67 protein-coding genes and 1 riboswitch (1 of these 68 only partly in view) are annotated in these 57404 nt (G+C 37.4%); of the genes, 60 read left to right on the top strand and 7 right to left on the bottom strand.

Annotation, left to right across the window (positions count from 1 at the left end):
• Window positions 1–12: 12 nt before the first annotated feature.
• The 7 genes from sigF to ACWM35_RS05300 all read left to right on the top strand — a co-directional run bounded on the left by sigF (window position 13) and on the right by ACWM35_RS05300 (window position 6177).
• The gene (sigF, locus tag ACWM35_RS05330) at window positions 13–771 is read left to right on the top strand and encodes an RNA polymerase sporulation sigma factor SigF (protein ID WP_454816189.1); all 759 of its coding nucleotides are present in this window, start codon (window positions 13–15) and stop codon (window positions 769–771) included.
• An 85-nt stretch (window positions 772–856) separates the two neighbouring features.
• Complete coding sequence (locus ACWM35_RS05325; protein ID WP_454816187.1) at window positions 857–1477, top strand: stage V sporulation protein AA; 621 nt, start codon at window positions 857–859, stop codon at window positions 1475–1477.
• Window positions 1467–1889, top strand: a complete 423-nt coding sequence (locus ACWM35_RS05320) for a stage V sporulation protein AB (RefSeq protein ID WP_454816185.1) — start codon at window positions 1467–1469, stop codon at window positions 1887–1889. The genes ACWM35_RS05325 and ACWM35_RS05320 overlap by 11 nt, the downstream gene beginning before the upstream one ends.
• A gap of 52 nt (window positions 1890–1941) precedes the next feature.
• Window positions 1942–2514 (top strand): stage V sporulation protein AE, encoded by a 573-nt coding sequence (locus ACWM35_RS05315; protein WP_454816183.1) that lies wholly within the window; start codon window positions 1942–1944, stop codon window positions 2512–2514.
• The gene (locus ACWM35_RS05310) at window positions 2504–3994 is read left to right on the top strand and encodes a spore germination protein (RefSeq protein WP_454816181.1); all 1491 of its coding nucleotides are present in this window, start codon (window positions 2504–2506) and stop codon (window positions 3992–3994) included. Before ACWM35_RS05315 ends, ACWM35_RS05310 begins: the two co-directional genes overlap by 11 nt.
• Window positions 3995–4143: 149 nt before the next feature.
• Window positions 4144–5448, top strand: a complete 1305-nt coding sequence (lysA, locus tag ACWM35_RS05305; protein WP_454816179.1) for a diaminopimelate decarboxylase — start codon at window positions 4144–4146, stop codon at window positions 5446–5448.
• A gap of 378 nt (window positions 5449–5826) precedes the next feature.
• Window positions 5827–6177, top strand: coding sequence for a GNAT family N-acetyltransferase (locus ACWM35_RS05300; RefSeq protein ID WP_454816177.1), 351 nt, complete (start codon window positions 5827–5829; stop codon window positions 6175–6177).
• A gap of 24 nt (window positions 6178–6201) precedes the next feature.
• Here the strand turns inward: ACWM35_RS05300 and ACWM35_RS05295 are convergent, their stop codons facing one another.
• Window positions 6202–6723, bottom strand: a complete 522-nt coding sequence (locus tag ACWM35_RS05295) for a DUF309 domain-containing protein (protein ID WP_454816175.1) — start codon at window positions 6721–6723, stop codon at window positions 6202–6204.
• A 117-nt stretch (window positions 6724–6840) separates the two neighbouring features.
• Window positions 6841–6933: a YjcZ family sporulation protein gene (locus ACWM35_RS05290; protein WP_454816173.1), complete on the bottom strand. Its 93-nt coding sequence runs from the start codon at window positions 6931–6933 to the stop codon at window positions 6841–6843.
• Window positions 6934–7143: 210 nt separating this feature from the next.
• Between ACWM35_RS05290 and ACWM35_RS05285 the strand changes: the two genes are divergently transcribed.
• The 18 genes from ACWM35_RS05285 to ACWM35_RS05200 all read left to right on the top strand — a co-directional run bounded on the left by ACWM35_RS05285 (window position 7144) and on the right by ACWM35_RS05200 (window position 24274).
• Complete coding sequence (locus ACWM35_RS05285) at window positions 7144–7887, top strand: segregation/condensation protein A (RefSeq protein WP_454817088.1); 744 nt, start codon at window positions 7144–7146, stop codon at window positions 7885–7887.
• A gap of 162 nt (window positions 7888–8049) precedes the next feature.
• Window positions 8050–8637 (top strand): SMC-Scp complex subunit ScpB, encoded by a 588-nt coding sequence (scpB, locus tag ACWM35_RS05280; protein ID WP_454816172.1) that lies wholly within the window; start codon window positions 8050–8052, stop codon window positions 8635–8637.
• A gap of 101 nt (window positions 8638–8738) precedes the next feature.
• Entirely contained in the window at window positions 8739–9155 is a 417-nt protein-coding gene (locus ACWM35_RS05275) for a hypothetical protein (RefSeq protein WP_454816171.1), read from the top strand.
• 39 nt (window positions 9156–9194) lie between these two features.
• Window positions 9195–9683, top strand: a complete 489-nt coding sequence (locus ACWM35_RS05270; RefSeq protein ID WP_454816169.1) for a YpuI family protein — start codon at window positions 9195–9197, stop codon at window positions 9681–9683.
• Between the two features lie 118 nt (window positions 9684–9801).
• Complete coding sequence (locus ACWM35_RS05265) at window positions 9802–10692, top strand: superoxide dismutase (RefSeq protein ID WP_454816167.1); 891 nt, start codon at window positions 9802–9804, stop codon at window positions 10690–10692.
• Between the two features lie 227 nt (window positions 10693–10919).
• Window positions 10920–12062 carry a D-alanyl-D-alanine carboxypeptidase family protein gene (locus tag ACWM35_RS05260; protein ID WP_454816165.1) on the top strand — a complete coding sequence of 381 codons (1143 nt, stop codon included), beginning with the start codon at window positions 10920–10922 and terminating at the stop codon, window positions 12060–12062.
• Window positions 12055–12642, top strand: a complete 588-nt coding sequence (locus ACWM35_RS05255; protein WP_454816163.1) for a nucleoside recognition domain-containing protein — start codon at window positions 12055–12057, stop codon at window positions 12640–12642. Before ACWM35_RS05260 ends, ACWM35_RS05255 begins: the two co-directional genes overlap by 8 nt.
• A 5-nt stretch (window positions 12643–12647) precedes the next feature.
• Window positions 12648–13184 carry a spore maturation protein gene (locus ACWM35_RS05250; protein ID WP_454816161.1) on the top strand — a complete coding sequence of 179 codons (537 nt, stop codon included), beginning with the start codon at window positions 12648–12650 and terminating at the stop codon, window positions 13182–13184.
• Between the two features lie 211 nt (window positions 13185–13395).
• Window positions 13396–14133, top strand: coding sequence for a 23S rRNA pseudouridine(2605) synthase RluB (gene rluB, locus ACWM35_RS05245; RefSeq protein WP_454816159.1), 738 nt, complete (start codon window positions 13396–13398; stop codon window positions 14131–14133).
• Between the two features lie 105 nt (window positions 14134–14238).
• Complete coding sequence (gene resA, locus ACWM35_RS05240) at window positions 14239–14763, top strand: thiol-disulfide oxidoreductase ResA (protein ID WP_454816157.1); 525 nt, start codon at window positions 14239–14241, stop codon at window positions 14761–14763.
• A gap of 22 nt (window positions 14764–14785) precedes the next feature.
• Window positions 14786–16417 (top strand): cytochrome c biogenesis protein ResB, encoded by a 1632-nt coding sequence (resB, locus tag ACWM35_RS05235; protein ID WP_454816155.1) that lies wholly within the window; start codon window positions 14786–14788, stop codon window positions 16415–16417.
• A complete protein-coding gene (gene ccsB, locus ACWM35_RS05230; RefSeq protein ID WP_454816153.1) occupies window positions 16418–17602 on the top strand; it encodes a c-type cytochrome biogenesis protein CcsB in 1185 nt (394 codons plus the stop codon).
• A gap of 320 nt (window positions 17603–17922) precedes the next feature.
• Window positions 17923–18639 (top strand): response regulator transcription factor, encoded by a 717-nt coding sequence (locus ACWM35_RS05225; RefSeq protein WP_454816151.1) that lies wholly within the window; start codon window positions 17923–17925, stop codon window positions 18637–18639.
• Window positions 18636–20417, top strand: a complete 1782-nt coding sequence (locus ACWM35_RS05220; RefSeq protein ID WP_454816149.1) for an ATP-binding protein — start codon at window positions 18636–18638, stop codon at window positions 20415–20417. Before ACWM35_RS05225 ends, ACWM35_RS05220 begins: the two co-directional genes overlap by 4 nt.
• A 197-nt stretch (window positions 20418–20614) precedes the next feature.
• Entirely contained in the window at window positions 20615–21166 is a 552-nt protein-coding gene (gene sigX / locus ACWM35_RS05215) for an RNA polymerase sigma factor SigX (protein WP_454816147.1), read from the top strand.
• Entirely contained in the window at window positions 21141–22331 is a 1191-nt protein-coding gene (locus ACWM35_RS05210) for a hypothetical protein (RefSeq protein ID WP_454816145.1), read from the top strand. The genes sigX and ACWM35_RS05210 overlap by 26 nt, the downstream gene beginning before the upstream one ends.
• 207 nt (window positions 22332–22538) lie before the next feature.
• Window positions 22539–23264 carry a peptidoglycan DD-metalloendopeptidase family protein gene (locus ACWM35_RS05205; protein ID WP_454816143.1) on the top strand — a complete coding sequence of 242 codons (726 nt, stop codon included), beginning with the start codon at window positions 22539–22541 and terminating at the stop codon, window positions 23262–23264.
• Window positions 23265–23405: 141 nt separating this feature from the next.
• Window positions 23406–23538: riboswitch (FMN riboswitch) on the top strand.
• A gap of 160 nt (window positions 23539–23698) precedes the next feature.
• Entirely contained in the window at window positions 23699–24274 is a 576-nt protein-coding gene (locus ACWM35_RS05200; RefSeq protein WP_454816141.1) for an ECF transporter S component, read from the top strand.
• 114 nt (window positions 24275–24388) lie between these two features.
• Here ACWM35_RS05200 and ACWM35_RS05195 read toward each other — a convergent pair whose 3' ends face one another.
• A complete protein-coding gene (locus tag ACWM35_RS05195; RefSeq protein ID WP_215043208.1) occupies window positions 24389–24637 on the bottom strand; it encodes a ferredoxin in 249 nt (82 codons plus the stop codon).
• A 244-nt stretch (window positions 24638–24881) separates the two neighbouring features.
• On the opposite strand from ACWM35_RS05195, the gene ACWM35_RS05190 reads away from it, so the two are divergent.
• From ACWM35_RS05190 to ACWM35_RS05170, 5 genes are all read left to right on the top strand, one after another.
• On the top strand, window positions 24882–25919 hold the full coding sequence (locus tag ACWM35_RS05190) for a helix-turn-helix domain-containing protein (protein ID WP_454816138.1): 1038 nt from the start codon (window positions 24882–24884) through the stop codon (window positions 25917–25919).
• Complete coding sequence (locus ACWM35_RS05185; RefSeq protein ID WP_454816137.1) at window positions 25919–27427, top strand: RecQ family ATP-dependent DNA helicase; 1509 nt, start codon at window positions 25919–25921, stop codon at window positions 27425–27427. The genes ACWM35_RS05190 and ACWM35_RS05185 overlap by 1 nt, the downstream gene beginning before the upstream one ends.
• Complete coding sequence (locus tag ACWM35_RS05180; RefSeq protein ID WP_454816135.1) at window positions 27424–28029, top strand: CPBP family intramembrane glutamic endopeptidase; 606 nt, start codon at window positions 27424–27426, stop codon at window positions 28027–28029. Before ACWM35_RS05185 ends, ACWM35_RS05180 begins: the two co-directional genes overlap by 4 nt.
• Complete coding sequence (locus ACWM35_RS05175; protein WP_454816133.1) at window positions 28026–28724, top strand: LysM peptidoglycan-binding domain-containing protein; 699 nt, start codon at window positions 28026–28028, stop codon at window positions 28722–28724. The genes ACWM35_RS05180 and ACWM35_RS05175 overlap by 4 nt, the downstream gene beginning before the upstream one ends.
• Window positions 28725–28809: 85 nt before the next feature.
• On the top strand, window positions 28810–29265 hold the full coding sequence (locus ACWM35_RS05170) for a DUF2663 family protein (RefSeq protein WP_454816131.1): 456 nt from the start codon (window positions 28810–28812) through the stop codon (window positions 29263–29265).
• Window positions 29266–29294: 29 nt separating this feature from the next.
• Here the strand turns inward: ACWM35_RS05170 and ACWM35_RS05165 are convergent, their stop codons facing one another.
• From ACWM35_RS05165 to ACWM35_RS05155, 3 genes are read right to left on the bottom strand one after another with little or no spacing between them, the layout of a single operon-like run.
• Window positions 29295–29864: a manganese catalase family protein gene (locus tag ACWM35_RS05165; protein WP_454816129.1), complete on the bottom strand. Its 570-nt coding sequence runs from the start codon at window positions 29862–29864 to the stop codon at window positions 29295–29297.
• 27 nt (window positions 29865–29891) lie between these two features.
• Window positions 29892–30152, bottom strand: coding sequence for a spore coat protein CotJB (locus tag ACWM35_RS05160; protein WP_454816127.1), 261 nt, complete (start codon window positions 30150–30152; stop codon window positions 29892–29894).
• A complete protein-coding gene (locus ACWM35_RS05155; protein WP_454816125.1) occupies window positions 30149–30379 on the bottom strand; it encodes a spore coat associated protein CotJA in 231 nt (76 codons plus the stop codon). The genes ACWM35_RS05160 and ACWM35_RS05155 overlap by 4 nt, the downstream gene beginning before the upstream one ends.
• A 140-nt stretch (window positions 30380–30519) precedes the next feature.
• Here ACWM35_RS05155 and ACWM35_RS05150 point away from each other — a divergent pair, with 140 nt between their 5' ends.
• From ACWM35_RS05150 to fni, 15 genes are all read left to right on the top strand, one after another.
• Complete coding sequence (locus tag ACWM35_RS05150; RefSeq protein ID WP_454816123.1) at window positions 30520–31152, top strand: CBS domain-containing protein; 633 nt, start codon at window positions 30520–30522, stop codon at window positions 31150–31152.
• Between the two features lie 51 nt (window positions 31153–31203).
• Complete coding sequence (locus tag ACWM35_RS05145) at window positions 31204–31509, top strand: hypothetical protein (protein WP_454816121.1); 306 nt, start codon at window positions 31204–31206, stop codon at window positions 31507–31509.
• An 82-nt stretch (window positions 31510–31591) separates the two neighbouring features.
• Window positions 31592–32359: a metallophosphoesterase gene (locus ACWM35_RS05140; RefSeq protein ID WP_454816119.1), complete on the top strand. Its 768-nt coding sequence runs from the start codon at window positions 31592–31594 to the stop codon at window positions 32357–32359.
• Window positions 32360–32445: 86 nt separating this feature from the next.
• Window positions 32446–33027: a genetic competence negative regulator gene (locus ACWM35_RS05135; protein WP_454816117.1), complete on the top strand. Its 582-nt coding sequence runs from the start codon at window positions 32446–32448 to the stop codon at window positions 33025–33027.
• Between the two features lie 254 nt (window positions 33028–33281).
• Window positions 33282–34559, top strand: coding sequence for a Glu/Leu/Phe/Val family dehydrogenase (locus ACWM35_RS05130; RefSeq protein ID WP_454816115.1), 1278 nt, complete (start codon window positions 33282–33284; stop codon window positions 34557–34559).
• Window positions 34560–34645: 86 nt separating this feature from the next.
• The gene (locus ACWM35_RS05125; RefSeq protein WP_454816113.1) at window positions 34646–35620 is read left to right on the top strand and encodes a YpdA family putative bacillithiol disulfide reductase; all 975 of its coding nucleotides are present in this window, start codon (window positions 34646–34648) and stop codon (window positions 35618–35620) included.
• 4 nt (window positions 35621–35624) lie between these two features.
• Window positions 35625–36581 carry an asparaginase gene (locus ACWM35_RS05120; protein WP_454816111.1) on the top strand — a complete coding sequence of 319 codons (957 nt, stop codon included), beginning with the start codon at window positions 35625–35627 and terminating at the stop codon, window positions 36579–36581.
• Between the two features lie 87 nt (window positions 36582–36668).
• Entirely contained in the window at window positions 36669–37361 is a 693-nt protein-coding gene (gene prsW, locus ACWM35_RS05115) for a glutamic-type intramembrane protease PrsW (RefSeq protein WP_454816109.1), read from the top strand.
• Window positions 37362–37449: 88 nt separating this feature from the next.
• Entirely contained in the window at window positions 37450–38451 is a 1002-nt protein-coding gene (locus tag ACWM35_RS05110; protein WP_454816107.1) for a cell wall hydrolase, read from the top strand.
• A gap of 12 nt (window positions 38452–38463) precedes the next feature.
• The gene (gene ypeB, locus ACWM35_RS05105) at window positions 38464–39816 is read left to right on the top strand and encodes a germination protein YpeB (protein ID WP_454816105.1); all 1353 of its coding nucleotides are present in this window, start codon (window positions 38464–38466) and stop codon (window positions 39814–39816) included.
• A gap of 54 nt (window positions 39817–39870) precedes the next feature.
• A complete protein-coding gene (locus ACWM35_RS05100) occupies window positions 39871–40050 on the top strand; it encodes a DUF5359 family protein (protein WP_454816103.1) in 180 nt (59 codons plus the stop codon).
• Between the two features lie 114 nt (window positions 40051–40164).
• Window positions 40165–40839 (top strand): (d)CMP kinase, encoded by a 675-nt coding sequence (gene cmk / locus ACWM35_RS05095; RefSeq protein ID WP_454816101.1) that lies wholly within the window; start codon window positions 40165–40167, stop codon window positions 40837–40839.
• A gap of 1 nt (window position 40840) precedes the next feature.
• On the top strand, window positions 40841–41422 hold the full coding sequence (locus ACWM35_RS05090) for a lysophospholipid acyltransferase family protein (RefSeq protein WP_454816099.1): 582 nt from the start codon (window positions 40841–40843) through the stop codon (window positions 41420–41422).
• A gap of 150 nt (window positions 41423–41572) precedes the next feature.
• Complete coding sequence (rpsA, locus tag ACWM35_RS05085; RefSeq protein WP_454816097.1) at window positions 41573–42712, top strand: 30S ribosomal protein S1; 1140 nt, start codon at window positions 41573–41575, stop codon at window positions 42710–42712.
• Window positions 42713–42724: 12 nt separating this feature from the next.
• Complete coding sequence (fni, locus tag ACWM35_RS05080) at window positions 42725–43783, top strand: type 2 isopentenyl-diphosphate Delta-isomerase (RefSeq protein ID WP_454816095.1); 1059 nt, start codon at window positions 42725–42727, stop codon at window positions 43781–43783.
• A gap of 42 nt (window positions 43784–43825) precedes the next feature.
• Here fni and ACWM35_RS05075 read toward each other — a convergent pair whose 3' ends face one another.
• Window positions 43826–43969, bottom strand: coding sequence for a YpzI family protein (locus ACWM35_RS05075; RefSeq protein ID WP_454816093.1), 144 nt, complete (start codon window positions 43967–43969; stop codon window positions 43826–43828).
• Between the two features lie 110 nt (window positions 43970–44079).
• Here ACWM35_RS05075 and ACWM35_RS05070 point away from each other — a divergent pair, with 110 nt between their 5' ends.
• The 15 genes from ACWM35_RS05070 to aroB all read left to right on the top strand — a co-directional run.
• Complete coding sequence (locus ACWM35_RS05070) at window positions 44080–44688, top strand: YphA family membrane protein (RefSeq protein ID WP_454816091.1); 609 nt, start codon at window positions 44080–44082, stop codon at window positions 44686–44688.
• Window positions 44689–44829: 141 nt separating this feature from the next.
• Window positions 44830–46140, top strand: coding sequence for a ribosome biogenesis GTPase Der (gene der, locus ACWM35_RS05065; protein ID WP_454816090.1), 1311 nt, complete (start codon window positions 44830–44832; stop codon window positions 46138–46140).
• Window positions 46121–47218 (top strand): NAD(P)H-dependent glycerol-3-phosphate dehydrogenase, encoded by a 1098-nt coding sequence (locus ACWM35_RS05060; protein WP_454816088.1) that lies wholly within the window; start codon window positions 46121–46123, stop codon window positions 47216–47218. Before der ends, ACWM35_RS05060 begins: the two co-directional genes overlap by 20 nt.
• 238 nt (window positions 47219–47456) lie before the next feature.
• Window positions 47457–47642: a DUF2768 domain-containing protein gene (locus tag ACWM35_RS05055; RefSeq protein WP_454816087.1), complete on the top strand. Its 186-nt coding sequence runs from the start codon at window positions 47457–47459 to the stop codon at window positions 47640–47642.
• Between the two features lie 73 nt (window positions 47643–47715).
• Window positions 47716–48426, top strand: a complete 711-nt coding sequence (locus ACWM35_RS05050; RefSeq protein WP_454816085.1) for a hypothetical protein — start codon at window positions 47716–47718, stop codon at window positions 48424–48426.
• Window positions 48427–48749: 323 nt separating this feature from the next.
• Entirely contained in the window at window positions 48750–50228 is a 1479-nt protein-coding gene (gene spoIVA, locus ACWM35_RS05045; protein ID WP_454816083.1) for a stage IV sporulation protein A, read from the top strand.
• 359 nt (window positions 50229–50587) lie between these two features.
• Complete coding sequence (hbs, locus tag ACWM35_RS05040; RefSeq protein WP_034676225.1) at window positions 50588–50860, top strand: non-specific DNA-binding protein Hbs; 273 nt, start codon at window positions 50588–50590, stop codon at window positions 50858–50860.
• Window positions 50861–51044: 184 nt separating this feature from the next.
• Entirely contained in the window at window positions 51045–51611 is a 567-nt protein-coding gene (gene folE, locus ACWM35_RS05035) for a GTP cyclohydrolase I FolE (RefSeq protein WP_454816081.1), read from the top strand.
• 20 nt (window positions 51612–51631) lie between these two features.
• Window positions 51632–51868, top strand: coding sequence for a trp RNA-binding attenuation protein MtrB (mtrB, locus tag ACWM35_RS05030; protein WP_454816079.1), 237 nt, complete (start codon window positions 51632–51634; stop codon window positions 51866–51868).
• 174 nt (window positions 51869–52042) lie between these two features.
• Window positions 52043–52864, top strand: a complete 822-nt coding sequence (locus tag ACWM35_RS05025; RefSeq protein WP_454816077.1) for a heptaprenyl diphosphate synthase component 1 — start codon at window positions 52043–52045, stop codon at window positions 52862–52864.
• A 4-nt stretch (window positions 52865–52868) separates the two neighbouring features.
• A complete protein-coding gene (locus ACWM35_RS05020; RefSeq protein ID WP_454816075.1) occupies window positions 52869–53573 on the top strand; it encodes a demethylmenaquinone methyltransferase in 705 nt (234 codons plus the stop codon).
• A gap of 42 nt (window positions 53574–53615) precedes the next feature.
• A complete protein-coding gene (gene hepT, locus ACWM35_RS05015) occupies window positions 53616–54578 on the top strand; it encodes a heptaprenyl diphosphate synthase component II (protein ID WP_454816074.1) in 963 nt (320 codons plus the stop codon).
• Window positions 54579–54738: 160 nt separating this feature from the next.
• A complete protein-coding gene (gene ndk, locus ACWM35_RS05010; protein WP_454816072.1) occupies window positions 54739–55185 on the top strand; it encodes a nucleoside-diphosphate kinase in 447 nt (148 codons plus the stop codon).
• A 233-nt stretch (window positions 55186–55418) separates the two neighbouring features.
• On the top strand, window positions 55419–56591 hold the full coding sequence (aroC, locus tag ACWM35_RS05005; protein WP_454817086.1) for a chorismate synthase: 1173 nt from the start codon (window positions 55419–55421) through the stop codon (window positions 56589–56591).
• Window positions 56591–57404, top strand: the 5' portion of a protein-coding gene (aroB, locus tag ACWM35_RS05000; RefSeq protein ID WP_454816070.1) for a 3-dehydroquinate synthase. The gene runs 257 nt beyond the window's last position; the window shows 814 of its 1071 coding nt (coding positions 1–814); the start codon lies at window positions 56591–56593; its stop codon lies off the right edge, out of view. The genes aroC and aroB overlap by 1 nt, the downstream gene beginning before the upstream one ends.

Here is a 57404-nt window from a genome sequence, read left to right as displayed (position 1 = left end):
GGAGACTTGCCGATGGATGTGGAGGTCAAAAACGATAAAAGTCACACGTATCTAAAGGACCATGAGGTTAAGGAACTCATAAAAAAGAGCCAAGACGGAGATCAACAAGCAAGAGATTTAATTGTTGAGAAAAATATGCGTCTTGTCTGGTCCGTTGTCCAGCGATTTTTAAATAGAGGCTATGATCCAGATGACCTTTTTCAGATTGGATGTATTGGACTGCTTAAATCAGTAGATAAATTTGATTTATCCTATGATGTAAAGTTTTCTACTTACGCAGTTCCGATGATAATTGGCGAAATCCAAAGGTTTATTCGTGATGATGGTACGGTAAAGGTCAGCCGTTCACTCAAAGAAATGGGTAATCGAATTAGAAAAGCCAAGGATGAATTATCGAAAACCTATGGCAGAATTCCAACCATTAATGAGATATCAGAGTATCTTGAGCTTTCCCCTGAGGATGTAATCCTCGCACAAGAAGCAAGCAGGACACCTTCTTCGATTCATGAGACAGTTTATGAAAATGACGGTGATCCAATTACTTTGTTAGATCAAATTGATGATGGAAATGAAGGAAAATGGTTTGATAAGATCGCCTTAAAAGAAGCGATCCGTGAATTAGATGAACGTGAGCGTCTCATTGTTTATTTACGCTATTACAAAGACCAAACACAATCGGAAGTAGCTCTAAGACTGGGAATTTCTCAGGTACAAGTTTCAAGACTAGAAAAAAAGATACTGCAGCAAATGAAAGACCGTATGGATCTCTGATTCATACGGTCTTTTTTTTTAGTAAAGAAAAAATTTTTGTCCATACTATTCATACAAGGAAATCAATGTGTGGGGAGTGAGTGTTTTGGAAAAAACAATTTACATCCGCATGCGGAATCGTGTTCTAGCAAAACAAGACGAAAAAATCTATTTAATGGACCTGGCCCAAGTTATTGCCCCTGACGAAGTAGTCCCACTTTTAAAAAAACTTCAGATTTACCAGGTTACCGTGGAAGACAAAAACATTGTCATCATAGATGTCATGAAAATCATTCGAATGATAACTAATTTAATTGAAGAGGTAGAGGTCCAATCCATTGGACCGGCACAAACGATTATCGAAGTGATCATGAAGAAAAAACAAATGTCGTATCCTTTATTTCTGTTAATATGGTTTTTATTATTTTTTGGCTCCGCAATGGCCATTATGAATTTTCATGATGATGTCAGTATGCAAAGTGTACAGGAAAAATTATTTACAATCATAACTGGTATGAAACATTCAAAGCCTTGGGTTTTTCAGATTCCTTATTCCATTGGCTTAGGAATTGGAATGATTTTGTTTTTTAATCATGTGTTTCAAAAAAGGATTAATGAAGAACCAAGCCCGTTAGAGGTTGAAATGTTTAACTATCAAATGGACATCGATAACTACGTGATTATTCATGAAAATAAAGAAAGTATGAAACAGGTCAATGACAATTAAGATTATCGTGGTAATGTTCGTTGGACTTGCCAGTGGTTTGGCGGTTGGATCAGGATTTGTTGCTTTTCTTACAGTGCTTGGAATTATTCCGAGATTGACCCAATTATCTAAAACGATGAAAATGATTCATCATTATGAATGGGCTGTAGTGTTGGGTGCTCTTACAGGTGTAGTGGCAAGCCTCAGAGATCCAGTATTAGGAGTAACCCCCTACATTATGATCCCGCTCGGTCTAGCAGATGGTATCTTTGTTGGAATGTTAGCTGCAGGGCTTACTGAAGCTTTAAATGTTTTTCCGGTGCTAGCGAAGAGAATGGGGATTGACGGAAAAATCATTATCTTAATTATGGCAATTGTATTAGGTAAAATTGCTGGTTCCATCTTTCAATGGGTCTATTTTGTTCACCACTAAAGTCAGCGAAGAGAGGCTAGCTTCAGCTTTTTAAAAGAGAGGATATCCCAGAATGAGTATTCGACGGCGGGTTATATTAATTACAGATGGTGATGAGTATGCAAAGAGAGCTGTAGAGCTTGTGGCCAAGGAAATTGGGGGGCGCTGTATTACTAAGTCACAAGGAAATCCCTCTGTCCTTTCAGGAGAAGAACTCGTAAATCTCATAAAACAAGCAGATCATGACCCTGTATTAGTGATGTTTGATGATAGTGGACTTGAAGGTGAAGGTGCAGGAGAAAGAGCTTTAAAGTATGTTGCCACTCATGAGGATATTGAAGTACTTGGCATTATCGCAGTGGCTGCAAAAACCCATCAAGCTGAGTGGACAAGGGTAGATGTCAGTATTGACCGAGACGGCGAATTAACCCCATATGGTGTTGATAAGTTCGGAATCCCAGAGCTTGAGATTGGAAGATTAAATGGTGATACAGTTTACTCGCTCGATGAATTGGATGTTCCTATTATTGTTGGAATCGGTGATATTGGAAAAATGGCTAAGCATGATTCCTATGAACGTGGGTCACCGATTACAAAAAAGGCGGTAGAACTAATCCTCGAAAGGAGTGGTTTTCATGACAAGTAAGGATGAAATAAAATGGCCGATACCTGAATCATTACAGGAAGTTGAAAACTATATGAAACAGCGTGTTGGTTTGGGGATAAGCTTTGACTTCGGGGTCCGAAAGTTAAAAATCCTCAGAAAAGATGTCCATTTTTATTGGGTAACAGGTTTATGCGATACCCAATTTATTATAGAAACAGTTGAAGAATTAGTAAGAATTAATGATCATGAAAAATTATCAACGGATCTCGTCAAAATAGTTGAAAACCGCTTGGTAAACCAATCCGTACAGCGGGTAAAAACGCTTGATGAAATGGTTACTTCAGTTTTATCAGGTTTAATTGTTGTCGTTGTCGAGGGCGGTGGAATTGCTTTTGCCGTTGATGTTAGAAGCTATCCAGGTCGAAATCCGCAAGAGCCAGATACAGAAAAAGTTGTCAGAGGCTCAAGAGATGGCTTTGTTGAAAATATTGTGATTAATACAGCATTAACCAGAAGAAGAATTCGTGATGAACGACTTCGCTTTGAGATTATGAAAATAGGGGAACGTTCTAAAACGGACGTAGCAATAAGTTATTTAGAAGATGTAGCGGACCCAGACTTAGTCAATATCCTAAAAAAGGAACTTAAAAATATTAAAATTGACGGAATACCAATGGCCGATAAAACGGTGGAGGAGTTTATCCTTAAACAGGGGTTTAATCCATTTCCTTTAGTGAGATATACGGAGAGAGCGGATGTGGCGGCAGCACATTTACTTGAAGGGCATGTCCTTATCTATGTTGATACTTCACCGAGTGTGATTATTGCACCAACTACTTATTTCCATCACATCCAACATGCCGAGGAATTTCGCGAAGCTCCTACAATGGGTACCTTTCTGCGCTGGTCCCGTTTTTTAGGGATTTTAGCATCTATCTTTTTACTGCCTTTATGGCTGCTGTTTGTGTTAGAGCCATCATTATTACCGGAAACGTTAAAATTTATTGGGCCAAATGATAAGACGAATATTCCGATCATTGTGCAAATCATTCTTGCTGATTTTGGTCTGGAATTTCTAAAAATTGCAGCCATTCATACACCGACTCCATTATCAACGGCGATGGGCTTGATTGCAGCCGTATTGATTGGACAAATTGCTATTGATGTAGGATTATTTGTACCAGAGGTAATCCTATATGTTGCCGTATCTGGAATCGGAACTTTTACAACACCAAGCTATGAATTAAGTGTAGCCAATAAGATGTCTAGAATGGCAATACTAATTTTAGTAGCTGTATTTCATACACCTGGTTTTGTCATCGGTGGTACTTTACTATTTATCTATCTGGCAAAATCTCGAGCTCTTAATACTCCGTATTTATGGCCTTTTCTACCGTTTGAACCAAAAGGGTTCTTACAAATTATCTTCCGCAGGGCTGTGCCTGGATCGATTCTACGACCAAGTATCGTCCATCCAAGAAATCGTTACCGTCAGCCTCCGCCTCAAGCTAATAAGTAATTGCGGAATGCAATTTATTGTGCTAAAGTAATTTTAATTAAAAAAATAAAAATAGGCAGTATCCAAAAGGGATTCTGTCTATTTATTTATTACTTTTGTTTATTTCAACATAAACTAATAGAAGAGTCTTTATGGAGAGAGGGAAGGGAATGTACTTTTACGGGACAACAGGAGTAAATGCCAATGGTAACTTGGAAATAGGTGGAGTAGATGCAGTAGAGTTGGCCCAGCAATTTGGAACTCCTCTCTATGTTTACGATGTTGCGTTAATGAGAGAAAGGGCCAGAGGGTTTAAGCAGACGTTTGATGAGCAAAATGTGAAAGCACAGGTTGCTTATGCCAGCAAGGCGTTTTCAACGATTGCAATGCTGCAGCTTGCAGATGAAGAAGGCTTATCCCTTGATGTCGTTTCAGGAGGAGAGTTATTCACAGCCATTAAAGCGGGATTCCCCGTTGAAAGAATTCATTTTCACGGCAACAATAAAAGTCGAGAAGAATTAGAAATGGCTCTGGAACACAAAATTGGCTGTATTGTCGTAGATAATTTTTATGAATTGAAACTCTTAAAGACCATCTGTCTTGAAAAAAATGAAACGATAAAAATCCTTCTTCGGGTTACACCTGGAATTGAAGCGCATACGCATGATTACATTTTAACCGGTCAGGAAGATTCTAAATTTGGATTTGACTTGCAAAATGGACAGGCGGAGCAAGCGTTAAAAACAGCACTCCTAACAAAAAACTTTGAAGTTCTTGGTTTACATTGTCATATAGGATCACAAATTTTTGAGACAACAGGTTTTCTATTGGCAGCTAGAAAAATTGTGGAGAAGATGAATAAATGGCAGACTGAGCTAGATTTTGAGGCAAAAGTCCTTAATCTGGGTGGCGGATTTGGTATCCGTTATACGAGTGAAGATGAGCCGATTTTACCTTCTCAGTATGTTAGTGAAATTATGAGAGAAGTGAAAAATCTAGTTGAGGAATTTTCAATGAAAATGCCAGAAATTTGGATTGAACCAGGCCGTTCACTTGTTGGCGATGCGGGAATCACCCTGTACCAAATTGGTTCTTCAAAAGAAGTACCAGGTGTAAGAAAATATTTAGCAGTAGATGGTGGTATGAGTGATAATATAAGACCTGCTCTCTATCAGGCAAAGTATGAAGCGGTACTGGCAAATAGGCCATTAGCTAAAACAGCAGAAAAGGTTTCTATTGCTGGTAAATGCTGTGAATCCGGCGATATGTTGATTTGGGATCTGCCACTGCCTGAAACTGGTGAAGATGATCTTCTAGCTGTTTTTTGTACTGGTGCATACGGATATTCGATGTCCAATAATTATAATCGCTTGCCGCGTCCAGCAGTTGTTTTTGTTGAAAATGGAGAGGCAGCACTCGTAGTAAGACGAGAAACCTATGAGGATTTAGTACGCTTTGACTTGCCATTAAAGTAAAAAAGACTGCCGCAATTGCGGCAGTCTACCGATTTTCTTAGAAAATGGATTATTTTTATTACATAGTGTAGAATGAAGGCTAGTACAACATCTTCAAATATCATTTGGAGGTTTTTTTATGAAAAAAAGCAATTGGACAATCTTTGGAATCCTTATTGGGTTATCGTTCGTTTGGGGAATTATCTATTGGCTCTTTATTGTACCGAGATAAAAAACACAAGGGATTGATAGAAAGACAATTATTAAGTATGATGTACATAAAAGAAACACTTTAATTTAAATTATACATATTATAGATAAAACTGTTTATTTATGATTGATATGGATAAAATAGACTATTGTTAAAATGGGTTTATTTAATATAATGAGGGATCAATTATGTTAATTCGTTATAAGAAAACTTTTGAAAAAATAGCCATGGGCTTATTGTCCTTTATGCCGAATGAGAAGGACCTGAAGAAACTCCAACAAACGATTAAGGAGTATGAAACAGAAGAGGACCTGCAGCTCTTTCTTTGGAAGGAAGATGACATCATCGGTCTTATTGGCGTACGAATAAATAATGATGAAAATTCAGTTCAAATTCAGCATATTTCAGTCAATCCTTCCCATCGCTACCAAGGTGTTGGAAAAAGAATGGTTAAATTTTTGAAGGACATGTATTCTGAGCGAAAAATTACCTCAAATGAAGATACCGCACCATTTATTCAAAAATGTGATAACTGCTAAGGTCAAAGGAAAGGCAGCGATGTGTTAATCGTTGCCTTTTTTGCTTTTTAATGCTTCAAGCCGTTCACGAATGACAGATGAACGGTCCCGTAATTTATGGCGATGTACAATCCCTTCATTTGTTAAATCACTAGCATTCCCCCATTGAAACCCCTGTTCTGCACATTTATTTAAGCAAATATCTAGCAATGATGGGTCAGAAATAGGCAATTGCAAGCTAGTATAGCTCTCCTCGTTTTTTAACCCTTCAAGTCTCTTATCTAACAAAGGGAAAAGAAGCTGATGATCAATACCGAGTTTCGCTAAAAGACTTCTTTGGAATGTAAAAATCTTTATCGCTTTTTCTAACGTTCGTATCGCCCCTTTCTGGTTTGCCCGGCGATGATGATAGGCAGATACCGCAAGAAGGATAAAACCAACCCAAATAGAGTCTTTATCCTGATTACTAGACTCCTTCCAATATTCTTCTAGTATTTCATGACATTCAAAATAATCACGATCCCCATGAAAATGCACTAAAAATTGAATGTATTCATTCGGGTACAAGGTAACCCCCCTAGTCCTATTTTTATGTATAGTTTAACATATAATCGCCATCAGCCTTAAGAACTACTTTAAAAAAGCCCGCCACAAAAGCTGTGTGCCGGGCTTACATTCTATTCATTAAAACCAAGAAGCACCAACGATAATTAACAGTATGAATAGAACTACGATTAGCGCAAAGCCGCCGCCAAAACCATATCCACCTTCAGACATAATGTAAAACCTCCTGTAACTGTTTTGTTGTTCTTTTCACTTCATCATATGTAGGGTGTTTGTCCATTGTTATGGGCAATCATCACATTTTATTTTTAAGACAATCCCGCAAAATGAATTTTTTATTGGATAACGTATTTGAATCCTCTATACTAGTAATAGTCTAAATTTATTAGAGACGAATTAGATCAAGGATTTTGGTGAAAGATGATTCCATATAATGTTAAAATTGATGCGTTTGAAGGGCCGTTAGATTTACTGCTTCATTTAATTAATCGGCTTGAAATTGATATCTATGATATTCCAGTTGCTCAAATTACCGAACAATACTTAATGTATATAAAAACAATGACTGAGCTTAAACTTGATGTTGCAAGTGAGTTTTTAGTTATGGCTGCAACGCTGCTGGCAATTAAAAGTAAAATGCTTTTACCAAAGCATGAAGAGGAATTGGAAGTTTTAGATTCAGATATCACTTATGAGGAAGATCCCAGGGACGAACTTGTTGAAAGACTAATTGAATATCGTAAGTTTAAAGAGGCGGCACAGGACTTGAAATCACTCGAGGAAGAACGTGGCTTGATGTTTACGAAACCTCCAAGCGATCTTTCCGATTTCGCAAAGGAGAAACTGCCAGAAAAAACCGAGATGAATGTCACCCTTTATGATATGCTGGCAGCTTTTCAAAAACTTCTACGGCGAAAGAAGCTGCAGAGGCCAATGTCGACGAGAATCACTCGGCAGGAGATATCCATTGAGACGAGAATGTCTGAAATTATGGTTGAATTAAAAAAGTTTACAGGCCGAAAAAATTTTAATGAATTGTTTCCCTACCCAGCAAAGGAACATATCGTAGTTACGTTTCTGGCCATCTTAGAGCTAATCAAAAGAAAAGAAATTGACGTAGAACAAAGTGAAAACTTTGGCGATATCTTTGTTCTAGCAGTACAGTGAAACTTCAATCAGTGGGGTTTTTTTCATCCCAACTGATTGTTAGTTGAACCAATCGGGCTTTTACGGGCAGTTATCCCCCACACATACTTCATTGATATTCCTAAAGTTTTAAGGAGGGGGTTACTGCCCGTTAATGCGGGATACAGGAAGGAGCAGAAGGGTTTGGAAATCATTAAATGGCAAAGCATTTTAGAGAGCCTGCTTTTTGCGGCGGGGGACGAGGGCCTTACATTAAAACAGGTGGCTGAAGTTTTAGAAGTAGAGGAGCAGAAGGCTGACGAAATTATGAAGGATTTAAGACAAGCCTATGAAAATGATGTGAATCGCGGGATAGTAATTGTACAGCTTGCAGGCACTTTCCAGCTTGCAACAAAGAAGGAAAATGCTTCTTATTTGAAAAGACTGGTTGATTCACCAAATACGACTACTTTGTCACAGGCGGCATTAGAATCATTAGCCATCATTGCGTATAAACAGCCAATTACTCGTGCTGAGATTGAGGAAATTCGTGGTGTGAAAACAGAAAGACCGCTGCACACACTAGTGTCTAAAGCACTCATTAAAGAAGTGGGCCGTGCTGAAGGTACAGGTAGGGCGATTCTTTATGGAACGACAAAAGAATTCCTTGATTATTTTGGATTGAAAAATATTAAGGAATTGCCAAAGCTTCCTGAAAAGGTTGATGAAGAATATGTTCAGGAAGAGGCTGATTTGTTTTTTGAGAAATTTAATGAAACGATTAACTCCTAATTTCACTAACATTTTTAAATTGTTGTGATAAAATAAAAATAAGATTCAAAATATTTCCTGTGATATGACGGATTAGTTCTAGCTAAAGGGGATTGATACAATTGGTAATAAAGGAATGCATCGGATACGAGTTGGAAAAAGAAAAATCAAATACTTCGGAAGACTTCTTTAATAGAAGTGAAGTGACCTTTCTCGAAAATGGAGAAGAAAGAACTCTCCATGTACTGTACGTTAGATTTTTTGATGAACTTATCAGTGAATTTACTCCCTATCAACAAAACCCGATATTCACTAATGGGGAAACAGAGGTAACCTTTAAGGACATTGTTGCTCTCGTTTGCTTAATAAAGAATTCGGGACTGCGAAATCGAAAGCGATTATATATTAATTCCAAACAAGAATTTGTTTCTTATTTTCAAGATGTTGATTTTAATAAATTACCAGAAATTGTTTTTGCTGTTAAAGCAAAGAAACACTTTGAGCTGCGCTCACCACTTGAGTACATGCTGCAGCATTAAATCACGAGAATTTTATAATAAAACTATAGGGGTGCAGGTATGGGGAATTCATTAGTTAGCTCGCAACTTAATGATGTAGAAATATTTCTCTCTTCTACAATCAATACATTAGAAAATTATTTGAATGAAACCACCATTTCGACTATGGATCAATTGTCTAAAGGCGATGTCAATTATTACAAGTCCGTTCTTTCCAATTTACGAAAGCTACTTGTCTATTGTGAGGAAAGCTTAGATGCATGTTCTGTAATTTCTCAATGTGAACCATTTCAAAAGGCTGCAGCAGAGAAAACATTATATCGAATTTATCATCAGTGTATTGAAGAATTTTTCTCTCCTAAAAACGATGCTTGGTTTGAGGACAGCCGTTCTGCTTATACAGGTAAAAATTCTATAAAATTTTATAAAAGTGTTCCGGAGAATCTTCAGCAATTAGTGAAAGGTATTGAGGGAGATTTTCAAAGAATTAGAGAAGAACTGGAGTACTACGAGACGGATTATAGAACTAAAATGATTCAATCTAAATAAACCACGTAATTAAAGCTGCCCTTTTCCTAAAGGGGAGCTTTTTCTGTCTAATTGAAGGTTCATATTCCCGAAATTCTTTCATACCTTTTAGTTAGATTAGTAATTTAGGGGGGATCGTATGGATCGGTTTCAGCAATATGTTCATGAATTATTTAACTGGAATGAAGAAATGAAACGATTTCTGGAATCTGAAAATGTGAGAGAAAACACAGAATTGTGGGAGCAGTTGGATCAGTTTACAGAGATAATCGATCAATCAAATCAGGAATTGTCGGATGCTGATATGCTTAATCTACAATCAAAGGCAGAGAACATTCATGAACAAATGGAAAATTATTTTCAGAGAAAACAAGGAGTTGGAACGATTTGGGCTGTTGATAAATCAGTCCCTGCTGGTGGACACACTTTGCCTCCGCTACCATATGCTTATAATGCACTGGAACCTTATATCTCGGAGGAAATTATGAAATTACACCATGATAAACATCATCAATCCTATGTGGATGGGTTAAATAAAGCAGAGATCAATCTTAAGAAGGCAAGGGAAAAGAATGATTTTTCGCTCATAAAACATTGGTCAAGAGAATTGGCTTTTCACGGTTCGGGTCATTACCTTCATACGATATTTTGGAAAAATATGATTCCAAAAGGTGGAGGCAGCCCTCAAGGACTTCTAAAGAGAGAAATAGAGAGCTATTTTGGCAGCTTCGAAAAGTTCAAAAAGCAATTTTCGGAAACAGCAAAACAAGTAGAAGGAGTAGGTTGGGCTCTCTTGGTTTGGTCCCCGCGTGCGAGACATCTTGAGATTTTACAATCAGAAAGGCATATGTTGCTGACACAATGGGATACGATACCACTTCTTGTGCTCGATGTGTGGGAGCATGCTTATTACCTCCAATATAAGAACAACCGGGCTGATTATGTAGAAAATTGGTGGAAGCTTGTAAACTGGAATGATGTAGAAATGCGCTTTGATAAGGCTGCAGAGATAAAATGGCCTGCTTATTAACGATAGCAATTGACTCCTCGTCAATTGCTTTTCTTTTTTTAATATCAAAATATATTTGACTTTGAAAAATGTCCAGCTCCAGCGCCAAGGGGGCTGGAGCTTTTCGAATAAATTGTGGACAAATTGTCATATCGACCCTTGTCCTGCATAAAATTGTACAAAACTAGTTACGCGGCTATGCTCGATAGCATTAGCTGACTGTCAAAGAAGGGGACGAGGTAAATCTTATGAGAATGATTTCGAAGCTGGTTCTATTTTTCCTCATTGTCTCATTATTCATTGCTAACATTCCTCAAAAGGTGGATGCTTCTGTTTCCGTCAGTGCTAGAGGTGCCATTTTAATGGAGCAGGAATCAGGGCGTATTCTATTTGAAAAGGATGCACATACAAAGCGGAGAATTGCTAGTATCACTAAAATTATGACCGCCCTGCTTGCTATTGAATCGGGGAAAATGGATGAGATGGTGAAGGTAAGTGACCAAGCAACTAGGGCAGAAGGTTCATCCGTCTATTTAAAGCCGGGTGAAGAGATTAAGCTTGCGCACTTAGTATATGGATTAATGCTAAGGTCGGGTAATGATACGGCGGTTGCCATTGCTGAACACGTAGGGGGAAGTTTAGACGGATTTGTTTTCATGATGAATCAAAAGGCAAAGGAAATTGGTATGCTTAATACTCATTTTTCTAATCCGCATGGGTTGGACGATCATGAAGATCATTATTCTACAGCTTATGACATGGCATTATTGACTCGTTATGCGATGAAATATGAAACCTATCAAAAAATCGTTGGTACGAAAGTCTATCATGCTCCGAATCCAACCGAAAAATGGGAAAGGCAGTGGAAAAACAAAAACCGTCTTTTAACAAAATATAAATATACAACGGGAGGAAAGACGGGTTATACGAAGCGTGCCAAAAGAACACTTGTCTCCACCGCGACAAAAGATGATATGAGTTTAATAGCAGTTACATTGAATGCTTCTAATGACTGGAATGACCATATTGCCATGTATGAAAATGGTTTTAAGAGCTATGATATGGCAGAAGTATTATCTAAAGGAAAAATTGATGTTGAAAATAAGTATTATCATAACCATCTTTACTTAAAGAAGGATGTTGTATACCCGGCGACGAAGGAAGAAATGGATTTATTTTCAGTTAAATTTAAGTTGAATAAGCCAGATGATGAATCTGACCGTTCACAGCAAAATGGTGAGGTAGTTGGTAAGGCTGCTGTATACCTGGATGACAAAGTTGTAAAGGAAGTACCGGTATATTATGAGTCAGGTCCTGAAAAAAAGAAGGGATTATTTGATTCCTTAAAAGAGTTATTCTTGTCATTCATTGGCGTGAGAACATATGGTTAATTATATTTGGGTATTTATGACCCTCGTTGGAATTATCTTTGCACTAGTCAATGGGACAATGGAAGAGGTAAACAAAGCTATTTTTGTTGGCGCAAAGGAAGCGGTAACACTTTGTATTGGTCTGATTAGCATCCTCGTTTTCTGGCTTGGAATGATGAGGATTGCCGAGGAATCAGGACTTCTTGACCGATTATCTAAATTATGTCGACCACTAATTAAACGCTTGTTTCCTGAAGTCCCTGGGGATCATCCAGCAATGGGATACATATTGTCCAATATGATTGCCAATATGTTTGGTTTGGGTAATGCGGCAACACCCCTCGGGATAAAAGCGATGGAGGAATTGAAGCAATTAAATGGGGGGGGAAATTCTGCGAGCAGGTCAATGGTAACATTCTTGGCGATTAATACTGCCAGTATTACGATTATTCCCACGACCGTCATTGCCATTCGAATGAATTATAATTCTGCTTCACCTACCGAGATTGTCGTTCCCACCCTCATTGCAACCATCATTTCGATGATAGCAGCTGTGCTGATTGATCGCTATTTTTATAATCGACGAAGACGTAAAGGATGAAAAGCATGGAAATTATTTCGCTTGTTTCCCTTGGGTTTATCCCTGTATTGATAGGATTTATTTTGATATATGGCACGATAAAACAGGTTCCAACCTACGAAAGTTTCGTTGAGGGTGGTAAAGAAGGAATCAAAATTGCTGTTTCGATAATTCCATTTCTAGTAGGGATGCTCGTTGCGATATCGGTTTTTCGTGCCTCTGGAGCATTAGAGTCTTTAATGAAGTGGATTCGTCCTGTTATGGAATCCATAGGAGTTCCTGCGGAAATCATTCCGCTTATTCTAATCAGGCCAATCTCCGGAACAGCAGCCCTTGGAATGACAAGCGATTTGATTGCTGTATACGGACCAGATTCTTTTATAGGCAGATTAGCTTCCGTGTTACAAGGAAGTACAGATACCACTTTTTATGTGCTAACGGTTTATTTTGGAGCAGTAGGGATTAAAAAAATGGGGGATGCCTTAAAGGTAGGACTTCTTGCAGATGTAGTTGGGATTATTGTCGCTATAATAGTTGTCGCTCTAATTTTTGGAACAACCTAGTTTACAATCTTAATATAGTATTCGCATAAATAAAGTGGGTTCCGGTAGCAATTCAGCTGCTACTGGAACCTGCTTTTTATTTTTTATAGATAATGAAGAGCCGCTACTTTGAAATAGGTAAGTTTTGTGTCATAATTCATTAGGATAGAATAACTATGGTGTTTGCCACTAGTTGTTCTTTATTATGGTAAACAACTGAGGTGGATCATAAATGGAGAGATTGCAGAAAGTCATTGCCCGAGCTGGCATTGCTTCGAGAAGAAAATCTGAAGAGTTGATTAAAGAAGGTAGAGTCAAGGTGAACGGAAAAATTATCAGGGAACTGGGAGTGAAGGTTACTTCTTCTGATAAGGTTGAAGTAGATGAAATACCAATTGAAAGGGAGGAGCCTGTTTATTTCCTTTTGTATAAGCCACGCGGGGTTATTTCAAGTGTTAACGACGATAAGGGGAGAAAGGTAGTCACTGATTTCTTTCCTGAGCAAAAACAAAGGATTTATCCAGTTGGACGACTCGACTATGATACTTCTGGTTTACTATTGCTAACCAACGATGGAGAATTTGCTAATTTATTGATGCATCCAAGTAATCAAATTGATAAGGTCTATGTTGCGAAAACGAAGGGAATTCCTTTAAAAGAGAATCTCCGGAAATTAGAGCGGGGGATACAACTAGAGGATGGAAAAACGGCTCCAGCAAAAGTAAAAATTCTCTCCGTTGATAAGAAGAAACAAACAGCAATTGTAGAAATTACCATTCATGAAGGCCGAAATCGTCAAGTTAGAAGAATGTTTGAAGCAATTGGGAATGAAGTTATAAAACTTAAACGAGAGCGTTATGGATTTTTAACCTTAAAAGGTTTGTCAACAGGTGATGCAAGAGAATTAACACATCATGAAGTAAAACAATTGCGTGCTCTTGCAATGGAGTCAACAAAGAAAAATTCATAAAGCTGTCACATTTTCATAATTTTGATTTCACTGTGTCAATATTGATAAATGATATAATTTAGACAAATTGTCTTTAGTAATTGATTTATCCAAGGGGGAGTAGCAATGAAAAAACGGCGATTAGTAATGAGGACAGTTATTTTACTCGTGCTAGGTGCTGCCGTTGCCTATACACTCTATGCCAATTTAACGAAAGAGGATATTAAGAAAGTGGCCATAGGGGAAATGGCTCCTGATTTTGTCCTAGTCGATATGAAAGGTGAAAAACATCAGCTTTCTGATTATAAAGGTCAAGGAGTATTTTTGAATTTTTGGGGAACATGGTGCAAGCCTTGTGAAGAGGAATTTCCTTATATTAATAACCAATACCATCAATTTAAAGATCAAGGGGTTCAGGTTCTCGCTGTAAATATTAGTGAATCGGAATTGGCAGTAAATAAATTTGCTGATCGTTTTAATCTTGATTTCCCTATCGTGATTGACAAAGATGAACAAGTACGCACAGCCTATAAAATTGACCCGCTTCCAGCGACGATCTTAATTGATAAAGAAGGAAAGGTAGTTAAATATCATACAGGCCAATTAACCGAAGAAATGGTTAGAGAGTTTATGGAGAAAATTAAACCTTAATGGTTACAGGGAGATTTTTGCAATGAAAGATGTGAAATGTGAATGCGGACATGTGAATCCACATGGTACAGTTTTATGTGAAGCATGTGGAAAAGTCCTGGATGACCAAGCAAATGAGAAGCAATTGCTGGATATGCGTTATGAAGGCAGTGCCCGCCGCTCACAAACCTATAATAAAACAATCATAGATAGAATTTGGAATTTCTTTTCTTCCGTCAAGGTAGGCGTTTGGCTAATTGTTATCACATTGATTGCCTCTGCGGTTGGAACGATTCTTCCTCAGGAAATGTACATACCTCCAACACTCCCAGCGGCTGAGTATTATGAACAGGAATACGGTTGGTTTGGAAAACTATATTTTGATTTAGGCTTTAATAATTTATATAGTTCTTGGTGGTACTTAATCTTAATAGCGATGATTGGGATATCGCTTGTTATTTGTAGCCTAGATAGAGTTGTCCCATTGTATAAAGCATTAAAAGCTCAAAAGGTAACAAGGCATGAAGGCTTTTTAAGACGACAACGATTGTTCGGTATAACTCCTGGTACAGATACGACAGAGATTAGCAAAATAAAAGAGAAGTTAAAGGGAAAACGGTATCACGTTCGGGAAGAAAATGGTGACTTACTTGCTGAAAAAGGCCGTTTCTCTCGCTGGGGTCCATATGTAAACCATGTCGGATTGATTATCTTTTTAATTGGAGGCATGCTGCGTTTCGTTCCGGGTATGTATATCGATAAAGTATTATGGCTTCGTGAAGGAGAAACGAAAGTTATTCCTGAAACGGATGGACAATACTATGTTTCTAATAACAAGTTTATTCTTGAACATTATGATAAGGAAAAGGATAAAACCTTTGAAGCTGCAATTGATCGTGCAGGAATGGTTGCTAAGAATTATCAAACCAATGCCGTTCTCTTTAAAAGAGTGGGACCAGCTATTCCTGGTGAGAAGCCGGAATTAGAAAAGATTAAAGAACACAAGATTAAGGTTAATCAGCCATTAAAATTTGAATCTTTTGCTTTATATCAAGTAGATTATAAGCTAGATGAATTAAATAAGATGTCCTTTGCGTTAACAGATAAAACATCTGAGAAGACATTCGGTGATTTAACAATTGATCTTTTTAATCCAAAGGAAAGCTATGATTTAGGTAATGGCTATTCAGTTGATGTTCTAAGCTATTTCCCGGACTTTGAATTTGCAGAAAACGGGGAACCAACAACGAAATCCCGTATTCCAAATAATCCAGCTTTTGTATTTCGAATGGTGTCACCTGAAAAACCAGATGGGGAAACAAGTTTTGTGGCTATTCAGCAAACAATTGAACCTTCAGGTAACAATCAATATAAGATGGCATTTAAGGGGATAGCAACAAAAAATGTGACGGCTCTTACTGTACGTAAAGATTTAACAATTTGGATTATCATTTTGGGCGGAATCATTTTCATGATTGGTGTTATTCAAGGCGCTTATTGGAATCATCGCAGGATTTGGGTCCAAAACAAGAACGGCGAAATTTGGATTGCTGCCCATACGAACAAGAACTGGTATGGTTTAAAACGGGAAATTGAGACAGTACTTTCAGAAACGAAAATAAAGATGCCGGATGATCAACTTCAATCGGAAAGAAAGGATAAGGAGGGAGTTTAGTTGGTTACAATAAGTAGTAATTTATTATATATTTCTTTTGTACTTTATTTAACAGCTACCCTCTTTTTTGGTGGTGCCATTAAATCAAAAAAAGATGGCAACGAAAAAAGAGGAACAAACCGCTGGGGGAAAATAGCTATTTTCTTAACAATGATTGGGTTCATAGCACAGTTGGGGTATTTTATCACGAGGTGGATTGCAGCAGGACATGCTCCTGTTAGTAATTTATTTGAATTTACAACCTTTTTTGGTATGGCACTTGTTGGGGCATTCATCGTTATTTATTTTATTTATCGCACACCTTTACTCGGATTATTTACAATGCCAGTGGCAGTTTTAATTATTGCCTATGCGAGTATGTTTCCAAGAGATATCTCACCGTTAATTCCTGCACTGCAAAGTGACTGGCTTCATATCCACGTTACAACAGCAGCTTTAGGAGAAGCAATCTTAGCAATAAGCTTTGCGGCTGGTCTTATTTACCTTGTAAAAGTTATTGATCAATCGAAAGCAAGTAAGAGAACATTCTGGCTTGAAGCCGTTATGTTTGGATTAGTAACAACACTTGGTTTTGTCTTGGTATCGACTTTATTTTCAAGCATGGATTATCAGGCAGAATTTAAATGGATCGATAAAAACGATACTGAAGCTACCATTGAATACACTATGCCAGCTATCACTGGTCCAAATGATTGGGAACTTACAACCAAGGGGAAATTTGAACCTCTGGTTGAGCTACCTGCCATTCTTAATGCCAAAAAGTTTAATACTGTTTTATGGTCATTTATCGGAGGATTTATCCTCTATGGATTATTGAGATTGATTTTAAGAAAACGGATTGCGGCAGCGCTACAGCCGTTTGTTAGAAAAATCAACCTGGATTTAGTGGATGAAATTAGTTATCGCTCTGTCCTAATTGGTTTCCCTGTATTTACTCTAGGAGCATTGATTTTTGCCATGATTTGGGCACAAATCGCTTGGACACGTTTTTGGGGTTGGGATCCAAAAGAAGTATGGGCTTTAATTACCTGGCTTTTTTATGCAGCCTTTCTACACCTGCGGCTTTCAAAAGGATGGCATGGTGAAAAGTCTGCTTGGCTAGCGGTTATTGGCTTTGTCATCATTATGTTTAACCTAGTAGCAGTCAACCTAGTCATTGCTGGTCTGCATTCATACGCAGGGTAATAAGGTGAAACTTCCATCAGTGGGTTTTTTTTCCATCCCCCACTGATGGTTAGTTGAACCAATCGGGCTTTTACTGGCAGTTGATCCCCCAATTTTCTTCTTCGACTTTGTAAACTTTGAATCTTAAGGTGGGTGTCTTACTGCCAGTTAATGCGGGATTAACGAATTTAATAGCCTTCACTTTTAAAGTGAAGGCTTTTTTTAGAATCACTGAATAGGTTATCTGTCAAAATTTAGACACTTTTTTATCAGACAATTACCGTAAAATATAGTCAAATACTTTACCTTTTTGTAAAATAACACCATGGGGGGATTAATTAATGGATAAAGATGTGAAAATTTTAGTAGTAGATGACGAGGAAAGAATTCGTCGCTTATTAAAAATGTATTTAGAGCGTGAAGAATATGTAATCGATGAAGCTGAGGATGGAAATGAAGCATTAGAAAAAGCGATTTCTAATGACTATGATGTCATTCTTTTAGACTTAATGATGCCGGGGAAAGACGGGATTGAAGTTTGTCGTGAATTAAGGGAAAAGAAAGCAACACCAGTCATCATGTTAACCGCTAAAGGTGAAGAGGTTAATCGTGTTCAGGGATTTGAAGTTGGAACGGATGATTATATCGTTAAACCATTCAGCCCGCGGGAAGTGGTATTGCGTGTAAAGGCACTCCTTAGAAGAGCTTCACAAACAAGTTATCTGCAAACAGAAACTACAACTAAGGATGTAATTGTTTTCCCTCATTTAACAATCGATAATGATGCACACCGTGTAACAGCTGATGGTAAAGAAGTTAGCTTAACTCCTAAAGAATATGAGTTATTATATTTCCTTGCCAAAGCTCCAGATAAAGTATTTGACCGCGAACAACTGTTGAAAGAAGTCTGGCACTATGAATTTTTTGGGGATTTACGCACAGTGGATACTCATGTCAAACGCCTTCGTGAAAAATTAAATAAAGTATCTGAGCAAGCTGCCAGAATGATCGTAACAGTTTGGGGAGTAGGCTATAAATTTGAGGTTGTAAATGAATGACCTTTCTACGCAGTGTAGTAGGTAAACTCTGGTTTACCATCATCTTTTTGGTTGCATTTATCCTTTTTATATTAACGGTTATGTTACTTGAGTTTTTTGAGAACTATAACATATCTGAAACAAGGGATGATTTAACCAATACGGCGGAAAAAATTGCAACAGTTTTGGAAGCACACCAGGACATGGAGTTTCCTTTAGGGTTAGAAATTTCTTGGGAGATCATTGATGACGTTACGAAGGTAGTTATCGTTAAGAATAGTGAGGAAATCTTTTATTCTCCTAACACAGGAGAAAAAGTTAAACTTTCGATTAGCGATATTCAAAAAGATGAAGAATTATCAAAGGTATTTAAAGAGAAGATTGAGGTGCAAAAGGTTTATTCCCTTTCTCCAAATATTAGTAGTGAACAGGCCTCGAAATATTCTATTATTGGTGTGCCTCTTCATCTTGACTCGGATGAAAATGGTGCTGTCTTTATTTATCAATCATTAGAGGTCGTTCGAAAGACAACACACGAAATGACGAAATATATATTACTTGTTGCTGGAGTTGCCATTATTCTTACTACTATATTTGCCTTTTTTCTCTCAACTAGAATCACAGCACCATTGATAAAAATGCGGGAAGCAGCTTTTGAAGTGGCAAGAGGTAAATTTGATACGAAGGTCCCGATTCTTACTCATGATGAAATTGGTGAACTGGCTACCGCCTTTAACCAAATGGGGCGGCAGTTAAAATTTAACATGAATGCCCTTAATCAGGAAAAGGAACAGCTTTCTAGTATTTTAAGCAGTATGGCAGATGGTGTTATCACTTTTAATCGTGATGGGACTATTTTGATTACCAATCCCCCAGCTGACCGCTTTTTACAATATTGGTATTATGAAAAAGGCGGAAATTCGACAAATACAGAAGAGATTCCTTCACAAGTGATGGAGCTTTTTCAGCAGGCAGTCGATACAGAGACAGAACAGATTGGAGAAATTTCTCTTCAGGGGCGACATTGGGTTATTCTTGTTAGTCCGTTATATAGTAACCAATTCATTCGGGGTGCTGTTGCCGTTTTAAGAGATATGACAGAGGAACGGAAATTAGAAAAAATGCGAAAAGATTTTATTGCCAATGTCTCACATGAGCTAAGGACTCCGATTTCAATGCTTCAGGGATATAGCGAAGCCATTGTAGATGATATTGCAGAATCCCAAGAAGAGAAAAAAGAAATGGCAAAAGTCATCTATGATGAATCACTTAGAATGGGTCGTCTTGTTAATGAACTTCTGGATTTAGCAAGGATGGAAGCTGGCCACATACAGTTAACGAAGGAAAAAGTTAATTTAAGCACATTTATGAATAGGATTATTCATAAATTTCAGGGGCTTGCTAAGGAACATAGTATCCAAATAAGTTCTGAAGTGGGTAGTGATATTCCTGATCTTTCATTTGATCCTGATCGAATTGAACAAGTGCTAACCAATCTGATTGACAATGCCATCCGTCATACCCCAGGGGAGGGTTCCGTTATGCTCCGAGTTAACGAGAATGATTTTGGGGTAAAGGTAGAAGTTACTGATTCGGGCTCAGGGATTCCTGAGGAGGATTTACCATTCGTGTTTGAACGCTTTTATAAGGCTGACAAAGCACGGACAAGAGGTAGGGCTGGTACAGGTTTAGGATTAGCGATTGCGAAGAACATTATCGATGCCCATCATGGACATATTTCAGTTCAAAGTAAAATGGGACATGGAACGACATTTACATTTTCGTTACCACGAAAATAAGAGAAAATTAAAAGATTTTGCCGATTGTTCTTGTTACATGAGAAACATTATGAAACTCACCTTTTTCGGGTGGGTTTTTTTGTTGTGCTTTCCTTTCCATTTCATGCCTTTCCTTTTTTTAATAAACAGTCTATAGTTAAATGGGTGAAACTTTTTTACATATCTATCGACTAATATTATAACGGGGAGGGGAATTGATGGACTCCGTTTTCGATGAACTATATGAGAAATATCATCATGACGTTTTTCAATTTCTATTTTATATGGTTAGAAATAAGGAACATGCTGAGGATCTTGTTCAGGAAGTATATATTAGGGTATTTAAGTCTTATCATCGTTTTGAAGGGAAAAGCAGTGAAAAAACCTGGCTATTTTCCATTGCGAAAAATGTGGCGATTGATTTTTTTCGCAAACAAAAGGGATGGAAGGACCGTTTACTTGAAAAATTTGATTGGTCAACGAGTCAGGTGAAGGATGATTATCCGATTCCAGAAGAAATTACCATACAAAATGAAGAGATTAAATTGATATACAAATGCTTAGAATTTTGCACAATGGATCAACGGACAGTCATCATTCTACGCTATTTAAATGACCTATCCATCATAGAAACAGCCCAAGCACTTGGGTGGAGCGAAAGTAAGGTCAAAACGACACAGCACAGGGCATTAAAGGTGTTGAAGAGGCATATGGAAATGCTAAATGGAAAGGAGGGAACAGATAGTGAAAAAGTCAGAGTGGAGCGATAAGCAACTCGAGGAACTTCTAAGGCAAATGCCAAAAATAAAAGACAATCGCCATCCTCGTGACATTTACCAAAATCTTTCTCTAAAAAGTAAACGTAAACGCCATTCATGGTTGATTCCGGTTGCAGCATCGGCAGCTGCCCTCCTTCTTATCATACTTCTTATTCCTAAACTGCTGGTCGGATCGAATTTATCTCTTGATAATCATGCAGAGGATAAGTCTATGGTAACCGAAAAATCCAATGATGCTGAGAATAACTCCTCTATTTTGATGAAGCAGGAAGAGGCGAGTCTGGATCATGGGGAATCGGCAGCTACGCCAAAAATTATGATACAGGGCGGTTACAAAACGGCTCTTTACGATTATGAGGTCGGGGATCAGAAAGTGATGACTTATTGGATTCCAGACCCGTTTGGACAAATATTAGTTCCTATCTCAACCACTGTGAATCAGGATGAAAATAATGATTGGCTTAGTTTGTATACTCAATCGATGGAACAATTAATGGAAGATGAATGGGGATTAACGGATTACTACCCGATTAATGCGACAATATCGTATGAAAGTGCCGATAAAAAAACAATAGTCGTGGATGTACCAGCAAATCATCCATATGGGCAAGGTTCAACGAATGAGACAAATTTTATCAACATTTTAAATAATGACTTTTCATCGAATAGTAATGTAAATAGGATATTGCTAAGAACAAATGGACAGCCTGGAATTGAATTCGGTAACTATGGCATTTTGTATGAATTAGCGATTACCCCAAATCAAAATCGTGCTTACTTCTTACATTATCCAGAAGGCAGTGATATTCCATTAATGGTACCGGTTAATAATGAATATATCGACATACAAGCAGCTTTAGAAGCGATGAAAACCGACCAGTCTGTGTTGGGTCTCAAAGCATCCTTGGAGAGTTCATTTTCTATCAAGGAAGCCACTGTTCAAAATAATAAATTAATCATTACGTTGAACGAGCATGCAAATATATCAGATGACATAAACACATTATACAGCTTTGAAGCAATCTTATTAACGGCAAAGGAATTTGGTATACAGTCGGTTGTTTTAATGAATTCTCCAATTTCTCAATTAGGACCATTTGATTTATCACAGGAAATAAAAGTTCCAATTGGAGCTAATTTTCGACCAATACAATAAGTAATGAAAAAATCAACCAATAAAAGGTTGATTTTTTTCATTGTTATATTTGATTTATACTTTTCTTGCTTTTTATGAATAAAAAGGGAAAGGTCTCCAAATTATAACAAGTATGTTTAACCCCACCTGCAAAATACAGTATGTTCTAAACGTGAAGCAGGTAACATATTGTTTGTGTAGATGTGGATAAAATTAAGGAGGAAAAAGATGTTAGACTACATAAAGCGGCTTTTGATAGCCGCAATTATGGCGGTTTGTGTAAGTTTATTATTTTTAGGTGGCAGGCATACAGAAGCAAGTATGCAGGCTGCAAATGAATTCCAAGAAGGATGGATATGGCCTACAGATGGCGTCATATCAGATACATATGGAACTAGGCATGGAACACATAAAGGGATTGATATTGCAGGGAAGTTGAACTCAGAGGTAGTCGCTGTTGCAGACGGGGTGGTAGGGAAGTCCTATTACTCAACCAGCTATGGTAATGTAATATTTGTGAAACATCCAAACAATTTTGTTACAGTTTATGCCCATTTAAACAAGCGGCTAGTTGCAGAAGGACAAGCCGTTAAGCAGGGGACAAAAATAGGGACGATGGGAAGGACGGGTGAATCAACTGGTGTTCATCTCCACTTTGAGAGCCACCAAATAGAGTGGACCCTTGATAAGAAAAATGCTATTAATCCTGAAATTCTGCTTGGTAAAGCGGATGTAGGCGCATCAATCAGGGCAGGACTCTCAAGTGTAGGCGAAAATGTTCTGGAGGTAAGTACTCATCTAAAAGGAAATCAATTAAAATATATTGTTCAAGAAGGGGATACCCTAACTGCAATTGCCTTGAAAACCAACCTAACGGTAGAAAAGTTAATAGAATCTAATCATCTAAAATCAGATCTAATCATACCGAAGCAAGTACTAATTATTCCAGAATAATCATAAACCTGCAGATAGCTGCGGGTTTTATTAATTTATGAAGAAAATAAGTCAGCGGAGATGATTTGATTTATAGCCAACAGTCATTTATCTTTCCAAAAATGATTATTTTCAGTATAATAGAATTGTAATTAAATAACGATCTATCTTCGGGGCAGGGTGAAATTCCCGATCGGCGGTATTGAGATTTAAATTCTCTGAGCCCGCGAGCCGAAAGGCAGGATTTGGTGCGATTCCAAAGCCGACAGTATAGTCTGGATGGGAGAAGATGGAGGTTCTGCAAACGTTCAAAAAATGCTAGTATATTGGACGTTTATTAAGAGTGCCTTCTAACTCCCTCAAGGATCTTTCTTGGGGGAGTTTTTGATTAATTGCTCTTATTTATTGCTGAACCTCTCTTCCTAACGTGATGGATCATAAAGGAGAGAGGAAAAATGAAAAAGAATCAGAAGTTAAATGTCAAAGCCTTTGTATCAATCGGAATGTTGAGCAGTATCGCCTATTTATTAATGTTACTAAACTTTCCACTGCCACCATTTCCTAATTTCTTATTTGTCGATTTCAGCGATATTCCAGCATTAATCGCCGCGTTAATTTTTGGGCCAATTGCAGGCATATTGGTTGAGTTTTTCAAAAATGTACTAAATTATATTGCAACAGGAAGTGCAACTGGAATACCAGTTGGCCATATTGCGAATTTTCTAGCAGGAGTTTTGTTTATACTGCCTGTATATTATGTATATAACAAGGTTGATACCAAGAAAGGTATGACGATCGCTCTAGCAGTTGGGACATTAACGATGGCAGTCATGATGAGTGTATTAAATTATCTTGTCATCTTACCTGCCTATACAGCTCTGTTAAATTTCCCTGATATGCGAAATTTAGTTGTCCCAGCAATCCTGCCGTTCAATATTATTAAAGGTGTAATAATGTCATTAATTTTTATGCTGCTATTCATTAGGATGCAGACATGGATTAATAAGCTTTCAACAATAAAAAGTGCATAAATAGTCAAAAGCAGTCAGGAGATTATGTCCTGGCTGCTTTTTATAAACAAAAAATAAAACCCTCACCTGTATAAGGTGGGGGCTAGTAGCTTAAGAATATCTTATTGACAATTATTATTCGAATTTAGTTGGGTTGCCATCAAATGGTTCGTCAGCAACTTTAATAGAATCAGTTGGGCAGCCTTCGAATGCATCCATCATGTCGTCGATTAACACATCAGGAATTTCAACGATACCCTCATTCTCGTCAAGTGTTACGAATGCAATGCCTTCGTCATCATAATCATAAATGTCAGGTGCAGCTGCTCCACAAGCACCACATGCGATGCAAGTTTCTTTGTCAACAATCGTATACTTTGCCATGAAAAAAAAACCTCCCAATAATAACTTACTTATATCCCATAAAACAATGGAAATGCATTACTCATTCCTATTGTAAAACTGTATGAGTAACTTTTCAATAGAAAAATCCTTATCAAGGGGTTAACGTAAATGTGTCTTGCTTAATCTTACATAATTTATAGCAACATTACAGCTGTTTTCATGGTAGAATAATAATGAAAAATAGCTGAAAATGTCGATAAAGAACAAAAAGTGGTGGAGTGGGATGAATTATATTGAAAACATTTTGTTGGATTGTATTAGACAATTAAAGGGTGAAAGGACTCTATATTCCATCTATCATCTTTTAAATGGAAAAAAATCATCACAAACAATTCAAGATGCTCATCTATTTTCACTGAAAAAATATTTTCGAATACTTGAAACTTTATCACGTGAATCTTTTGAAGAAATCTTTGTTCAATTAATTGATAAAAATTGGGTTGTAGCTTCTGGAGAACAAAAATATCTTCTCAGTGATAAAGGGGAAGCTTTTTTTTATAATCAATCGCTTCCACTTTATTTAAATGGGTGGAAATATCAACAGTTTACCCCAACCGTTTGGGAAAGGCTCTCGTTGCTTATTCAGGTTACTTCCAATTTGGCCTTCTATGAAAATCGCTATATCCCGATTCAAAAAAATAAAGAAGTTCATAACTGGTTAAAAGAATTCCTTAAAAAATCGTCACTCCCGAGACAGAGTTTAGGTCAAGCAGTTTTTAAAGAATTAGTTGTATGTCTCGAAGAAGGAAAAGACATTCATCCTGAGGTATTAGTATTCAGGTTAACAGGCTACCAACAAATAGGGCTGACATCTCTCCAGACAGCTAGCAAGTTGGACATGAATCCAGTTCATTATCATCTGGAATTTATGAATGTTCTTCATTATCTTATTCAGATGCTAGAGAATAGTGCTAATCGCTTCCCTGTGTTATTCTCATTACTTTCCAACATAGAATCAAATGATCCCTTAACAGTATCAGCAAGAAAAACCTGGGGATTACTTAATCAGGGTTTTTCAATCGAGCAAATCGCAAAATTTCGAAAGCTGAAATTAAGCACGATTGAAGATCATCTTGTAGAATTTGCTTTAAACTTAAATGAATTTTCAATTGATCCATATATAGATAAAGAAATACAAGGTAAAATAATCGAAATATCACGCCAAGAGGAAACGAAGCAATTAAAGGTCATTAGAAATCGCCTAAACACTGTTTCCTATTTCCAAATCAGGCTGGCTCTTGCGAAGTATGGTGATCAATAATGGAATTAGAAAAAATTTTATATAAGCATTTTGGTTATCAAGAATTTAAAAAAGGCCAAAAAGAAGTAATTTTATCCATTCTTGGAGGTAGTCATACATTAGCAATGCTTCCAACTGGAACCGGGAAATCTTTATGTTACCAGCTTCCAGGCTATTGTCTAGAAGGGCAAATACTAATCATTTCACCACTTTTATCGCTGATGCAGGATCAAGTCGAGCAATTTATGAAGTTTGGTGAAAAACGGGTGGTAGCGCTTAACTCTTTTCTCAGCCCTGTAGAAAGGGGTAATGTTTTACGGCATTTATCCAAATATAAATATATTTTTATTTCTCCTGAGATGCTTAGTTTGGCAACAATCATTAAGAAACTTCAGACACTTACAATTTCGTTATTTGTTGTTGATGAGGCCCATTGTATTTCCCAGTGGGGCTATGACTTCCGTCCGGATTATTCCAAGCTTGGGGAGGTCAGGGAGAAACTAGGAAATCCACTAACGCTAGCGTTAACTGCAACGGCGACTAAGAAAGTCAGACAGGATATTGTTGAGTCACTTCAGTTAGAGAATTTTAATCGAATCGAATCGACGATTGACCGCCCAAATATTGCTTTTTATGTGGATACAGTAGCTCATTATTATGATAAGCAAGAAAAATTGATACAGTATGCACTTCAACTTCAAAAACCTGGAATTATCTACTTTTCTAGTAAGAAGGCTGCGGAACAAATGGCCGTTCTCTTGGCTAGTAGAGGTTTAACGAAGACAATGCCTTATCATGGTGGGTTGGATCAAGAGCAAAGAATTCTGATTCAACAGCAATTTATTAACGGTCAATTAGATATTATTTGCGCCACGAGTGCATTTGGTATGGGCGTTAATAAGGAAAATATTCGATTTGTCATACACTATCATATGTCTATGCAAATAGAATCATATCTTCAAGAAATTGGCAGGGCTGGCCGGGATGGCCTTCCCAGCATAGCGATCATTTTGTACTCACCTGGAGACGAGCAGCTTCCTTTCCAGCTTGCTGAAGGTGAATTACCTTCCAACCAACAATTGGATTGGCTATTTGCACAACTTCCCGAAGAAGCTATGCTAAATTGCTATGATCTTGAGGGAAATATTCAATTAAGAGAAGATGGAGGATTTTCAGAGATTCAATGGCGAATTGTTTGCGACTTTCTGAAAAGCCATCGAGGAAATGCACCAATTGAGCAAGTAAAGCATGCTATCACATCCTTTGTAGAGGAACGGTTGACAGTGAAAAAGAATAATATTCTTAGTCTTAAGAACTGGATTCAATCGGAGTCTTGTAGAAGAGAGTTAATACTTAATTATTTTGAAGAAGAGGCAATGAATGAAAAGGTAGAGTCATGCTGTGATGTTTGCGGTATAGACATTCATCAATATGAATCAAACGATAGAAACGATTCAATCCCAGCAAAAGATGATAAGTGGAAGGACTACTTAGCCAAAATTTTACTAAATAGTGAGTTGAGTGAATGAAACATAAATATAAGGAGCTAATAAACAGTCTGTCTGATAAAGAACTACTTTTCCATCTACATATGACACAGATAATTTTATTAGCAATATCGTTCATATTAGGAATTATGTTATTTGATCATTTCGCCTTCCTGCGGACTTTTACGATTTTTGATAGTAGAATTTTATCAATCGGAATTCCGGCAGGGGTCGCAGTAGTGATTATTGATGTGGTTTTAATGAAATGGCTTCCGTCCTCTTTCTATGATGATGGCGGTTTGAATGAACGGATATTTAAGGATAGAAAGGTAATTCATATCGCTTGGATTGCAGCCTTTGTTGCTATTAGTGAGGAATTACTATTTCGAGGGATCATTCAAACTAAGGTGGGTCTAGTGGTAGCCAGTATCATTTTTGCCATCATTCATTATCGATACCTTTTCAATTGGTTTTTATTTACGAATATAGTGATTCTAAGTTTTTTCATCGGATTAATTTATCAGTGGACAAATAATTTAGCTGTTACGATCATTATGCATTTTTTGATTGATTTTTTACTTGGGTTGAATATCAAATATAGAAAATCGTTAGATGTCGATGAACAGAAGGGAGTTCCTCAATGAATAAAGAAGAACCATACAGAAACCAAGCAGAAAAGAATAGGCAGCGAATAGAGAGAACAATTGAAACAACTGCTGAAGAGCGAGTGCAATTACCCCCGAGAGAACAGGTTCATCGTGAAAAACGTAAGAAATCAAAAACGAAACTGAAATTAAAATATCCTGTTATCCGGATTTTAGTATTGTTTTTTATTCTGCTTCCGATCGTTATTTTCAGTGTATACTCATACCTCGATGGAGGAGAGAAAAAAGGACCGGAAAAAGTGTCTGGAGATTCCTCTGGTTATGAAGTAATAAACTATGAAAAGAAAAACGTGGAAACGAATGAAAAGCCTGTCGAAGAGGAGAAAGAAGCCATCGAGGCAGATGAGGTCAAGGAAGATGAAGTTGAGGCAGAAAATACAACAGATTCTTCAAATGAAAATGCAGGTTTAAATGCGGAAGTCATTGAAACTAATGGGGCCGCTGATAAGAATAGTGGAGGGGTGGCTGAAACACCAGTAACGAATGAGAATATTCCTCCAGAAAATCCAGGGAAAATCGTCAATCATACTGTTCAAAAAGGTGAAAACCTCTATCGAATCGCGTTAAAATATTATCAATCTAAGGATGGAGAGGAAAAAATCAGAAAAGCAAATAACCTAAAGGGAGACGAGATTTATCTTGGCCAAGTTTTAAAGATTCCCTTAGATCAGTAACCGATCATTTTTGATCGGTTTTTATTTATTATCTATCATAAATTATCGGACAAGTTCATATTTATTTGAATGAGGAGGCGGTAGGATGGATTCCCCAATTCTTTTACTTGAATATACCGATGAAGCAACGAAACAGATGCTTGAGAACGTGAGGAAGAGAAAAAAAAAGTTTGACGACGCAAAAAGGTGGCATTTTTATTCCATCTACGCAACGTTGTTTTCGGCATTCCTTTTATTTAGTTTTTTTTATTTTACTATTGCAAAATATTATTCTTTTTCTTTTTTCGCGATGTTTTCGGCATCACTAAATAACTCCTTTATTGTCTTGCTTTTTTTTATAACGATAGGATTTTATGGAGCCATGAATGTGTTAAGACAGCAAAAGGATAAAAAGGAAAAAGAATATCAGGAGTTAAGATGCGAAATTGTTGATAGGAGTAAGGATTTATGGAAAAAGGAAGAACAATGGAAAAACCGCCATTTCGTATTCGAAATGATGAAAACGAAATATGACATTAATCTCTATCATGAAAAAAAATAGAAGCAGATTTTACTCTGCTTCTATTTGGGTTAAAAGATTTTTTTCTTGCCTTGTTCATCTTTTAATATTTCAACGGCTTCACGGAAGCGCTGGGAATGGATGATTTCTCTTTCGCGCAGGAACCTAAGACCGTCATTTAAATCAGGGTCGTCACTAAGATTGATAATCCATTGATAAGTGGCTCGGGCTTTTTCTTCCGCTGCAATATCCTCGTATAAATCTGCAATTGGATCACCTTTAGCTTGAATATAAGAAGCTGTCCATGGGACACCTGAAGCATTATGATAAAATAATGCATTATCGTGAACAGCATAATGATCACCAAGACCAGCTGCTTTCATCATCTCGGGGGTGGCGTCTTTAGTTAGCTTATAAATCATGGTTGCGATCATTTCAAGGTGAGCAAACTCCTCGGTTCCTATATCTGTTAATAATCCAATTACCTTATCAGGAATGCTGTATCTTTGATTGAGATAACGTAATGCTGCTGATAACTCTCCATCAGCACCACCGTACTGTTCAACTAAATACTTTGCCAATGTCGGATTACATGTACTGACTCGAACGGGATATTGAAGTTTTTTTTCGTATATCCACATTTATTCTCAACCCCTCCTTTTTTCTGCTTATACCTGCCAGGGCCAAGGAGCGTCTTTCCAGTTCCATGGATGCCCTGAGTAACTGTGCCCAAACTGCATTAGTGGACCAAATTGGCTTTCAAATGCTTTTTTTATTGCCTTTCTTTCTTTTACATAATGATTAAATTGTTTGATTGCTTCAAGATCATCTGGGTGGGTATCCAAGTACAAGGTCAGCTCAACTAAGACAAAGTCCACAGCTTGAAGCTGCTCCATGATTTGATAATATTCTGGAGGAACCTGATTCATCTAGAAACCCCTCCTTTTGCTTTTTCAAATGGATTGAAGTAAGGGTCATAAAAAGCCTTCCATAAGGTACCTGCTCTTAATGCTTCCTGTGGTGAAAATTGTGGTAAATTAGGTGGTTGAAATCCTATATATAGATTAGGTGGAGTTGAAAATGTTTTTTCAGTTATTGGCTTACACGGGTCAAAAGGACTAGCGTAAGGATGCCAGGTTTTATATAGCGTAAACATAGTAGCCCTCCCTTAGTTAACATCATTAATACTTATGAAAATATCTTCTTTTCATGACATAAATCTTTAATATGTTAGAGGATTTTTCCCTATTTTGTTGAAGTATAATAAGGGTATTAATAACTTTGAGGTGATGGGAATTGTTCGTTAAAAATATTATGATTCCAAAACACGAATGTGTGACTTTGCAAAAAGACACATCATTAAGGGTTGCTTTGGACCTATTAGAAAAGCATGAGATTGATGGAATGCCTGTATTAGAGAGAGAACAGTATTTAGGGATTGTTACACGCTACAATATATATGAAAAATATTTTCTTTCAGGAAAGCAGAAAGATGAATATTTAGACTCAACTTTCGTAACGGAAATTCTCTCCCATCAAGATAAATTTCTTATTGGTGAGGAAATGTTCGAAAAGACACTCCTTGATTTAAAAGATTTTCCATTACTGGCCGTTTTGGGGTCAGACCGTAAATTCCTAGGTGCTGTTACACGCTCGGATGTTTTATCCACTTTTGGCAGCGCATTTGGTGTAAATCGGCCAGGAGTAAGGATTGCTTTTACGTCTGTTGAAACCGAAGGCAGAATTGCTCGTCTTTCTGAGATTGCCCACCACTTCCATGAACATATTATTTCATTGGTAACGTTTGATGAAACAGATAAATTGGTGCGAAGAATTGTCATGAAAATTGAAAAGAAAGATAATATTGATCGTTTTACGAAAAAGTTGGAGGATCATGGCTTCAGGATTTTGAGTATTCAAGAAGACTAAATGAGGAAAAAATTCCTACACCCTCTCATACAATGTATGGGAGGGATTTTTATGTGGAAACTGATTTGGAAGCTTGTCATGATCTTAATTTGTGGGTACCTAGTAATGAAATGGCTGCCTATCAGTCACCCATTTCGTTTTGAGGAGTTCATAATAGGAATTATTATACACCCATTAGAATTCTTCGCTGCTTCAATCGCTTTTTATATTGGATTGGCGATTAATACCCAATTACTTTATGAGGTGTTACAAAAAACAAGAAAAGCGATAAGAAAACAAACTTCCTGGAATAGCACGATTTTTTTCGCGTATCCAGGGTTGATATTAATTTATTATTTTATCTTGCAAAATGGATAAAGAGGTCACTCATTCTTTTTAGTAAGATTCCTTTATGGTATGATTTTTTTAACTTATTGAATAAAAAGGAGAAATTACCTTTATGGCGATCATTCTTATTTTGATTTTGATATTTGGAGTATGTCTCCTTTTGTATATGCTCAGGGAAGCTTTTTTAAATAGAGTAATAAAGCATGAAATGTCCTTTCCAAATTTTCCTGAGTCATTCGGTTCGGTTTCGATATTTTTTATTTCAGATATCCATAAGCGGAAAATTTCTGATCAAATCATTAGTGAAGTTACTGGAAAAGCGGAAATTGTCATTATCGGTGGTGATTTAACTGAAAAGGGAGTTCCTTTTGAGAGAGTGAAAGAGAACTTAATGAAATTAAAAAAGCTTGGTCCTGTTTATTTTGTTTGGGGAAATAACGATTATGAGACGGATTTTCGTAAATTAGACGCTATTTTTTTAGATTCTGGCATTAATGTTTTGGCTAATACGGCTGTTACCTTTGAATCTAAAACTGGGGACAAATTATGTTTATTAGGTGTAGATGATTTAAATGCCGACCGTGATCGACTAGATTTAGCTTTAATCGATGCAGATGATCAAAGCTTTAAAATCTTAGCAAGTCACTATCCTTCAATAACAAAAAAAATCCAATCAGAACATGATATCAGTCTTGTGTTAAGTGGTCATACGCATGGGGGACAAATACATATTCTCGGATACAGTCCATATGAAAAAGGGAAAGTAAAAGTTTTAGAGCAAACAACATTGTTAATTAGTAATGGTTACGGAACTACTGGAGTTCCACTACGTTTAGGAGCACCTGCACAATGTCACCTAATTACCATTAAGAATGGCTAATGGAGCGGTTAGAGGAGTCTAAGCACCAACTAAAGCCTGCAACATACACTAGGAATAAGAGTGATGTCACGGCAGGGGGCAGAATTATGCGCTTAGAACGCTTAACAGTCAATAAAATAAAAATTTTTTTAACCTCTGATGATCTGTTCGAAAGGGGACTTTCCAAAGATGATATTTGGAAGGATTCGATAAAATGGCAGCAGCTGTTCCAGGATATGCTGGAGGAAGCAAGCGAGGAATTCGATGTTGATATCCAAGGTTCTGTAGCGGTGGAAATATTCTCCCTACAGGCCCAGGGGATGGTTATGATTATTACTGTTGACGAAGAGATAGAAGACGATGAATTGTTATATGATGGTTTTGTTGAGATGCAGGTTAGGGTGGAAGGCTGTGAGAATCTCCTTTATGAGTTCGAGAGTTTTGATGATGTAATTGGCCTTGCAAATAAACTTATATCGCTCAATATTTCCGGCGGCAATTTATATTATTTTAATAACCGCTATTACTTACTTATGAATCATTTGGATTCTTCGATTTTAGAAAAAATCGCTGCTTTCTGTTCCGAATATGGAAATTATTCCATCCTTAGCCGTCATGTGCTATCAGAATATGGAAAAATGATTATCGAAAATAAAGCGGTGGAAACGATTCAACACTATTTTAAATAACAGATTCATCACGATGAAATATCCAGGAGTCCACCGCTCCTTTTTTCTTTGTCATCAAAAATTTGAACGCCAGTAAAGAACTTCTATAAGGCTCCAATCAATCATCTCAAACCAGCATGTATGACAGCGTTTACATATGGCGATCTTAAAACATGAAGAAGTATGTTTTTCTTCTTGCATAAATCAATTAAAGGTGTATACTTGTCTCTGAAAGCGACAACATTCGTTTAAGCAATTTTTTAGGAGGTTTACAGATGGTAGCCGAAAAAAGTAATGAAAAAACTAATCAAGAGGGAAAAAATGATGTGTTGAAATCAACACAAACAGTAATCCATAAGGCTCTTGAAAAGTTAGGTTATCCTGAAGAGGTTTACGAGCTCTTGAAAGAGCCGTTACGTATGATGACAGTTAAAATTCCAGTTAGAATGGATGACGGTTCAGTTAAAATATTTACTGGCTACCGTGCTCAACATAATGATGCTGTTGGTCCAACAAAGGGTGGTATTCGGTTCCATCCAAATGTATCGGAAACAGAAGTGAAAGCGCTGTCCATTTGGATGAGCTTGAAGTGTGGGATTGTCGATCTACCTTATGGTGGTGGTAAAGGCGGAATCATCTGTGATCCGCGTGACATGTCATTTAGAGAGCTTGAGAGATTAAGCCGTGGGTATGTACGGGCAATCAGCCAAATTGTTGGTCCAACTAAAGATATTCCTGCTCCAGATGTCTTCACGAATTCTCAAATTATGGCTTGGATGATGGATGAATATAGCCGTATAGATGAATTTAATAATCCTGGATTTATTACAGGGAAGCCGCTTGTCTTAGGAGGATCTCATGGCCGCGAATCAGCAACAGCAAAAGGGGTTACGATTTGTATTCGTGAGGCAGCTAAGAAAAAGGGGATTCAGCTCGAAGGTGCAAGAGTTGTTGTTCAAGGTTTTGGAAACGCCGGCAGTTTCTTATCTAAATTTATGCATGATGCTGGGGCAAAAGTAATTGGAATTTCCGATGCTTATGGTGCTTTGCACGATCCGGATGGACTAGATATTGATTATTTATTAGATCGACGCGATAGCTTTGGAACTGTAACAAAGTTATTTAATAATACAATTTCAAATAAAGAACTACTTGAATTAGATTGCGATATTCTCGTTCCTGCAGCAATCGAAAATCAAATTACGGCAGATAACGCTCATAATATTCGCGCTAGTATTGTAGTTGAAGCTGCTAATGGTCCAACAACATTAGAGGCTACAGAAATATTGACGGAGCGCGGTATTTTGCTTGTTCCAGATGTTTTAGCTTCTGCTGGTGGCGTAACAGTTTCTTACTTTGAATGGGTACAAAATAATCAAGGTTATTATTGGTCAGAGGAAGAAGTGGAAGAAAAGCTTGAAAAAGTAATGGTTAAATCCTTTAATAATATTTATGATACAGCTCAAACCCGCCGCGTTGATATGCGTTTATCAGCCTATATGGTCGGTGTTAGAAAAATGGCAGAAGCAAGCCGTTTCAGAGGATGGATTTAAACACAAAGGATTGAAACATAATAAAAAAACTCCTATCATTACGATAGGAGTTTTTTAATGAACGAAGATAAAACGAGGTGAATATCTTGAAAATAGAAGATATTATTATAGTTGGCGGTGGACCATGTGGTTTGGCTGCTGCGATTGCTTTTAAGGAAATAGGGAAAAATCCGCTTATTATCGAGAAGGGGAATGTTGTGAATGCTATCTATCATTATCCAACACATCAAACCTTTTTTAGTACGAGTGAGAAATTAGAAATAGGAGATGTTCCTTTCATCACGGAGAGCTATAAACCAAAACGAAACCAAGCGCTAGTTTATTATCGCGAGGTAGTAAAAAGAAAACAGCTTCGTATTCATTCTTTTGAAAAGGTCACAAAGGTAGAAAAACAGGGAGTACTTTTTAAGATAATAACAGAAAAGAACATTTATTATGCCAAAAATGTTGTCATTGCCACAGGATACTATGATCATCCTAATTATATGGATGTCCCTGGAGAGGATTTGCCCAAGGTGTATCATTATTTCAAAGAGGCTCATCCTTATTTTAATAAAGATGTATGTGTCATCGGTGGAAAGAATTCAAGTATAGATGCAGCTATTGAGCTTGTTAAGGCAGGTGCCAGAGTTTCTGTGCTATATCGAGGGAGTGAGTATTCGCCTAGTATCAAGCCCTGGATTCTCCCTGAATTTGATGCCCTAGTACGAAATGGGACAATTATGATGGAATTTGATGCCCATATTAAAGAAATTACTGAGAACGAAGTTATATATGCAAAAGACGGAACAGAAAAGAGAATGAAAAACGACTTTGTATTTGCTATGACAGGGTACCGTCCTGACCACCAGTTCCTAAAGAATATGGGAATCATGATTAATGAGGATACGGGAAGACCGCTCGTTAATCCTGAGACCATGGAGACGAATATGGAAGGAATCTATATCGCAGGAGTTATTGCTGCTGGGAATAATGCGAACGAAATATTTATTGAAAATGGAAGATTCCATGGAGGGTTAATTGCTCAATCGATTTTAGAAAAAGCAGAAAAAGGTGAATAAACCAATGAAAAAGGTAGTTTTATTAACCACAGGAGGAACGATTGCGTCTAAAACGAATAAAAAGTCTGGGAAATTGGTGGCTGGAGAATTAACGGGTGAAGAATTAGCAGCAATGTGTCATCTTCCAGATGAAATAGAAATTATCGTGGAGTCCGTATTTCAAAAGGCAAGTATACATATTACTTTTGATGATTTAGTGGTATTAAAAAATAAAATTGAAAAGTATTTTGAAGATGATCAAGTATCAGGGGTTGTTGTAACCCATGGTACAGATACCCTTGAAGAAACGGCTTATTTTCTTGATTTGACCATAAAGGATTTTAGACCGGTAGTAATAACAGGATCACAACGATCCCCAGAGGATTTAGGCAGTGATGTATATATCAATCTTCGTCATGCCATTTTCTCTGCTTGTGCAGATGATTTGAAAGATGCGGGGGCTGTGGTCGTTTTTAATGAGCGAATCTTTGCAGCTAGATATGTAAAAAAGGAACATGCCTCAAATATTCAAGGATTTAACTCATTTGGTTTTGGATATCTTGGAATCATTGACAATGATGAGGTACATGTTTTTCAAAAACCGTTAAAACGGGAGTACTATTGCGTAAAGGCCCCTATTCCACAAGTCGAAATAATTAAATGTTATATAGGTGCGGATGGGAAATTTATAAATGCTGCTAGAGAAGCTGGTGTCGCTGGAATTGTCCTCGAGGGCGTTGGCCGTGGTCAGGTTGCACCAAAGATGGTGGAGGAAATTGAAAAAGCAATTGCCGCGGGGATTGTCCTTGTTATCACAACAAGTGCGGAAGAAGGTGCCGTATATACCACTTATGATTATTTAGGAAGTGCTTACGATCTTAATCAAAAAGGTGTCATTCTTGGTAGTGATAATGATTCTAAAAAAGCAAGAATAAAATTGGCAGTTGCACTTTCAAGCGGAGTGGAAAATATTAATTTTTAACCTCAAGAGCAAATCATATTTAAATGCAGAATTAGATGCGAAAATATGATACGATAAAGGAAACTGATTTGCTTAGGAGGTTTAGCCATGCTGGGAATATTGTCAGCCGGAATTGCTCCCGGTCTGGCTTTACTAAGCTATTTCTATTTAAAAGATGAATATGACTCAGAGCCTATTTCTATGGTCATGCGAACATTTTTGTTCGGTGCACTCCTCGTGTTCCCGATTATGTTTATTCAACATGTACTCCATACAGAAAATATCATAACATTAGATTGGGTCGATGCATTCCTTTCTACAAGCCTACTTGAAGAATTCTTTAAATGGTTTATTCTTTTTTATGCCATTTATCAGCATGTAGAATTTGATGAACCTTTTGATGGAATCGTTTATGGTGTCGCTGTTTCATTAGGTTTTGCTACCGTTGAAAATATATTTTATCTAATTGCCAATGGTATTGAACATGCCATGGCACGTGCCTTACTTCCGGTTTCCAGTCATGCCCTTTTCGGAGTAATTATGGGCTTTTATATTGGTAAAGCAAAATTTACAGAAGGAAAGAAAGCTAAATGGGTCATTTTATCCCTATTTCTTCCATTTTTTCTTCATGGTATTTATGATTTTATTTTAAAAACCCAAGAGAACTGGTTATATATCATTTTACCTTTTATGATCTTTCTTTGGTGGTTTGGACTAAAAAAGGTTAAAATGGCAAGGATTTTAACGACAAACCACCATAAAAGGAAACAATATTCCGCTCAAAATTCCCTTCATTCATAATGGAGGGAATTTTTTTTGAATAATTATGCCAACAAAACAAAAAATAGGGTTACATCTAAAAAGATTTACAACTGGGGGTTACATTACCATGAAGAAGAAAAAATTAATAATATCATTTTTCATCCTCATCTCCCTTTGTATCATGCCTTTGTCAAATGTGGAGGACAACAATGCGTATGCCTTTTCGAATCAGGTTATTCAACAAGGTGCTGTTGGCGATGATGTTATCGAATTACAATCTAGGCTCCAATATCTTGGCTTCTACAATAAGAAAATTGATGGAGTTTTCGGTTGGAGCACTTATTGGGCATTAAGAAATTTTCAGTATGAATTTGGTCTGCCGATTGATGGTTTGGCAGGTGCTGAGACGAAAGCAAAGCTTGCTAAGGCAAGCAAGTACAATGAACAGTTTGTTAAGCAGCAAATCAATAAAGATAATAAGTTTACACACTATGGTGGAGTAGATTTAAAAAAGCAGAGTGCTCCAAAGCCAAAAGCACCAGCTAATCCGCCAGCTAATACTGATAAGCAGAAACAAGCAGCACCGAAACCGGCTGCGCCAAAACAAACAGCACCAACACCAGCAGCACCGAAACCGGCTGCACCAAAACAAACGGCACCAACACCAGCAGCACCGAAACCGACCGCTCCACAAAATACTGCTCAAAAACCAGCAGCCCCAAAACCGGCTGCACCTCCAAAAAAGCCAACAGCGGCAAATACACCTGGGGGATTTTCGAGTAATGATATTCGATTGATGGCAAACGCTGTTTATGGAGAATCAAGGGGCGAGCCTTACATAGGGCAAGTAGCGGTAGCTGCAGTCATACTCAACCGGGTAAATAGCTCGTCATTTCCTAATACAGTCTCAGGAGTTATTTATGAACCGAGAGCATTTACAGCTGTTGCAGATGGACAAATTAATTTGACTCCTAATGAAACAGCAAAGAAAGCAGTTTTAGATGCTATTAATGGAATCGATCCAACAGGAGATGCCATTTATTACTTTAATCCAGATACTGCAACAAGCCCGTGGATTTGGTCAAGACCTCAAATTAAGCGAATTGGAAAACATATTTTCTGTAAATAAAGGGGTGAAGAGATGATAAGAGGAATCATCATTGGTGTACTTGCTTTAGGTGTAGCCGGTACGGCTTATTGGGGCTATCAGGAACACCAAGAGAAAAATGCCATTTTGGTTAATGCTGAAAATAATTATCAACGAGCCTTTCATGATCTAACCTATAATGTTGATTTAGTGCACGATAAAATTGGAACAACTCTTGCGATGAATTCTAGACATTCATTGTCACCGTCTTTAGTGGAAGTATGGAGATTAACCTCAGAAGCACAAAGTGATGTAGGACAGCTTCCCTTGACATTACTGCCATTTAATAAAACGGAGGAATTTTTATCTAAGATCGGGAATTTTAGTTATAAAACCGCAGTAAGGGATTTAGAAAAGGAACCATTATCCGAAGAGGAATATGAAACCTTAAAATCCCTCTATAAACAATCTGGAGAAATCCAAAATGAGCTTCGTAAAGTACAGCATTTGGTACTGGAAAATAATCTCCGTTGGATGGATGTTGAAATGGCATTGGCTTCAGGTAAAGAAGCGGCGGATAATACGATTATTGATGGTTTTAAGACGGTTGAAAAAACAGCAACGGGTTATGAAGAGACTGACCTAGGGCCAACATTTGCTAATATGCAGAAAAAAGATGAGAATTTCAAAAAAATAAAGGGAAAGACGATTTCTAAAAAAGAGGCTGTCAGCATCGCGAAAAAATATATGAAATTTAATGGGAATGCGGAAGTGAAGGTCACAGAGAACGGGAAGGGTTCAGACTATGGCTTTTACAGTGTATCGGTAAAAAATAATAAAACCGGTCAGGAAGCGAATATGGATATCACGAAAAAAGCTGGATATCCAATTTGGTTTGTTAATTACCGTGAAGTAACAGAGCAGACGATAAGCTTAAATGATGCGATGAATAAGGCAGCTGATTTTCTAAATGAAAATGGATTTAAAAATCTTGAGTTGTTTGAGAGTAATCAATATGACAATGTCGGGGTCTTCAATTTTGTTACAACCGTAGATAATGTCAGAATTTACCCAGAGGCAATTAAAGTAGAGATTGCTCTTGACAATGGGAATATCATGGGATTTTCCGCAGAGGAATATTTAAAATCATTTATGGAAGATCGAAATATTAAAAAGGCAGAATTAACAAGTGAGCAAGCTCGTGCTAAAGTAAATCCAAATTTTAAAGTTATGGAAGAAAGACAAGCTGTCATTTTAAATGACTTAAATAAGGAAGTATTATGTTATGAATTTTTAGGTACCATCGATGATGATACTTATAGGATTTTCATAAATGCTAATGACGGTACCGAAGAAGAAGTCATAAAGCTAAAAAATGCAGAAGAAACATATGAGGATGTTCTTTAGGTAAAGAATAAAAATTTCAATTCACCCCAATAATAGTATTATTGGGGTGATCGAATGAAAACGATAGAAAGAATAATAATGAAGATTATAATTATCCAATTTATCTTTCTATTTTTGGCTCAGTTATTTTTCCACCAGTTAGATGTTTTTCCGCAGTTTGAACAATTAACAAAATACGAGGGAGTAAATGAAAATACATTTACAGAAATTCTTCAAACCTTTAGCGGGAAATAAACATCCCCGCTTTTTTTATATTTTTAAATGTTAAAAAAAGAGTCAATCCGCTTTCTTATGGTAAAATATATGGAGGATGTCTTCATCACGAACAAGAAAGACATAGGAGGAACTATGGAAACGAAACTATCAATCGCAATTGACGGCCCTGCTGCAGCCGGTAAAAGTACAGTAGCAAAAATTGTGGCAGAAAAACTATCTTACATATATATCGATACAGGTGCAATGTATCGGGCCTTGACCTATAAAGCAATCGTAAACAAACTTGACCTTGAAGATGAAACCTCTTTAATTGATATTCTATTGAATACGAAAATGGAGCTATTTCCTTCACCAAATGGTCAATTAGTCATTCTTGACGGACACGATGTAACGCAAGCGATTCGTACTGCTGAGGTAACAAATAATGTCTCATACGTGGCAAAACAACAAAAAGTCAGAGAAGAAATGGTTCGTATGCAGCAAGCTTTCGCTCTCGGCGGAGGTGTCGTAATGGATGGAAGAGATATTGGGACACATGTACTTCCAAACGCTGAAGTGAAAGTGTTTTTGCTTGCTAGTGTTGAGGAAAGAGCGGTAAGACGTCATACAGAAAACCTGCAGAAAGGCTTCCCATCCGATCTTGAGAAGTTAAAGGAAGAAATTGCCCGTCGTGATAAAATCGATTCAGAAAGAGAATATGCTCCATTAAGAAAAGCAGAAGATGCTGTTGAAATCGACACGACCTCTTTGACCATTCCTGAAGTTGTAGAAAATATTATGGCCCTAGTTCTTGAAAGGATTGGTTAATGTGACATTTTATTCATTTGCAAGGTCTGTTGTTGCTTCGATTTTTAAACCATGGTATAGAATTCAAGTGATTGGGGCAGAGAACTTCCCTAAGGATGGCGGAGTACTCCTATGTACGAATCATATCCATAATTTTGACCCACTTGTGGTTGGAATCACTGCACCCAGACCTGTTCACTTTATGGCAAAAGAAGAAATATTCAATGTTCCCGTGCTTGGAAATGTTGTTCGGAAATGCAATGCCTTCCCTGTGAAAAGAGGGATGGGAGATAGAGAAGCATTAAGATCAGGTTTAAAGGTCTTAAAAGACGGTCATGTCTTTGGGCTTTTTCCAGAGGGGACAAGAAGTAAGACGGGAGACCTTGGAAAAGGACTGTCGGGGGCTGGTTTTTTCGCTTTAAGAACTGAGGCGGATGTACTCCCATGTGCCATTATCGGACCATATAAAAGCCTTGGTAAGTTGAAAATTGTATACGGAAAGCCGATTGCCATGAAAGAGCTTCGTGAAACAAAAGCTTCTGCTGATCAGGTCACCGAATTAATCATGAGCGAAATCCATAAACTTATTAAAGAACATCGATAGGTTCTGCTTGACAAAATTAGCTATTTATAAGAAGTTAATAAAAAGAGATTTTTTAAAATATTCTAATCTTTTGGTAGTTAATGGGATTTGTGCGTGCGGCATGAATCACATCATATATTTTGAGTAGTTATGGATTAAGGAGGAGTACATATGTCAGAAGATATGAACCAAGTTGAAGTAAGAAATTTTGCCATCGGAGACCATGTTACAGGACAAGTTACAAAGGTAGAAGAAAAACAGGTAATCGTTAATATTCAGGATAGTAAATTAGATGGCATTATCCCTATTAGCGAGCTTTCTAGCCTTCATGTTGAAAAAGCTTCTGATGTCGTAGCAGAAGGTGATGCTTTAGACCTCGAAGTCTTAAAAGTAGAAGAAGAAGCACTAATTCTTTCTAAAAGAAAATTCGATGCTGAGAAAGCATGGGTTAGTTTAGAGCAACGTTTCAATAATGGTGAAATATTCGATGCCGAAGTCAAGGATGTTGTAAAAGGCGGACTTGTTGTCGACCTTGGCGTTCGCGGTTTCGTTCCAGCATCGCTAGTTGAAGCACACTTTGTCGAAGATTTTTCTGATTATAAAGGTCAAACAATTGCATTTAAAATAGTTGAACTGGATAAAGAAAAGAACCGATTGATACTTTCACATCGTGCGGTAGTGGAAGAAGAAAAAGGCAGACAGAAGAAAAACCTCCTTCATTCTATCCATCCTGGACAAGTTATTGATGGGACTGTCCAAAGAATCACAGATTTTGGCGCATTTGTTGATATCGGTGGAATTGATGGCCTTGTTCATATTTCCCAATTATCGTACAAGCATGTTGAAAAACCAACTGATGTTGTTCAAGAGGGTCAACAAGTAAAAGTAAAGGTATTAAATGTTGATCGTGATAATGAAAGAATCTCTTTATCCATTAAAGAAACTCAGCCAGGACCATGGTCAAATATTTCGGAAAAAGCACCAAAAGGCAGTACTCTAACAGGTACAGTTCGAAGATTAGTATCCTATGGTGCATTTGTTGAAGTTTTCCCTGGGGTAGAAGGGCTTGTCCACATCTCTCAAATTGCTCATAAGCATATTGCTACACCACATGAAGTATTAAAAGAAGGGCAAGAGGTAAAGGTAAAAGTACTGGACGCCAATGAGCAGGAGCAACGTCTATCCTTAAGTATTAAAGATCTTCTTGAAAAAGAAGTGGAGGAAAATCTCGATTATGAACTGCCAGAAGAATCAAAAGGATTCCAGCTTGGCGAAGTTATTGGGGATAAATTAAAGAATCTAAGAAAATAATGGTGATTTTTAGTGTCTAGATCTGGGAGAAAATGGGATCACATCCGCTTTGCCTTAGAAAATGGGCAGCAAAGTTTTTCAGCATTTGATGATATTCAATTTATTCATCAAAGTCTACCAAATGTGAATGTTTCAGATGTTACCTTTCACCAAACTATTGGCGAACTTTCTTTAAGTTCGCCATTTTTTATCAATGCGATGACAGGCGGCGGTGGCGATCGAACATATCGAATTAACAAACAACTAGCTGAGGTCGCTAATTCTGCAGGTCTGGCAATGGCAGTTGGTTCGCAGATGGCCGCATTGAAGGATAAGGATGAAAGATATACGTATGAAGTTGTCAGAAAAGAAAATCCTTCAGGTATTATTTTCGCTAATTTAGGAAGTGAAGCAACACCGGATGAGGCGAAAATTGCGGTTGAAATGATTGAAGCCAATGCGCTGCAGGTCCATTTGAATGTCATTCAGGAGTTAAGTATGCCAGAAGGAGACAGGGAATTTGCTGGTGCACTAAAAAGGATTGAGAAAATTGTCCAATCGGTTGGTGTTCCTGTTATCGCCAAGGAAGTAGGCTTTGGCATGAGCAAAGAAACCGTCAAAACTCTCTCTTCTTTAGGGGTTGCGGCTGTTGATGTGGGGGGATTTGGCGGCACTAATTTTGCCCAAATTGAAAATAAACGAAGTGAAAGATCTTTGTCATTTTTTAATAACTGGGGGATTCCGACTGCGATTTCTTTAATGGAGGCATCTTCAGTTTCAGGCGATGTTTCAATAATCGGTTCAGGGGGAATTTCAACGAGTTTCGATGCCGCAAAAGGTCTAGCCGTTGGTGCGAAGGCAATTGGTTTTGCTGGACATTTCTTGAAAATATTAATGGAGGAAGGGATTGATTCCTTGTATACAGAAATCAATTTGCTTCATCAGGATTTAGCAATGATTATGTCTGCAGTAGGAGCCAAAACAATCGGTGAATTACAAAAAGCTCCACTGATGATATCCGGTCAGACCCATCACTGGTTATCGCAAAGAGGAATAGATACAAAAACCTATAGCCAACGCACGATTAAATAAATAACGCTCTCGCAAAAAAAAAATTGCGAGAGCGTTATTTATTTAACTATACTTTCCATCATTTAAGCCTCTTGCTTCTTCGGGGCTAGATAGTTTCGTGGCACCTGGATAGTGCAGTGCCTGGTCTCGATCAGATTCCACTCTTTTACTTGTTTTAAGCTTTTTTTCCTGCCGGTCCTTTCCCATTATTCCACACCTCCTACTATTAAGATGATTTTGAAGGGTAAAGATTATTCAAGGAAGTATGAAAGTACATAAAGAATGTCGATAATGGAAACATTAGGAGGTGTGTGTGATTGGAAGGTTTGTTTTTTTATTGGATCTTTTGGTTTTCTTGGGTATATTTGACGTTTGTTTTAAATAAGCAAAATCCATATCGAATGAAATCCGCTGCTTGTCTTTTATTCATTATCATCCTCTCCAATTTTCACTTTGTTATTGGATCCTTTGATATTTATGCTGGCGGACTGGTGTTGCTGTTATTATCTTATTATTTTTTCAGTAAGGAAAAGTTTGGTCATTTGCTTTACTCATTTATCTGTTCTTTTACGATTACGATGGCTTACGTCACTTTTCATTTATTTGAAATATTTGACCCCATATGGATAATCTTTAAAAAGGAATGGATGATGGGGATATGTTTTTCAATATTAGCTATTCTTTTGCAAAAAACATTGAGTGGAAGATTGTTAATTATTGTTAGTGGAACCATGCAGGGAGAAGTTTTATATGGCTATTATTTAACTAAATTTAATTTTTCCTATCCGATTGGGACACTTGCCTATCTGGATGTTTGTGCGTTAATTTCCCTATTATTGATATCCTGGAGTATCCTAGAAAATGCAAGTACGATATTTCAAAATCATATTCATCTTTTCGAAAAAGGAAAACAAAAATCGTCTTAAATTAGATATTCATTGCGGGAAAGGATTAACATTGCTAAAATAATATGGTTAGACCCTTCTCTAGGATAAGAAGGGTTTCTTTATCATTAACAAAAGAAAACAAGATTTTACATATATTGGACAGGAAGGATGGCGATTATGATGGTAAAACCTGTTATAGCCATTGTAGGAAGACCGAACGTTGGAAAATCAACAATCTTCAACAGAATTGTGGGGGAGCGAGTTTCCATTGTTGAGGATATCCCGGGTGTTACTCGTGATCGAATTTATAGCTCAGGGGAATGGTTAACACATGATTTTAATGTGATTGATACAGGCGGAATTGATATTGGCGATGAACCATTTTTAGAACAAATCCGTCAACAGGCTGAAGTTGCGATTGATGAAGCAGATGTTATTATTTTTTTAACAAATGGAAGAGAAGGAGTAACCGCTGCAGATGAAGAGGTAGCTAAGATTTTATATAAATCGAAGAAACCGATCGTGTTAGGAGTCAATAAAGTTGATAATCCGGAGATGCGTGAACAGATTTATGATTTTTACTCATTAGGATTCGGTGAACCAATTCCTGTTTCTGGCTCGCATGGATTGGGATTGGGAGATTTATTGGATGAAGCAGCAAAGCATTTTCCAAAAAATAAAGGCCAGGAATATGATGAGGATGTTATAAAGTTTTCTTTAATTGGACGTCCGAATGTTGGGAAATCATCATTAGTGAATGCTATTCTTGGTGAGGATCGGGTCATTGTCAGTGATATTGCTGGGACAACTCGTGATGCGGTCGACTCTCCTTATACATATAACGGGCAAGAATACGTTATTATTGATACCGCTGGTATGAGAAAAAAAGGAAAAGTATATGAAAGCACTGAAAAATATAGTGTTCTCCGCGCACTAAGGGCAATTGAACGCTCCGATGTCGTTTTAGTTGTTATTAATGCTGAAGAGGGAATTATTGAGCAGGATAAGAAGATTGCTGGATATGCACATGAAGCAGGACGTGCCGTTGTCATCGTCGTGAACAAATGGGATGCAATCGAAAAAGACGAAAAAACAATGAAAGAACTTGAACAAAAGATTAGAGAACATTTTCTATTCTTAAGCTATGCTCCAATTGTATTCTTATCAGCGAAAACAAAAAAACGGATTCATACTTTGCTGCCGATGATTAACGTCGCAAGTGAAAACCATTCAATGAGGGTAGAAACAAGCGTGTTGAATGATATTATCATGGATGCTGTTGCGATGAATCCAACACCGACTGATAAAGGGCGGCGTTTGAAGATTTATTACACAACTCAAGTTGCAGTTAAGCCACCTACTTTTGTTGTATTTGTAAATGAACCTGAATTATTGCATTTTTCTTATGAACGCTTCTTAGAAAATCGAATTCGAGATGCTTTTGGATTTGAAGGAACCCCGATAAAAATTTATGCTAGAGAAAGAAAATAAAAATTTTACGGTGGGAGTGATTGTATTGCAGAAAAATAAAGCAATTGCCGTGGTCGGCGCTGGTAGCTGGGGCACTGCCCTAGCTATGGTACTTGCTGACAATGGTCACGAAGTTCGGTTATGGAGTCATAATGAATCGCAAGTAACTGAAATTAATCAATTCCATACAAATAATAAATACTTGCCAGAAATCCAACTACCGGAGTTAATTATTGGCTATGGGTCGCTAAGAGACGCCCTTAAAGGGATCGAAACGGTTATTTTAGCCGTACCGACTAAAGCTATTCGTGAAGTTCTTGGTAAGATACGTTCGATTCATAATACTCCAATAACCATCGCTCACGTTAGTAAGGGGATTGAGCCGGATTCATTAATGAGAATAACAGAAATGATTAAGGAAGAAATGTCTGAGGAGCTCTTGAAAGCTGTTGTTGTCCTTTCAGGGCCAAGCCATGCAGAGGAAGTTAGTCTTCGTCATCCCACAACCGTTACAGTTTCCTCTGAAGATATGGGGGCTGCTGAAGAAATTCAAGATTTATTTATCAATCAGAATTTCCGTGTCTATACAAATCCAGATGTCATCGGAGTTGAAATTGGCGGTGCGTTGAAGAATATCATTGCTTTAGCAGCGGGAATAACGGATGGATTAGGATATGGAGATAATGCGAAAGCAGCCCTTATTACACGGGGACTGGCAGAAATTGCCCGCTTAGGGACCAAAATGGGAGCCAATCCACTTACCTTCTCCGGTTTAGCAGGGATCGGTGATTTAATTGTTACGTGTACAAGCGTTCATTCAAGGAATTGGCGAGCTGGTAATCTGCTTGGAAAAGGGAAATCACTCGACGAGGTACTTGAAAATATGGGGATGGTTGTTGAAGGCGTTAGAACGACGAAAGCAGCCTATCAGCTTGCTAAAAAGTATGATGTAAACATGCCTATCACATATGCTCTTTATGATGTTTTGTTTAATGGCAAGAATGCAAAGGATGCTGTTGATGTATTAATGGCTCGTGGAAAAACGCATGAAATGGAAGATTTAGTAAATGTACTTGAAGAAAGAAATACCGAAGAATAAAATTGTGCATTTTTCCTGTGAAAATAGGCGTTCTTACGATGCGCTTTCTCTCTAAATTGCATACAATGCATCGAAGAACACATGTAGTATGAACCTAGAGACTGGGTTGTTTAGTCAATAAGGCTGAAGTAAGGAATTCGCCCCTCTTTACTTCAGTTTTTTATTTTGGCAAATAGAAAGGTTTTTATCAAATGATTTTACTGTGATATAATAACTTTCGAAAAAAGGGGGTGTCATTTTGTCACCGGGAATGCTAAAAATGTGGATATCTATTGCTGGGATTGGAATAATGTTTCTAGCAATTATCACAATCTATTTAAGTCGTTATAAGTTTAAAGGAGTATTAAAAGCTGTTACCGCCATTCTTGCTTACATATTTTTAATTATTGCAGGATTCATTTTATTTATCGTCCTTTTTACATAAAGTGAAACTTTCGATCAGTGGGGGTTTTACTGCCCGTTAATGCGGGATAAAAACTTAAACGATAGGTGATTGTATGAAATTGAAAGTGCTTAGTACCTTTATCGTATTATCAGTCTTGTTTTTATCAGGATGTATGTATCCTGACGAGAAATTAGCGAAAAATCAGATCCCTTATGCGGATCAATTACAAGCAGTTCAACAGGCGGTTGACTCTTTCCGTGAGGATAATGGGGGGATTTTGCCAATAAAAACAAAAGAAGCAGATACTCCGATATATCAAAAATACCCAATCGATTTTAAAAAGATAGCACCTAAATATCTTGCAGAACCGCCAGGAAATGCTTTTGAAAGCGGGGGTATCTTCCAATACGTCCTTGTCGAAGTAGAGACGAATCCAACAGTTAAATTACTTGACTTACGGGTTGCGGAAACGATTCGTGATATTAAGTTGAAAATCAGATCTATGGGTTATCCCCCTTATAAGGAGCAAATTGCGGATAACGTCTATTCGCTTGATTTTCAGAAATTAGGATATAAACAGCAGCCATATGCGGTTAGCCCATTCTCCAATCAAAATCTCCCTTATGTCGTAACAGGGGATGCTGAAATTTTTGTTGATTACCGTCAAGATTTATTTCAGACGCTTCAAAAATCTGAGATGGTGCTAAAACCAGGAGAGGATATTCGTAATATTCTCGTCGAAAATTCAATGTTCGTTCCTGCGTACTCCCTGCCTTATACGATAGATGATGAAAATAAGGAACCTGTTTTTTTAAAGCAATAATAGCAATTAGTCATAACCCTTCGCCTGCGAAATATATTGTAGGAGAAGGGTTTTTTGGTTATTAAGCAGAATTCACTAATCGCGATAATGGATTCTGTTCAAACATAATAACCGTCGTGTTTTCTTTAATGGGAAACCCTCATTCGATCAAACTGTTCAGACACAACAAATACTAGTAATCTTATGAATATTTTTTAAGGGGGTAAAAAATAATTTAGAAAAGTGTCATAAGAATATAGGACAACGTCATAAACATATATTGTCCAAAAATACCTAGATGGATAATATTATCCCACTTTACTCAATGATCGGGAGGGGATCACTTGGAAAAGGTTGATATTTTTAAAGATATTGCCGAGAGAACCGGCGGTGATATTTATTTAGGAGTTGTAGGTGCTGTTCGAACAGGGAAATCTACATTTATTAAAAAATTTATGGAGCTAGTGGTACTACCGAATATAGACAACGAAGCGGAAAGATCAAGAACTCAGGATGAACTTCCACAAAGTGCTGCAGGAAAAACCATTATGACTACGGAGCCAAAGTTTGTTCCTAATCAGGCTTGCTCGGTACATGTTGATGAGGGGCTGAATGTCAATATTCGCCTAGTCGATTGTGTGGGGTATACGGTCCCAGGTGCCAAAGGATATGAAGATGAAAATGGACCAAGGATGATTACTACGCCTTGGTATGAAGAACCAATTCCATTTCATGAGGCTGCAGAAATTGGAACGAGAAAAGTGATCCAAGAGCATTCCACAATTGGTGTGGTGGTTACAACAGATGGAACTATCGGTGAAATTCCACGGAGTAATTATATTGAAGCCGAGGAAAGAGTGATTGAAGAGCTGAAGGAAGTTGGTAAACCATTTATCATGGTCGTCAACAGTGCTCAGCCACATCATCCAAGCACAGAAACGCTTAGATCCAATCTTGCCGAAAAATATGACATTCCCGTTATTGCAATGAGTGTTGAAAGCATGAGGGACAGTGATGTACTTAATGTCCTCCGGGAAGCCCTTTATGAGTTCCCAGTACTTGAGGTAAATGTAAACCTTCCAAGCTGGGTAATGGTGCTAAGAGAAAATCACTGGCTTCGTGAAAGCTATCAAGAAGCAGTAAAAGAAACGGTGAAGGATATTAAACGATTAAGAGATGTTGATAGAGTTGTCCAGCAATTTAGCGACTTTGATTATATAGAGAGAGCAGGATTAGCTGGTATTGAGATGGGGCAGGGAATAGCTGAAATTGACTTGTATGCTCCTGATGAACTCTATGATGATATTTTAAAAGAAATTGTCGGAGTAGAAATCAGAGGAAAAGATCATCTTCTTGAGCTTATGCAGGATTTTGCTCATGCTAAAGCGGAGTATGATCATATAGCAGATGCATTAAAGATGGTTAAGCAAACAGGTTATGGGGTTGCTTCGCCGACACTATCTGATATGAGTCTAGAAGAGCCTGAAATTATTCGCCAAGGTGCAAGGTTTGGCGTAAGACTCAGGGCGGTTGCACCATCTATTCACATGATTAAAGTGGATGTGGAATCTGAATTTGCTCCAATTATTGGGACTGAAAAACAAAGTGAGGAACTAGTCCGTTATTTAATGCAAGACTTTGAGGATGATCCGTTATCCATTTGGAATTCTGATATTTTTGGACGCTCTTTAAACTCAATCGTACGAGAAGGCATTCAGGCAAAGATATCGTTGATGCCAGAGAATGCAAGATACAAACTTAAAGAAACGTTAGAAAGAATTATTAATGAAGGCTCAGGAGGATTAATCGCCATTATTCTCTAGTTTTAGGACTCCATTCGGGGTCTTTTTTTTATTATTCTGCAAATTAAGTATCCGAATTTTTTATTTACGGTAGAATTTTGTCGAAACGAAGAAAAGATTACCATAATTTCATGAATTATTCTTGATAAGCGTAAATGATTGTGATAATCTTTTAACAGACTTACGTTATAGTGCTTAAAACCTTTATTTATAAGGGTTTTGTTAAAGAAGTAGTTTAAATTTACTAATGAAGCAATAATTTGAATACTTTGTCTATAAAAACGCGCTGTGACGTATAGAATTTAGAAAAATTGTTTAGAAATGTAGATAAGTAAACTTATTTACGGATCTTACTATTTTATTGGGAGGAGGTGAATGGCATGAACAAGACAGAACTTATTAACGCAGTTGCTGAAGCAAGCGAACTTTCTAAAAAAGACGCTACAAAAGCAGTTGATGCTGTTTTTGATTCAATTTTAGATGCTTTAAAAAATGGTGATAAAGTTCAACTAATTGGTTTTGGAAACTTTGAAGTACGTGAGCGTGCTGCCCGTAAAGGTCGCAACCCACAAACTGGTGAAGAAATCGAAATCGGTGCAAGCAAAGTTCCTGCTTTTAAACCAGGTAAAGCGCTTAAAGATGCAGTAAAATAATTACATAAATTATTGCTTTAAGCGAATGCTTGAGCAAAAAAGGTCATGGTTTATTCCATGGCCTTTTTTCATTTGCTTAGGAACCTCGAGTTTTGGTTTTTCTTTTTTTGTTTCATCCCACTGATTGTGCTAATATGTATTTGTTAACTATACATAATTGTTTTACAATTTAGGAGGAATACATATGTCAGTAGTGGATCGTACCCAAATTGAAGAAGCGGTACGTTTAATATTAAAAGCAATTGGTGAGGATCCCAGCCGGGAAGGTTTGCTCGACACACCTAAGCGTGTTGCCAAAATGTATGAAGAAGTTTTTAGTGGCTTAAACGAAGATCCAAGTAAGCATTTTGAGACGATATTTAGTGAAGATCATGAAGAATTAGTTTTAGTAAAAGACATTCCATTTTATTCTATGTGTGAGCACCACCTTGTACCTTTCTATGGAAAAGCACATGTTGCCTATATACCAAAAAACGGCCGTGTTACTGGTTTGAGTAAATTGGCTAGAGCAGTTGAAGCAGTTGCCAAGAGGCCACAGCTCCAAGAAAGAATTACATCCACTGTTGCAGATAGTATGATGGAAAAATTAGACCCACATGGAGTTATGGTAGTTGTTGAGGCAGAGCATATGTGTATGACGATGCGGGGTGTTAAAAAACCTGGAGCTCAAACAGTCACGACGGCAGTAAGGGGTACGTTAGCTGAGGATACCATTGCTCGAGCAGAAATTCTGGCATTAATTAAGAATTAAGAATTAAGTGGGGTGATTATATGGAAAAACGTCAGCCGCAAAATAGTGATTTTGTTGTGATAAAAGCAGTGGATGATGGGGTCAGTGTAATTGGGTTAACAAGGGGAACGGATACAAGATTTCATCATTCAGAAAAGCTTGATAAAGGCGAAGTATTAATTGCTCAATTTACCGAGCATACATCAGCAATAAAAATTAGAGGTAATGCGAAAATCATCACCCATTTCGGTGAAGTGGAAAGTGAAATGAAGAAGTAATCTGTTCTTGTTGGATAATTAATCCAATAATCTCCTTTCATTGTTCCTTTTCCCTCAGTGAAAGAGTATTTATTTTGTGAATTCCTGCCCATTCTAACCCTTTTATGATATAATTGTCACTGCCTTGTTTTTTAAAAGGAACTAAATATAATATTCTACTTCGGGGAAGCAAGGGTGATTAATTTGCCAGACATTCGACAAAAATTTACTGATGTAAAGGAGCAAGTAGAAGGAAAGGTACTTCATCCTTACTTGCTAAAATATATTGAAACACCCGTAATTGATGAAGATAAGCTGTTAATTCTTGTCTCTATTATGGATCGGCTCGAATTGACTTCTGATGAAATAAAAAACTATGCTATGACGACTATGCTTATTCAAATTGCCCTTGATACCCATGAGCATATTTCAAATGCAGCTGTTGATGAGAAACAACGACAATTAACCGTGTTAGCCGGAGATTATTATAGCGGACTTTATTATAAATTACTTGCTGATTCTGAAAATATAGAAATGATCAAGGAACTTTCAAAAGGGATTAAAGAGATTAACGAGCATAAAATCTCTGTTTACCAAAAAGAGCTTTCAAGTATTGAAAGTCTGATGATAAGTGTGATGAAAATGGAAAGCGCATTATTAACTAGGTTTTCGGGTTACTTTAAAGTAGATATTTGGAATGAGTGGTTATCATGTTTCCTATTAGTAAAGCGTTTACTGCATGAAAAAAAGCAGCTTTCCGATAATGGTAGCAGTATCATGTTTGAAGGTATGAAAGACATCATTTACTCAAATAAAAATCTCTCTTTAAAAAATTTAACAGATATACAATATCGTAATTTACATGCAATATGTGATCAATATATCGATTCATCGATTCAATTGATAGTAAATGGAATGAACCAGCTTCCTTATTTAAATGACTTTTTGGAAGCAAGAATTAGTAAGGTAATCAATGAACATCAGAAAATGGCAAAAACATTAGTGGAAGAAGGGTAAGCACATGCAGCAATCGAAAGAACAACGAGTTCATAAGGTTTTTGAGAAAATTTCTGATAACTACGATAAAATGAACTCAGTCATTAGTTTTCAGCAGCATCTCAAGTGGCGGAAAGATACGATGAAAAGAATGAATGTTCAAAAGGGTTCTAAAGCGCTGGATGTTTGTTGTGGAACAGCTGATTGGACGATTGCACTAGCAGAAGCCGTTGGTCCTTCTGGTGAGGTAACTGGATTGGATTTTAGTCAAAATATGCTTAATGTCGGGATTGAAAAAGTAAAGAACCTCGGGCTTAAGCATGTCACCTTAACTCACGGCAACGCCATGGAGCTGCCTTTTCCGGATAATAGTTTTGACTATGTTACCATCGGGTTTGGTTTAAGAAATGTTCCAGATTATCTTCAAGTCTTAAAAGAAATGCGTCGTGTATTAAAACCAGGCGGGGTTGCCGTTTGCCTGGAAACGTCACAGCCGACCTTAATTGGCTATAAGCAGCTATTCTTTTTTTATTTTCGTTATATTATGCCGATATTTGGTAAATTATTTGCTAAGAGTTACAAAGAGTACTCATGGCTCCAAGAATCTGCCCGTGATTTTCCAGATATGAAAGAATTAGCACGTTTGTTTGAGACGGCAGGTTTTAATAATGTGTTTTATAAGCCATATAGCGGTGGAGCGGCAGCGGTTCATATGGGCTATAAAAAATAGACAAGCTACTTGTAGACAGGATGAAAAGCTGGGTGAATGCTAATGAAATTAAAAATGATGTATTCATTTTTAAATTCTGATATAAATACAATCGAAAAGAAACTGGAGGAGACCATTCAGTCGGACTCACTCCTTTTAAAGCATGCTTCTTTGCATACATTGCAGGCAGGGGGAAAAAGAATCCGTCCTGTTTTTGTTTTGCTGGCAGGAAAATTTGGCCGCTATGACATTGATGTGATGAAAAACGTTGCCGTTGCCCTTGAGTTAATTCATATGGCATCGCTTGTCCACGATGATGTCATCGATGATGCAGATCTCCGGAGAGGACAGCCTACTGTTAAAGCAAAGTGGGATAATAAGACAGCGATGTACACAGGAGATTTCATATTTGCTCTTTCTCTCGAGTTAATGACTGAAATTAATAAGCCGTTAGCGCATAAGATTTTAGCAAATACAATCGTTGAAGTAACAGTTGGGGAAATTCAACAAATTAAAGACAAATACCGTTTTAATCAAAATCTAAGGGATTACTTGAGGAGAATTAAGCGGAAAACAGCTTTATTAATTTCAGCAAGCTGTCAATTAGGTGCGATTGCTGCAGATGTGGAAGAATCCATTCATAAAAAGCTGTATCTATTTGGTTATTACGTAGGTATGTCTTATCAGATTACGGATGATATACTAGATTTTACCTCAACAGAAGAAAAACTAGGGAAGCCTGCAGGCGGGGATCTTCTACAAGGTAACATCACCGCACCCGTGCTTTATGCAATGGAAAATCCAAAGATTCGTTTTGAAATCGAAAAGGTTCATGAAAACTTGGAACCAGCGGAAATTCAAACCATTATTACGCAGATAAAAAAATCAGGTGCTATTGAAAAGTCACATGCATTAAGTGATATGTACTTAGATAAGGCTCTTGACATTCTTGAACAACTCCCTGCGAATAGAGCCAAGAAGACACTTCGTGATATCGCAAAATTTATTGGGCGTCGAAAATATTAAATGAAAGAGAGTTTAACCACTGGTTTGCTCTCTTTATTATTTTATTAGCTGAAAAGGCGGCTGCTGCTTTTCGCTCTTGCGAAATATTCAAAAAAATGATAACATTTTCATGGATTGTCAATAAAGACAATCATTATACATAATTTTAGGAGTGAATTTCATGGAAAAAACATTTTTAATGGTCAAACCTGATGGTGTTCAACGTAATTTAATTGGAGAAATCGTTGCTCGTTTTGAAAGAAAGGGCTTTCAATTGGTTGGTGCGAAATTAATGATCATTCCAACTGAACTTGCAGAAGAGCATTATGGTGAACACAAAGAACGTCCATTTTTTGGTGAACTAGTTGATTTTATCACTTCTGGTCCTGTATTCGCGATGGTTTGGCAGGGGGAAAATGTGATTACAACTGCTCGTCAAATGATGGGTTCAACAAATCCAAAGGATGCAACTCCTGGTACAATTCGTGGAGATTATGGATTAACAGTAGGTAAAAATGTTATTCACGGATCCGATTCTCCAGCAAGTGCGGAACGTGAAATTGGCTTATTCTTTAAAGACGGCGGTTTAGTAGAATACTCAAAACTTGTAAATGAATGGATTTATTAATAGAGGAAGGCACTTGTATATCAAGTGTCTTTTTTTGTATACGCATACATCGATGATTTTTCAAAAAAATGAGTTACTTTAGTATACAAATGGAGCAACAGTTATTATTATTATATAAAATATTATTATTTAATTTATCGTATTTTCAGAATAATTCCTCTAGGTTTATTAGGCTGTATATGGTATATTGATAAAAATCCTTTAATGAGTTGAAGGGGGAAAGAGTTATGGGGATGAGATATTTAACAGCTGGAGAATCCCACGGGCCACAATTAACCACAATTTTAGAAGGGCTTCCTGCTGGAATGCCTTTGTTAGCAGAAGATATTAATGAAGAGCTGGCAAGGCGGCAAAAAGGTCATGGCCGTGGAAGAAGAATGCAAATTGAAAAAGATACTGTCGAAATTGCCTCAGGTGTTCGTCATGGGTATACATTGGGTTCTCCAATTACTTTGGTTGTAAAAAACAACGACTGGAAGCATTGGACAAATATCATGGGTGCGGATCCCCTAATTGAGGGAGAAGAGAATGAGGTTAGAAGAAAAATAACCCGTCCACGACCAGGACATGCTGATTTAAATGGTGCAATTAAATACGGACATCGGGATATGAGAAATGTCCTTGAACGCTCATCCGCTCGGGAGACCACTGTAAGAGTTGCAGCCGGTGCCGTAGCGAAAAAGCTATTATCTTTAGTGGGAGTTAACATTGTTTCCCATGTTGTAGAAATTGGCGGCATTAAAGCTGAAATTGACCCTGCCTTATCTATTGATACTTTAAAAGAACGGTCAGAGTTTTCACCCGTACGGTGTGCAGACCAAAGTGTCGAGCAAAAAATGATGGATGCCATCGATGAAGCAAAGAAAAATGGTGATTCAATCGGCGGTGTTGTTGAAGTGATTGCCACCGGAATGCCGGCTGGGGTAGGGAGTTATGTTCAATTTGATAGAAAGTTAGATGCAAAACTTGCCGCTGCAATTGTAAGTATTAATGCCTTTAAAGGGGTTGAGTTTGGCATCGGTTTTGACGCTGCCCGAAAACCTGGCAGTGAAGTACATGATGAGATCGTTTGGGAAGAAGAAAAAGGGTATTCCCGAAAGACAAATCGTCTTGGTGGTTTTGAAGGTGGAATGACCACAGGGATGCCAATTGTTGTTCGTGGAGTCATGAAGCCGATTCCTACGCTTTATAAACCATTAATGAGTGTAGATATCGATTCGAAGGAGCCTTTTTCAGCTAGTATCGAGCGTTCTGATAGTTGTGCCGTTCCTGCCGCTGCTGTTGTTGCTGAGCATGCCGTAGCATGGGAACTCGCAAATGCGCTTGTTGACCAATTTTTTAGTGATCGCTTTGATACCTTTGCTGCAGAAATTAAACGCCAGCATGAATATGCGAGGGAATTTTAATGGAAGCCATTCCTATTAAGACAAGCTCCAAAAGCTATCAGGTTTTTCTTGGTGAAGGTGCCACCAACGAAATTAGCACTTTTTTAACTAATCATTTTACAAACTTGACGAAAATACTAATTATTACAGATGAAACCGTTGCAAATAGACATCTTGAGAAAATTTTGCCGTCTTTAGCAACTTGGAATCCTGTTGTTTTTACTGCTCCGAGTGGAGAAAAGGCAAAAACCTTTGAAGTCTATTATGAAGCCCTTTCGACAGCCTTAGAAAACCGCCTTGATCGACAGTCAGTTATTCTCGCCTTTGGCGGTGGGGCTGTTGGAGATTTATCTGGATTTGTTGCCGCTTCTTTTATGAGAGGGATACCTTTTATTCAAGTTCCAACGACAATCTTGGCTCATGATAGTGCAGTTGGTGGAAAAGTAGCAATAAACCATCCATTAGGGAAAAATATGATTGGGGCTTTCCATCAGCCTGAAGCTGTATTCTATGATCTAAATTTCCTAAAAACACTACCATTACAAGAAATTCGTTCTGGATTGGCAGAGGTTATTAAACATGCACTCATCTATGATCCTAACTTTTTCATTTGGCTGAAAAATAATATTAAAGATATTGAGTTAGTTTCTTCAGAACAATTATTTGAGGCTCTTTCAAAAGGTATAAAAATTAAGAATGAATTTGTATCAAAGGATGAAAGAGAAGCTGGGGTACGTGCTTTTTTAAATTTCGGACACACCCTTGGGCATGCTATTGAATCAGAAATGGGTTATGGTAACTTTACTCATGGCGAAGCAGTCATGATTGGGATGA

Source organism: Neobacillus sp. K501 (assembly GCF_053749995.1).
Note: the sequence above shows the minus strand (reverse complement) of the source record. Positions and strands in the feature narration are given on the sequence as shown.

Excerpts from the sequence above, each read along its gene's own strand:
- ypeB (WP_454816105.1), top strand. The coding sequence starts at position 38,464 with ATGATAAGAGGAATCATCATTGGTGTACTTGCTTTAGGTGTAGCCGGT.
- ACWM35_RS05290 (WP_454816173.1), bottom strand. The coding sequence starts at position 6,933 with ATGTCTGAAGGTGGATATGGTTTTGGCGGCGGCTTTGCGCTAATCGTA.
- ACWM35_RS05020 (WP_454816075.1), top strand. The coding sequence starts at position 52,869 with ATGCAGCAATCGAAAGAACAACGAGTTCATAAGGTTTTTGAGAAAATT.
- cmk (WP_454816101.1), top strand. The coding sequence starts at position 40,165 with ATGGAAACGAAACTATCAATCGCAATTGACGGCCCTGCTGCAGCCGGT.
- ACWM35_RS05160 (WP_454816127.1), bottom strand. The coding sequence starts at position 30,152 with ATGAATCAGGTTCCTCCAGAATATTATCAAATCATGGAGCAGCTTCAA.
- sigF (WP_454816189.1), top strand. The coding sequence starts at position 13 with ATGGATGTGGAGGTCAAAAACGATAAAAGTCACACGTATCTAAAGGAC.
- lysA (WP_454816179.1), top strand. The coding sequence starts at position 4,144 with ATGTACTTTTACGGGACAACAGGAGTAAATGCCAATGGTAACTTGGAA.
- ACWM35_RS05120 (WP_454816111.1), top strand. The coding sequence starts at position 35,625 with ATGAAAAAGGTAGTTTTATTAACCACAGGAGGAACGATTGCGTCTAAA.
- folE (WP_454816081.1), top strand. The coding sequence starts at position 51,045 with ATGTCAGTAGTGGATCGTACCCAAATTGAAGAAGCGGTACGTTTAATA.
- ACWM35_RS05270 (WP_454816169.1), top strand. The coding sequence starts at position 9,195 with ATGGGGAATTCATTAGTTAGCTCGCAACTTAATGATGTAGAAATATTT.
- rpsA (WP_454816097.1), top strand. The coding sequence starts at position 41,573 with ATGTCAGAAGATATGAACCAAGTTGAAGTAAGAAATTTTGCCATCGGA.
- prsW (WP_454816109.1), top strand. The coding sequence starts at position 36,669 with ATGCTGGGAATATTGTCAGCCGGAATTGCTCCCGGTCTGGCTTTACTA.
- ACWM35_RS05165 (WP_454816129.1), bottom strand. The coding sequence starts at position 29,864 with ATGTGGATATACGAAAAAAAACTTCAATATCCCGTTCGAGTCAGTACA.
- ACWM35_RS05195 (WP_215043208.1), bottom strand. The coding sequence starts at position 24,637 with ATGGCAAAGTATACGATTGTTGACAAAGAAACTTGCATCGCATGTGGT.
- ACWM35_RS05075 (WP_454816093.1), bottom strand. The coding sequence starts at position 43,969 with ATGGGAAAGGACCGGCAGGAAAAAAAGCTTAAAACAAGTAAAAGAGTG.
- resA (WP_454816157.1), top strand. The coding sequence starts at position 14,239 with ATGAAAAAACGGCGATTAGTAATGAGGACAGTTATTTTACTCGTGCTA.
- hbs (WP_034676225.1), top strand. The coding sequence starts at position 50,588 with ATGAACAAGACAGAACTTATTAACGCAGTTGCTGAAGCAAGCGAACTT.
- sigX (WP_454816147.1), top strand. The coding sequence starts at position 20,615 with ATGGACTCCGTTTTCGATGAACTATATGAGAAATATCATCATGACGTT.
- ACWM35_RS05315 (WP_454816183.1), top strand. The coding sequence starts at position 1,942 with ATGAGTATTCGACGGCGGGTTATATTAATTACAGATGGTGATGAGTAT.
- rluB (WP_454816159.1), top strand. The coding sequence starts at position 13,396 with ATGGAGAGATTGCAGAAAGTCATTGCCCGAGCTGGCATTGCTTCGAGA.
- ACWM35_RS05060 (WP_454816088.1), top strand. The coding sequence starts at position 46,121 with ATGCTAGAGAAAGAAAATAAAAATTTTACGGTGGGAGTGATTGTATTG.
- ACWM35_RS05175 (WP_454816133.1), top strand. The coding sequence starts at position 28,026 with ATGAATAAAGAAGAACCATACAGAAACCAAGCAGAAAAGAATAGGCAG.
- ACWM35_RS05190 (WP_454816138.1), top strand. The coding sequence starts at position 24,882 with ATGAATTATATTGAAAACATTTTGTTGGATTGTATTAGACAATTAAAG.
- ACWM35_RS05130 (WP_454816115.1), top strand. The coding sequence starts at position 33,282 with ATGGTAGCCGAAAAAAGTAATGAAAAAACTAATCAAGAGGGAAAAAAT.
- ACWM35_RS05145 (WP_454816121.1), top strand. The coding sequence starts at position 31,204 with ATGTGGAAACTGATTTGGAAGCTTGTCATGATCTTAATTTGTGGGTAC.
- hepT (WP_454816074.1), top strand. The coding sequence starts at position 53,616 with ATGAAATTAAAAATGATGTATTCATTTTTAAATTCTGATATAAATACA.
- ACWM35_RS05260 (WP_454816165.1), top strand. The coding sequence starts at position 10,920 with ATGAGAATGATTTCGAAGCTGGTTCTATTTTTCCTCATTGTCTCATTA.
- ACWM35_RS05320 (WP_454816185.1), top strand. The coding sequence starts at position 1,467 with ATGACAATTAAGATTATCGTGGTAATGTTCGTTGGACTTGCCAGTGGT.
- ndk (WP_454816072.1), top strand. The coding sequence starts at position 54,739 with ATGGAAAAAACATTTTTAATGGTCAAACCTGATGGTGTTCAACGTAAT.
- ACWM35_RS05265 (WP_454816167.1), top strand. The coding sequence starts at position 9,802 with ATGGATCGGTTTCAGCAATATGTTCATGAATTATTTAACTGGAATGAA.
- ACWM35_RS05200 (WP_454816141.1), top strand. The coding sequence starts at position 23,699 with ATGAAAAAGAATCAGAAGTTAAATGTCAAAGCCTTTGTATCAATCGGA.
- ACWM35_RS05140 (WP_454816119.1), top strand. The coding sequence starts at position 31,592 with ATGGCGATCATTCTTATTTTGATTTTGATATTTGGAGTATGTCTCCTT.
- ACWM35_RS05225 (WP_454816151.1), top strand. The coding sequence starts at position 17,923 with ATGGATAAAGATGTGAAAATTTTAGTAGTAGATGACGAGGAAAGAATT.
- ACWM35_RS05135 (WP_454816117.1), top strand. The coding sequence starts at position 32,446 with ATGCGCTTAGAACGCTTAACAGTCAATAAAATAAAAATTTTTTTAACC.
- aroC (WP_454817086.1), top strand. The coding sequence starts at position 55,419 with ATGAGATATTTAACAGCTGGAGAATCCCACGGGCCACAATTAACCACA.
- ACWM35_RS05300 (WP_454816177.1), top strand. The coding sequence starts at position 5,827 with ATGTTAATTCGTTATAAGAAAACTTTTGAAAAAATAGCCATGGGCTTA.
- mtrB (WP_454816079.1), top strand. The coding sequence starts at position 51,632 with ATGGAAAAACGTCAGCCGCAAAATAGTGATTTTGTTGTGATAAAAGCA.
- ACWM35_RS05155 (WP_454816125.1), bottom strand. The coding sequence starts at position 30,379 with ATGTTTACGCTATATAAAACCTGGCATCCTTACGCTAGTCCTTTTGAC.
- ACWM35_RS05110 (WP_454816107.1), top strand. The coding sequence starts at position 37,450 with ATGAAGAAGAAAAAATTAATAATATCATTTTTCATCCTCATCTCCCTT.
- ACWM35_RS05180 (WP_454816135.1), top strand. The coding sequence starts at position 27,424 with ATGAAACATAAATATAAGGAGCTAATAAACAGTCTGTCTGATAAAGAA.
- resB (WP_454816155.1), top strand. The coding sequence starts at position 14,786 with ATGAAAGATGTGAAATGTGAATGCGGACATGTGAATCCACATGGTACA.
- ACWM35_RS05255 (WP_454816163.1), top strand. The coding sequence starts at position 12,055 with ATGGTTAATTATATTTGGGTATTTATGACCCTCGTTGGAATTATCTTT.
- ACWM35_RS05170 (WP_454816131.1), top strand. The coding sequence starts at position 28,810 with ATGGATTCCCCAATTCTTTTACTTGAATATACCGATGAAGCAACGAAA.
- ACWM35_RS05185 (WP_454816137.1), top strand. The coding sequence starts at position 25,919 with ATGGAATTAGAAAAAATTTTATATAAGCATTTTGGTTATCAAGAATTT.
- ACWM35_RS05050 (WP_454816085.1), top strand. The coding sequence starts at position 47,716 with ATGAAATTGAAAGTGCTTAGTACCTTTATCGTATTATCAGTCTTGTTT.
- ACWM35_RS05220 (WP_454816149.1), top strand. The coding sequence starts at position 18,636 with ATGACCTTTCTACGCAGTGTAGTAGGTAAACTCTGGTTTACCATCATC.
- ACWM35_RS05100 (WP_454816103.1), top strand. The coding sequence starts at position 39,871 with ATGAAAACGATAGAAAGAATAATAATGAAGATTATAATTATCCAATTT.
- ACWM35_RS05310 (WP_454816181.1), top strand. The coding sequence starts at position 2,504 with ATGACAAGTAAGGATGAAATAAAATGGCCGATACCTGAATCATTACAG.
- ACWM35_RS05250 (WP_454816161.1), top strand. The coding sequence starts at position 12,648 with ATGGAAATTATTTCGCTTGTTTCCCTTGGGTTTATCCCTGTATTGATA.
- ACWM35_RS05205 (WP_454816143.1), top strand. The coding sequence starts at position 22,539 with ATGTTAGACTACATAAAGCGGCTTTTGATAGCCGCAATTATGGCGGTT.
- der (WP_454816090.1), top strand. The coding sequence starts at position 44,830 with ATGGTAAAACCTGTTATAGCCATTGTAGGAAGACCGAACGTTGGAAAA.